This window comes from Streptomyces sp. NPDC027962, from assembly GCF_055566095.1.
Genome location: NZ_JBVHTA010000048.1, coordinates 1 through 55558 on the forward strand (window position 1 = coordinate 1; position 55558 = coordinate 55558).

Annotated in this window: 53 protein-coding genes, 3 pseudogenes and 1 riboswitch; of the genes and pseudogenes, 30 read left to right on the forward strand and 26 right to left on the reverse strand. The window is 71.9% G+C overall.

From position 1 onward, the window contains the following. Positions 1–156 precede the first annotated feature (156 nt). Positions 157–675 (reverse strand): annotated as a pseudogene (locus ACZ4SA_RS31490) (zinc-binding dehydrogenase); the annotation flags it as partial. A gap of 132 nt (positions 676–807) precedes the next feature. Here ACZ4SA_RS31490 and ACZ4SA_RS31495 point away from each other — a divergent pair. The 6 genes from ACZ4SA_RS31495 (at position 808) to ACZ4SA_RS31520 (ending at position 8813) form a co-directional block, all read left to right on the forward strand. After that, the gene (locus tag ACZ4SA_RS31495; RefSeq protein ID WP_468281365.1) at positions 808–3906 is read left to right on the forward strand and encodes an NACHT domain-containing protein; all 3099 of its coding nucleotides are present in this window, start codon (positions 808–810) and stop codon (positions 3904–3906) included. Between the two features lie 180 nt (positions 3907–4086). Beyond that, positions 4087–5082, forward strand: a complete 996-nt coding sequence (locus tag ACZ4SA_RS31500) for a DEDDh family exonuclease (protein ID WP_468281260.1) — start codon at positions 4087–4089, stop codon at positions 5080–5082. Between the two features lie 63 nt (positions 5083–5145). Then, positions 5146–5379 carry a hypothetical protein gene (locus tag ACZ4SA_RS31505; protein WP_100106509.1) on the forward strand — a complete coding sequence of 78 codons (234 nt, stop codon included), beginning with the start codon at positions 5146–5148 and terminating at the stop codon, positions 5377–5379. 73 nt (positions 5380–5452) lie between these two features. Continuing rightward, on the forward strand, positions 5453–6238 hold the full coding sequence (locus ACZ4SA_RS31510; protein WP_468281262.1) for an SURF1 family cytochrome oxidase biogenesis protein: 786 nt from the start codon (positions 5453–5455) through the stop codon (positions 6236–6238). A 30-nt stretch (positions 6239–6268) separates the two neighbouring features. Beyond that, positions 6269–8053: a glycoside hydrolase family 15 protein gene (locus ACZ4SA_RS31515; protein WP_468281264.1), complete on the forward strand. Its 1785-nt coding sequence runs from the start codon at positions 6269–6271 to the stop codon at positions 8051–8053. 4 nt (positions 8054–8057) lie between these two features. After that, a complete protein-coding gene (locus ACZ4SA_RS31520) occupies positions 8058–8813 on the forward strand; it encodes an SDR family oxidoreductase (RefSeq protein ID WP_468281266.1) in 756 nt (251 codons plus the stop codon). A gap of 285 nt (positions 8814–9098) precedes the next feature. Here ACZ4SA_RS31520 and amaP read toward each other — a convergent pair whose 3' ends face one another. From amaP to ACZ4SA_RS31545, 5 genes are all read right to left on the reverse strand, one after another. Then, a complete protein-coding gene (gene amaP / locus ACZ4SA_RS31525) occupies positions 9099–9686 on the reverse strand; it encodes an alkaline shock response membrane anchor protein AmaP (RefSeq protein WP_468281268.1) in 588 nt (195 codons plus the stop codon). A 6-nt stretch (positions 9687–9692) separates the two neighbouring features. Next, a complete protein-coding gene (locus ACZ4SA_RS31530; RefSeq protein ID WP_468281269.1) occupies positions 9693–10370 on the reverse strand; it encodes a DUF6286 domain-containing protein in 678 nt (225 codons plus the stop codon). Further along, entirely contained in the window at positions 10367–10759 is a 393-nt protein-coding gene (locus ACZ4SA_RS31535) for a hypothetical protein (protein WP_468281271.1), read from the reverse strand. The genes ACZ4SA_RS31530 and ACZ4SA_RS31535 overlap by 4 nt, the downstream gene beginning before the upstream one ends. A gap of 6 nt (positions 10760–10765) precedes the next feature. Then, positions 10766–10957 carry a hypothetical protein gene (locus tag ACZ4SA_RS31540; protein ID WP_468281273.1) on the reverse strand — a complete coding sequence of 64 codons (192 nt, stop codon included), beginning with the start codon at positions 10955–10957 and terminating at the stop codon, positions 10766–10768. An 80-nt stretch (positions 10958–11037) separates the two neighbouring features. Then, positions 11038–11538: an Asp23/Gls24 family envelope stress response protein gene (locus tag ACZ4SA_RS31545; RefSeq protein ID WP_468281275.1), complete on the reverse strand. Its 501-nt coding sequence runs from the start codon at positions 11536–11538 to the stop codon at positions 11038–11040. Between the two features lie 93 nt (positions 11539–11631). On the opposite strand from ACZ4SA_RS31545, the gene ACZ4SA_RS31550 reads away from it, so the two are divergent. Next, positions 11632–12306: a hypothetical protein gene (locus ACZ4SA_RS31550; protein ID WP_468281277.1), complete on the forward strand. Its 675-nt coding sequence runs from the start codon at positions 11632–11634 to the stop codon at positions 12304–12306. A 121-nt stretch (positions 12307–12427) separates the two neighbouring features. On the opposite strand, the gene ACZ4SA_RS31555 is transcribed toward ACZ4SA_RS31550, so the two are convergent. From ACZ4SA_RS31555 to ACZ4SA_RS31565, 3 genes are all read right to left on the reverse strand, one after another. Further along, a complete protein-coding gene (locus ACZ4SA_RS31555) occupies positions 12428–13219 on the reverse strand; it encodes an enoyl-CoA hydratase/isomerase family protein (protein WP_468281279.1) in 792 nt (263 codons plus the stop codon). A gap of 163 nt (positions 13220–13382) precedes the next feature. Continuing rightward, complete coding sequence (locus tag ACZ4SA_RS31560; protein WP_005319113.1) at positions 13383–13604, reverse strand: helix-turn-helix domain-containing protein; 222 nt, start codon at positions 13602–13604, stop codon at positions 13383–13385. A 376-nt stretch (positions 13605–13980) separates the two neighbouring features. Continuing rightward, on the reverse strand, positions 13981–15579 hold the full coding sequence (locus tag ACZ4SA_RS31565; protein ID WP_468281281.1) for an ABC-F family ATP-binding cassette domain-containing protein: 1599 nt from the start codon (positions 15577–15579) through the stop codon (positions 13981–13983). A 297-nt stretch (positions 15580–15876) separates the two neighbouring features. On the opposite strand from ACZ4SA_RS31565, the gene ACZ4SA_RS31570 reads away from it, so the two are divergent. Then, positions 15877–16284 carry a VOC family protein gene (locus ACZ4SA_RS31570; RefSeq protein WP_468281283.1) on the forward strand — a complete coding sequence of 136 codons (408 nt, stop codon included), beginning with the start codon at positions 15877–15879 and terminating at the stop codon, positions 16282–16284. A gap of 57 nt (positions 16285–16341) precedes the next feature. Here ACZ4SA_RS31570 and ACZ4SA_RS31575 read toward each other — a convergent pair whose 3' ends face one another. The 3 genes from ACZ4SA_RS31575 to ACZ4SA_RS31585 form a co-directional block, all read right to left on the reverse strand. Then, entirely contained in the window at positions 16342–17754 is a 1413-nt protein-coding gene (locus ACZ4SA_RS31575; RefSeq protein WP_468281285.1) for a hypothetical protein, read from the reverse strand. Positions 17755–17833: 79 nt separating this feature from the next. Beyond that, positions 17834–18964 carry an alpha/beta hydrolase gene (locus ACZ4SA_RS31580; RefSeq protein ID WP_468281287.1) on the reverse strand — a complete coding sequence of 377 codons (1131 nt, stop codon included), beginning with the start codon at positions 18962–18964 and terminating at the stop codon, positions 17834–17836. A gap of 119 nt (positions 18965–19083) precedes the next feature. Next, positions 19084–19749 (reverse strand): class II aldolase/adducin family protein, encoded by a 666-nt coding sequence (locus ACZ4SA_RS31585; protein WP_468281289.1) that lies wholly within the window; start codon positions 19747–19749, stop codon positions 19084–19086. Positions 19750–19980: 231 nt separating this feature from the next. Between ACZ4SA_RS31585 and ACZ4SA_RS31590 the strand changes: the two genes are divergently transcribed. The 7 genes from ACZ4SA_RS31590 to ACZ4SA_RS31620 all read left to right on the forward strand — a co-directional run bounded on the left by ACZ4SA_RS31590 (position 19981) and on the right by ACZ4SA_RS31620 (position 28533). Continuing rightward, the gene (locus tag ACZ4SA_RS31590) at positions 19981–21210 is read left to right on the forward strand and encodes an inorganic phosphate transporter (RefSeq protein ID WP_468281291.1); all 1230 of its coding nucleotides are present in this window, start codon (positions 19981–19983) and stop codon (positions 21208–21210) included. 8 nt (positions 21211–21218) lie between these two features. After that, positions 21219–21440 carry a hypothetical protein gene (locus ACZ4SA_RS31595; protein WP_468281293.1) on the forward strand — a complete coding sequence of 74 codons (222 nt, stop codon included), beginning with the start codon at positions 21219–21221 and terminating at the stop codon, positions 21438–21440. Between the two features lie 124 nt (positions 21441–21564). Then, positions 21565–21710: riboswitch (cobalamin riboswitch) on the forward strand. An 89-nt stretch (positions 21711–21799) separates the two neighbouring features. Next, entirely contained in the window at positions 21800–22753 is a 954-nt protein-coding gene (locus tag ACZ4SA_RS31600; RefSeq protein ID WP_468281295.1) for a cobalamin biosynthesis protein, read from the forward strand. Beyond that, the gene (locus tag ACZ4SA_RS31605; protein WP_468281297.1) at positions 22750–24297 is read left to right on the forward strand and encodes a cobyric acid synthase; all 1548 of its coding nucleotides are present in this window, start codon (positions 22750–22752) and stop codon (positions 24295–24297) included. Before ACZ4SA_RS31600 ends, ACZ4SA_RS31605 begins: the two co-directional genes overlap by 4 nt. Positions 24298–24500: 203 nt before the next feature. Further along, complete coding sequence (locus tag ACZ4SA_RS31610; protein ID WP_468281299.1) at positions 24501–26537, forward strand: putative cobaltochelatase; 2037 nt, start codon at positions 24501–24503, stop codon at positions 26535–26537. Further along, complete coding sequence (gene cobO, locus ACZ4SA_RS31615; RefSeq protein ID WP_468281301.1) at positions 26537–27145, forward strand: cob(I)yrinic acid a,c-diamide adenosyltransferase; 609 nt, start codon at positions 26537–26539, stop codon at positions 27143–27145. Before ACZ4SA_RS31610 ends, cobO begins: the two co-directional genes overlap by 1 nt. Then, positions 27139–28533 carry a cobyrinate a,c-diamide synthase gene (locus tag ACZ4SA_RS31620; RefSeq protein WP_468281303.1) on the forward strand — a complete coding sequence of 465 codons (1395 nt, stop codon included), beginning with the start codon at positions 27139–27141 and terminating at the stop codon, positions 28531–28533. Before cobO ends, ACZ4SA_RS31620 begins: the two co-directional genes overlap by 7 nt. An 11-nt stretch (positions 28534–28544) precedes the next feature. Here ACZ4SA_RS31620 and ACZ4SA_RS31625 read toward each other — a convergent pair whose 3' ends face one another. Further along, positions 28545–29264 (reverse strand): ZIP family metal transporter, encoded by a 720-nt coding sequence (locus ACZ4SA_RS31625; protein WP_468281305.1) that lies wholly within the window; start codon positions 29262–29264, stop codon positions 28545–28547. 114 nt (positions 29265–29378) lie between these two features. Here ACZ4SA_RS31625 and ACZ4SA_RS31630 point away from each other — a divergent pair. Both ACZ4SA_RS31630 and cobC read left to right on the forward strand, forming a co-directional pair. After that, positions 29379–29753 (forward strand): annotated as a pseudogene (locus ACZ4SA_RS31630) (cobalamin biosynthesis protein); the annotation flags it as partial. A gap of 171 nt (positions 29754–29924) precedes the next feature. Then, on the forward strand, positions 29925–31025 hold the full coding sequence (cobC, locus tag ACZ4SA_RS31635) for an Rv2231c family pyridoxal phosphate-dependent protein CobC (protein ID WP_468281307.1): 1101 nt from the start codon (positions 29925–29927) through the stop codon (positions 31023–31025). A gap of 82 nt (positions 31026–31107) precedes the next feature. Here cobC and ACZ4SA_RS31640 read toward each other — a convergent pair whose 3' ends face one another. Then, positions 31108–32073, reverse strand: coding sequence for an SCO1860 family LAETG-anchored protein (locus ACZ4SA_RS31640; protein WP_468281309.1), 966 nt, complete (start codon positions 32071–32073; stop codon positions 31108–31110). A gap of 322 nt (positions 32074–32395) precedes the next feature. Beyond that, positions 32396–33481 (reverse strand): amidohydrolase family protein, encoded by a 1086-nt coding sequence (locus ACZ4SA_RS31645; RefSeq protein WP_468281311.1) that lies wholly within the window; start codon positions 33479–33481, stop codon positions 32396–32398. 611 nt (positions 33482–34092) lie between these two features. Here ACZ4SA_RS31645 and ectA point away from each other — a divergent pair. From ectA to thpD, 4 genes are all read left to right on the forward strand, one after another. After that, positions 34093–34623, forward strand: coding sequence for a diaminobutyrate acetyltransferase (gene ectA, locus ACZ4SA_RS31650; RefSeq protein WP_468281313.1), 531 nt, complete (start codon positions 34093–34095; stop codon positions 34621–34623). Positions 34624–34717: 94 nt separating this feature from the next. Next, positions 34718–35986 carry a diaminobutyrate--2-oxoglutarate transaminase gene (gene ectB, locus ACZ4SA_RS31655; protein WP_468281315.1) on the forward strand — a complete coding sequence of 423 codons (1269 nt, stop codon included), beginning with the start codon at positions 34718–34720 and terminating at the stop codon, positions 35984–35986. A 33-nt stretch (positions 35987–36019) separates the two neighbouring features. After that, positions 36020–36418 carry an ectoine synthase gene (locus ACZ4SA_RS31660; RefSeq protein WP_356637856.1) on the forward strand — a complete coding sequence of 133 codons (399 nt, stop codon included), beginning with the start codon at positions 36020–36022 and terminating at the stop codon, positions 36416–36418. Between the two features lie 3 nt (positions 36419–36421). After that, entirely contained in the window at positions 36422–37318 is an 897-nt protein-coding gene (gene thpD / locus ACZ4SA_RS31665; RefSeq protein WP_468281317.1) for an ectoine hydroxylase, read from the forward strand. A gap of 96 nt (positions 37319–37414) precedes the next feature. Here the strand turns inward: thpD and ACZ4SA_RS31670 are convergent, their stop codons facing one another. Next, entirely contained in the window at positions 37415–38488 is a 1074-nt protein-coding gene (locus ACZ4SA_RS31670; protein ID WP_468281319.1) for an alkene reductase, read from the reverse strand. A 122-nt stretch (positions 38489–38610) separates the two neighbouring features. Here ACZ4SA_RS31670 and ACZ4SA_RS31675 point away from each other — a divergent pair, with 122 nt between their 5' ends. Then, positions 38611–39120, forward strand: coding sequence for a MarR family winged helix-turn-helix transcriptional regulator (locus ACZ4SA_RS31675; protein WP_468281321.1), 510 nt, complete (start codon positions 38611–38613; stop codon positions 39118–39120). 133 nt (positions 39121–39253) lie between these two features. Here the strand turns inward: ACZ4SA_RS31675 and ACZ4SA_RS31680 are convergent, their stop codons facing one another. From ACZ4SA_RS31680 to ACZ4SA_RS31710, 7 genes are all read right to left on the reverse strand, one after another. Then, on the reverse strand, positions 39254–40315 hold the full coding sequence (locus ACZ4SA_RS31680; RefSeq protein WP_468281323.1) for an aminotransferase class V-fold PLP-dependent enzyme: 1062 nt from the start codon (positions 40313–40315) through the stop codon (positions 39254–39256). 75 nt (positions 40316–40390) lie between these two features. After that, the gene (locus ACZ4SA_RS31685; RefSeq protein WP_468281367.1) at positions 40391–41113 is read right to left on the reverse strand and encodes a DsbA family oxidoreductase; all 723 of its coding nucleotides are present in this window, start codon (positions 41111–41113) and stop codon (positions 40391–40393) included. Between the two features lie 83 nt (positions 41114–41196). Next, complete coding sequence (locus ACZ4SA_RS31690; protein ID WP_468281325.1) at positions 41197–41937, reverse strand: TetR/AcrR family transcriptional regulator; 741 nt, start codon at positions 41935–41937, stop codon at positions 41197–41199. A gap of 49 nt (positions 41938–41986) precedes the next feature. Continuing rightward, positions 41987–42739 (reverse strand): SDR family oxidoreductase, encoded by a 753-nt coding sequence (locus tag ACZ4SA_RS31695; RefSeq protein WP_468281327.1) that lies wholly within the window; start codon positions 42737–42739, stop codon positions 41987–41989. A 75-nt stretch (positions 42740–42814) separates the two neighbouring features. Beyond that, entirely contained in the window at positions 42815–43306 is a 492-nt protein-coding gene (locus ACZ4SA_RS31700; protein WP_468281329.1) for a GNAT family N-acetyltransferase, read from the reverse strand. A gap of 193 nt (positions 43307–43499) precedes the next feature. Then, positions 43500–44108 carry a DUF1349 domain-containing protein gene (locus ACZ4SA_RS31705; RefSeq protein WP_468281331.1) on the reverse strand — a complete coding sequence of 203 codons (609 nt, stop codon included), beginning with the start codon at positions 44106–44108 and terminating at the stop codon, positions 43500–43502. A 5-nt stretch (positions 44109–44113) separates the two neighbouring features. Beyond that, positions 44114–45643 (reverse strand): aldehyde dehydrogenase (NADP(+)), encoded by a 1530-nt coding sequence (locus ACZ4SA_RS31710; protein WP_468281333.1) that lies wholly within the window; start codon positions 45641–45643, stop codon positions 44114–44116. Between the two features lie 127 nt (positions 45644–45770). On the opposite strand from ACZ4SA_RS31710, the gene ACZ4SA_RS31715 reads away from it, so the two are divergent. The 5 genes from ACZ4SA_RS31715 (at position 45771) to ACZ4SA_RS31735 (ending at position 50018) form a co-directional block, all read left to right on the forward strand. Continuing rightward, entirely contained in the window at positions 45771–46541 is a 771-nt protein-coding gene (locus ACZ4SA_RS31715) for an IclR family transcriptional regulator (RefSeq protein WP_468281335.1), read from the forward strand. A gap of 2 nt (positions 46542–46543) precedes the next feature. Further along, complete coding sequence (locus ACZ4SA_RS31720; RefSeq protein ID WP_468281337.1) at positions 46544–47020, forward strand: GNAT family N-acetyltransferase; 477 nt, start codon at positions 46544–46546, stop codon at positions 47018–47020. Positions 47021–47143: 123 nt separating this feature from the next. Further along, the gene (locus ACZ4SA_RS31725) at positions 47144–48118 is read left to right on the forward strand and encodes a hypothetical protein (protein ID WP_468281339.1); all 975 of its coding nucleotides are present in this window, start codon (positions 47144–47146) and stop codon (positions 48116–48118) included. After that, positions 48115–49365, forward strand: a complete 1251-nt coding sequence (locus ACZ4SA_RS31730) for a sensor histidine kinase (RefSeq protein WP_468281341.1) — start codon at positions 48115–48117, stop codon at positions 49363–49365. The genes ACZ4SA_RS31725 and ACZ4SA_RS31730 overlap by 4 nt, the downstream gene beginning before the upstream one ends. Further along, on the forward strand, positions 49362–50018 hold the full coding sequence (locus ACZ4SA_RS31735) for a response regulator transcription factor (RefSeq protein ID WP_468281343.1): 657 nt from the start codon (positions 49362–49364) through the stop codon (positions 50016–50018). The genes ACZ4SA_RS31730 and ACZ4SA_RS31735 overlap by 4 nt, the downstream gene beginning before the upstream one ends. 246 nt (positions 50019–50264) lie before the next feature. On the opposite strand, the gene bla is transcribed toward ACZ4SA_RS31735, so the two are convergent. Continuing rightward, positions 50265–51227, reverse strand: a complete 963-nt coding sequence (gene bla / locus ACZ4SA_RS31740) for a class A beta-lactamase (protein WP_468281345.1) — start codon at positions 51225–51227, stop codon at positions 50265–50267. 144 nt (positions 51228–51371) lie between these two features. Here bla and ACZ4SA_RS31745 point away from each other — a divergent pair. From ACZ4SA_RS31745 to ACZ4SA_RS31755, 3 genes and pseudogenes are all read left to right on the forward strand, one after another. Beyond that, positions 51372–51666 (forward strand): annotated as a pseudogene (locus ACZ4SA_RS31745) (NAD-dependent epimerase/dehydratase family protein); the annotation flags it as partial. A 48-nt stretch (positions 51667–51714) separates the two neighbouring features. Beyond that, a complete protein-coding gene (locus ACZ4SA_RS31750) occupies positions 51715–51933 on the forward strand; it encodes a hypothetical protein (RefSeq protein WP_468281347.1) in 219 nt (72 codons plus the stop codon). Positions 51934–51977: 44 nt separating this feature from the next. Next, the gene (locus ACZ4SA_RS31755) at positions 51978–53186 is read left to right on the forward strand and encodes a TerD family protein (protein ID WP_468281349.1); all 1209 of its coding nucleotides are present in this window, start codon (positions 51978–51980) and stop codon (positions 53184–53186) included. A gap of 69 nt (positions 53187–53255) precedes the next feature. Here ACZ4SA_RS31755 and ACZ4SA_RS31760 read toward each other — a convergent pair whose 3' ends face one another. Both ACZ4SA_RS31760 and ACZ4SA_RS31765 read right to left on the reverse strand, forming a co-directional pair. Beyond that, positions 53256–53486 (reverse strand): hypothetical protein, encoded by a 231-nt coding sequence (locus ACZ4SA_RS31760; RefSeq protein WP_037775011.1) that lies wholly within the window; start codon positions 53484–53486, stop codon positions 53256–53258. Positions 53487–53659: 173 nt separating this feature from the next. Further along, entirely contained in the window at positions 53660–55108 is a 1449-nt protein-coding gene (locus ACZ4SA_RS31765; RefSeq protein ID WP_468281351.1) for an alkaline phosphatase PhoX, read from the reverse strand. Positions 55109–55558: the final 450 nt, after the last annotated feature.

Consider the following 55558-nt stretch of genomic DNA (forward strand, 5'->3'; position numbering starts at 1 on the left):
ACACCCACCCCATACGACAACGTCGGCTCCCAAGACCACAACCAGGTCTTGGGAGCCGACGTCACGCACGGGCCCGAATTAACCAACAGCGTCCGGACTTCCGCACCGGGCCTTCGTGACGGTGACGCGGATCCCTTCCGTCCGGTCAGGGCTTGATCAGACCTTGAGCGCGGTGCGTCCGTCCATCGCCTCGTACCCGCCGGGGACGCCGTCGAGGTCCACCGCCGGATCGAAGACGGGCGACGGGTCGAGCGTGCCGTCCAGGACGTCGGGCAGCAGCTCGGGGATGTACGCGCGGACAGGTGCGACGCCGCCGCGCAGGGCGATGTTCCGGTTGAACATGTCGCCGAGGCCGAGGCCGGTACCGCTGCCGTGCGGGACGCCGACGTACCCGATCGAGCCGCCGTCGCGGGTGGTGCCGACGGCCGTGCCCATCGGCTGCTCGGCGCCGACGGCCTCGATCACGGCGTGCGCGCCCTGACCACCGGTCAGTTCGCGCACCGCGGCCACGGCCGCCTCGCCGCGTCCGGCGACGACGTCGGTGGCCCCGAAGGTGCGGGCGATGCCGGTGCGCGCTTCGTGCCGCCCGAGCGCGGTGATCCGCTCGACGCCGAGCCGCCGCGCGGCGAGCACGCCGCACAGCCCTCCGACCGCTCCGTCACCGACGGCGGCGAGAACGGTTTTGCGGCTGATCACGGTACGCCTGTTCACCGGGCGGGCATGCACCGATGACCGGCAGCGGGCCGATCGCCGACCGTACGATCCGGTGTCCGGCACTTTTCACGGGGAGGAACCGCGTTGCAGGGTTTGGAAGTTGTCGTCTTACGGCTGGCAGGGACACTGGCCGTGACCGTCGTGAAGTCGCTGATCGCCGCCCGGCCGGGGGCGGGTCTGGTCCCGGGGCGCAGGGCGGCGCCGCTCCCCCGCCCGAACCCGGCGCCGGTGGCGAAGAAGCTCGTCGCCCAGCTCTCGGATCCCTACAGCGATCTGCCGGAGCACGAGCGGGAGGCGGCGATAGAGGGCGTACGGGACACGATCCAGGCGGCCGGGAAGATATCGCCGGACCGGCTGTTCGCCCTCGACCTCCTACCGGAGCGGCTCCACCGCTCGCTGCGCGCCCCCGACGCGGGGCTGGCCGAGCGGGCCGTCGAACTGTACGACGAGCTGCTGCAGCTGTGCTGCGGGCACCTGGTCGAGGCGCTCACCGCCGACCAGTCTTTCATGGCCCGGTCCGCCGTGGAGCAGATCCGACGGGCCGGGCACACCGAGGTGCTGGTCGAGGACATGCGCGGCCGGCTCGGCCCGCATCCGGAGGCGGCGGCGCTCGGCTTCGAGGGGCGGTACGCCGACTTCGTGGCCCAGACGCACGGACGGCTCGAGCTGTTCGGGCTCACACTGGGCCGGTCGGGCAGCGAGTGGCCGCTGGACACGGCGTACATCTCGCTCGCCGTCAGTGGCGGCGGGGCCGGTGAGGAGGGCTTCGGCCTGCCCCGTACGGGGCAGGTCGCCGCCCGGGTCGAGCAGGCGGTCGCCGGAGCGGACCGGCTGCTGCTGCGGGGGCCCGCCGGGTCGGGAAAGTCGACCCTGGTGCAGTGGCTGGCGCTCAACGCCGCACGGCGCACTTTCGGCCATGAGCTCGACGACTGGAACCGGTGCGTGCCTTTCGTGCTGCGGTTGCGGGCTTTCACATCCAACGGCGCGCTGCCCACACCGGACGAGTTCCTGCGGGCGACCGGCGTCCCGCTGCACGGTTCCGCCCCGGCCGGCTGGACCGACCGGATGCTGGCCGAGGGCCGGGCGCTGGTCCTCGTCGACGGCGTGGACGAGGTGCCCACGCGGCAGCGGCACCGTATCGAGACCTGGCTGAAAAACCTGATCGCCGCCTACCCCAAAGCACGCTATGTGGTGACGACCCGGCCCTCTGCTGTGCCGGAGGACTGGCTGGCCCGGCAGGACTTCACCGCGCACGCCCTGCTGCCGATGCAGCGCGACGACGTGCGCTCCTTCATCGGCCACTGGCACGACTCGGCCCGCCGCGAGTGCCTGACCGACCCGGAGCGTGAACTGCTCGACACCTACGAGACGTCGCTGCGCCAGGCCGTCAGCACCCGCAGGGACCTCGGCCGGCTCGCCACCAACCCGCTGATGTGCGCGCTGCTCTGCGCACTGAACCGCGACCGCAGGATGCAACTCCCCCGCGCCCGTAAGGAGCTGTACGACGCCGCGCTGGACATGCTGCTGGTCCGCAGGGACACCGAGCGCGAGATCGTGGGCGTGGAGGGCGTCGACCTCACCCGCGAGGAACAGACCGCGCTGCTCCAGCGCCTCGCGTACTGGCTCATCCGCAACGGGCAGGCCGAGGCGGAGCGCTCGGAGGCCGTGGAGATGGTCGCCGAGTGGCTGGCGGCCATGCCGCAGGTGCAGGGGACGGCGGAGCAGGTCTTCTCGCACCTGCTGATCAGGAGCGGGCTGCTGCGCGAACCGGCGCCGGGGGCCGTGGACTTCGTGCACCGCACCTTCCAGGACTATCTGGGCGCCAAGGCCGCGGTGGAGGCGCGCGACTTCGGCGTGCTGGTGAGCAACGCGCACGACGACCAGTGGGACGACGTCGTGCAGATGGCCGTCGGACACGCCCGGGTCGAGGAACGGGCCCGTCTGCTGCGGCAGTTGCTGCGCCGGGCGGACCGGGCACAGCGCCACCGGCACCGTCTGGTGCTGCTGGCGGCGGCATGCCTGGAGCACGCGCCGGAGCTCGACCCGCAGGTGAGGGCGACGGTCCAGGAACGCACGCAGGAGATGCTGCCGCCGCGCAGCCAGGACGACGCGGCCGAGCTGGCGAAGGTGGGCGAGCTGGTGCTGGAGCTGCTGCCGGGTCCGGACGGGCTCGAGGAGTACACGGCCGCGGCGGTGGTGCGCACGGCGGCGCTCATCAAGGGCGACGCGGCGTTCGAGGTCGTCGCACGCTTCCGGGCGGACGCGCGCTACCAGGTCGCGTTCCAGGTGTCGCAGGCCTGGGGCTCGTTCGACACTGAGTCGTACGCCGAGGACGTCCTGTCCGCGGGAGCGTGGGACGACTCGTACCTCCATGTGCAGACGCCGGGGCAGTTCCAGGCGCTGCGGCACACGCCGAGGGCCCGCCGGGTGCATGTGAGCGGCAGTCACGCGGACCTGGCGCCGCTGCTCGTGCTGCACGGCCCGGAGTGGCTCTTCGTCTACCGCAACCGGTCCCTCGCCGACCTGTCCGTCCTGGCTTCCCTGTCCGGGCTCAAGGACGTCGGGATCAGCCAGTGCCCGGAGATCCGGGATCTCTCGCCACTGGCCCGGCCCGGACTGGAGCGGCTGTCACTCTTCGAACTCCATCCCGATCTCCGGCCGGACCCGCTCCGGGACATGACGGATCTGCGCGCCCTCCACCTGGCTCACCCCCTGCTGGTGGAGAGCCTTGCGGAAATTCCGGTCGGCGACCGGCTCACCTCGCTCGGGCTCGCCCGGCAGACCCGCTATCTCAGCCTGGAGGGCATCGGCCGCTGGCCACAGCTCGAATCGCTCACCCTGGCGGGCACGACCCAGCTGCGCCAGCTCTCCCGCATGGCGTCCCCTCCCGCGCTGACCTCGCTGACGCTGAACGAACACGATCCGCTGGACCTTCGGCTGTTGCGCGGTCTCAAGGGCCTGTCGAGGCTCCACTTGTGGCGGTGCGAGATACCGGAGGGCCTGGGGGCGTTGCGCGAACTGCCCGCCCTGACCACTCTCCACCTCTCCCAGTGCCAGCAGTTCTCGGCGCCCCTCGACCTCGCGCCGCTGGCGGGGCTCGACCAGCTGACGGTCACCGTCTACGACGATGGGTCGACCACCGGACAGGACCTCTTTCCCGACGCCAGGCTCGTCGTGACACGCAAACCCTGACTACCCGCCGCCTTCACACGCCCCGGCTCAGAAGCGGGCGGGCGGCACCGAATACCGCCTGCGGCCGGGGCCGGTTGACGGCTGCGGCCCGCAACAGGCCACGGCGGGCGACCCGGTCGCGGCGCTCGGCTGCCGGGGCAGGGCCGGGACTGTCGGTGCCGGGCCGTATTCTCTGTGACCATGCTCGACGACCGTACGACCGCAGCGACGGCGTGGCCGGCCGCGTACCCACAGGGGTACGCGGTCGTCGACGTGGAGACCACCGGACTCGCCCGCGACGACCGGATAGTGTCTGCTGCCGTCTACCGCCTCGACGTCCACGGCAACGTCGAGGACCACTGGTACACGCTCGTCAACCCGGAGCGTGATCCCGGGCCGGTGTGGATCCACGGTCTGACACGCGATGTGCTGGAAGGCGCCCCGCTGTTCGGCGACATCGCCGGCGAGCTCTCCGCGCGACTCGACGGCCGGGTCCTCGTCGCGCACAACGCCACATTCGACTGGTCCATGATCGCCAGGGAGTACGCACGGGCGCGGGGCGCCGCGCCGACCCGGCAGCGGCTGTGCACCATCGCGCTCGCCAAAGAGCTTCGCCTTCCGCTGCCCAACCACAAGCTGGAGTCGCTCGCCGCGCACTACAAAGTCGTGCAGCAGCGGGCGCACCATGCGCTGGACGACGCGCGCGTGCTGGCGGAGGCGTTCCGGCCGAGCCTGCACACCGCGGCCCGCGACAATGTCCGGCTGCCGCTGCTCGAGTGCCGGCCGCTGACGGAGTGGTCGGACGCGCCCGCCGCCCCGCGCGTCGGCTACCAGCCGTCGTACGGGCACAGCAGCTGGCGGCCCTCCCGCAAGCGGCCCCCGTGCCCCTACCCCAACCCGGGGCGGTACGAGCCGGGCGGGCAGTTGGTGCAGGGGATGCGGGTCGCCTTCTCCGGTGACACCTCCGTGGAGCGCGAGCTGCTCGAGGACCGGGCGATCGAGGCGGGGCTGCATGTCGCGACGAGCGTGTCGCGGCTCACGAGCCTGCTGGTGACGAACGACCCGGACTCGTCGACGTCCAAGACCGTCAAGGCCGCGTCGTTCGGCACACCCGTCGTCGACGAGGGCGCCTTCACCCAGCTGCTGCGCGATGTCGCTCCGGCGCCCGGGGCACGGTCCGCACCCGCATCGGAGTGAACCCGGCGCGACTCGCCCGCCGCCCGCTCGCCCGTGGCACCGAAGCGTTTCACCCTGTGGCGCATGGCACGTTGCGAGGTTTGCGGAAACGACTACGGCATGTCCTTCGAGGTGCACGCGCAGGGCGCGGTGCACGTCTTCGACTGCTTCTCCTGCGCCATCCACCGCATGGCGCCCATCTGTGAGCACTGCCGGGTGCAGATCATCGGCCAGGGCGTCGAGGTCGAGGGCCACTGGTACTGCGGCGCCCACTGCGCCCGGGCCGAGGGGAGGGCCGGGATCGTCGACCGGGTATGACTGCCGGGCCGGCGGGGGTCTCCGGCGGACCCCCCGTCCGGGACCCCCGCGCCGAGCAGGTACGGTCGAAGCCGTGTACCGCTTCCTGTTGTCCCGGCAGTGGGTGATCCTCACCCTCATCGGCCTCGTTCTCGTCCCGACGATGATCGAGCTGGGCTTCTGGCAGCTGCACCGGCACGAGCGGCGGGTCGAACAGAATGCTCTGATCGCGCGGAATCTCGAGGCGAAGCCGGTCCCGATGGGCGAGCTCACGTCCCCCGGGCACACGGTCCCGCGCTCCGACTACTGGCGGCAGATCACCGCGACCGGCACCTTCGACACCGCCCACGAGGTCGTCGTCCGCCGCCGCACCAACGCCGACGACCGGGTCGGCTTCCATGTACTGACACCGCTGGTGCTGGCCGACGGCCGCACCGCCTTGGTGAACCGCGGCTGGGTCCCTGCGGCCGCCGACCAGACCGCCTACCCCGAGGTGCCGCCCGCGCCGGACGGCACCGTGACCGTCACCGGCAGGCTCAAGGCCGACGAGACGACCGGCGCCAGCGGAATCAAGGATCTGAAGGGCCTGCCGCCCCGCCAGGTGATGCTGATCAACAGCGAGCAGCAGGCGCGGCTGCTGGACCGGCAGGTGCTCGGCGGTTACCTGGAGCAGACGGCGCCGAAGCCCGCGAGCGGCGGCCCGGAGCTGATCCCGACGCCCGACCACGACTCGATCGGCGCGCACATGGCATACGCGGTCCAGTGGTGGCTGTTCGCCGCGGCGGTGCCCGTCGGCTGGGTGATTCTCGTCCGCCGGGAGAAGCACGACCGTGCGGCGGCGAAGGAGAGCACCCCCGAGCCCGAGCCGGCGGCTGCTTAGCCTCCACCGCCGGCGGGAACACGCCAGAGCGTGACCCAACGCATCGAGGACTACGCCCTCATAGGGGACTTGCAGACCGCCGGCCTGGTCGGCGTCAACGGCTCCATCGACTGGCTGTGCCTGCCCCGGTTCGATTCCGCCGCCTGTTTCGCCGCCCTCCTCGGCGACGAGGAGAACGGCCACTGGCGGATCGCCCCCAAGGGCGCGGACGTGTGCACCCGCCGGCGCTACGTGGGCGAGTCACTGGTGCTGGAGTCGGTGTGGGAGACGCGTACGGGAACGGTCAGGGTCCTCGACTTCATGCCGCAGCGCGACGAGGCCCCGGACGTGGTGCGCATCGTCGAGGGAATCAGCGGCACGGTCGAGATGCTCGGCACGCTGCGGCTGCGCTTCGACTACGGCTCCGTGGTGCCCTGGATGCGGCGCGCGGACGGCCACCGGATCGCGATCGCCGGTCCCGATTCCGTATGGCTGCGCAGCGAGCCGCCGGTCAGGACATGGGGTCAGCAGTTCAGCACCTGCTCGTCGTTCACGGTCGGCGAGGGCGACCAGGTGGCGTTCGTGCTCACCTGGCACCCCTCCCACAAGCCGCGTCCGAGGCTCATCGACCCGTACGAGTCGCTGAAGCACTGCCTCCAGGACTGGGAGACGTGGTCCTCGACGTGCCGGTACCAAGGCCCCTACCGTGACGCGGTCCTGCGCTCCCTGATCACCCTCAAGGCACTCACCTACGCCCCCACCGGCGGTATCGTCGCCGCGCCCACGACATCCCTGCCCGAGGACATCGGCGGCGTGCGGAACTGGGACTACCGCTTCTGCTGGCTGCGGGACTCCACACTCACCCTGGGCGCCCTGGTGTCGGTCGGCTACCTGGACGAGGCCGCCGCCTGGCGGGACTGGCTGCTGCGCGCGGTCGCAGGCGACCCGGCCGACCTGCAGATCATGTACGGGCTCGCGGGTGAACGCCGCCTGGCGGAGCTGGAACTCGGCTGGCTGGCCGGCTACGCCGGATCGGTGCCGGTCCGCGTCGGCAACGACGCGGCCTGTCAGCTGCAGCTCGACGTGTACGGCGAGGTGATCGACTCGCTCTTCCTCGCCCGCGAGGCCGGCCTCGCCCCCGAGGGGCACGCCTGGAACATCCAGCTGAGCCTGCTGGGCTTCCTCGAGTCCAAATGGCGCGAGCCGGACGAGGGGCTGTGGGAGGTACGGGGACCGCGCCGGCACTTCGTGCACTCCAAGGTCATGGCGTGGGTCGCGGCGGACCGCGCCGTACGCACCCTGGAGGCCGATCCGTCGCTGCACGGCGACGTGGCCCGCTGGCGGGCCATGCGCGACGAGGTCCACCGCGAGGTGTGTGAGAAGGGCTTCGACCCGGTGCGCAACACCTTCACCCAGTCGTACGGCTCCGCCGAACTGGACGCCGCGGTGCTGGTCATCCCGCGCGTCGGGTTCCTGCCCCCCGACGACCCGCGGGTGACCGGCACGGTCGACGCCGTGTGGCGGGAACTCGGCAGCGGCCCCCTCGTACGCCGCTACACCGCCGATGCCTCCCAGATCGACGGGCTGCCGGGGCGTGAGGGCGCGTTCCTCGTCTGCTCCTTCTGGCTCGCCGACGCGCTGCGGCTGACGGGCCGCGAGAAGGAGGCCCGTGACCTCTTCGAGCGGCTGCTGACACTGTGCAACGACGTCGGTCTGCTCTCCGAGGAGTACGACCCCTCCTGCGGACGGCACCTCGGCAACTTCCCCCAGGCGTTCAGCCACATCGGCCTGGTCACCACGGCCCTCGCGCTGACGGGACAGGAGACGGCAGGATAAGGCCATGGATCTTGGACTGAAGGACCGCGTCTACATCGTCACGGGCGCCTCCCGGGGCCTCGGCAACGCCTCCGCGCGGGCGCTCGTCGCCGACGGCGCGAAGGTCGTCATCACCGGCCGGGACGAGAAGACGGTCAAGGACGCGGCCTCCGAACTGGGCGCCGCTGCGGTGGGCGTGGCCGCCGACAACGCCGACCCGTCGGGCGCCGATCGCCTGGTCGCCGCGGCACGGGCGCACTTCGGGCGCCTCGACGGCATTCTCATCAGCGTGGGCGGCCCGGCGCCGGGCTTCGCCGCGGACAACACGGACGAGCAGTGGACCGCCGCCTTCGAATCGGTCTTTCTCGGCGCGGTGCGCCTGGCCCGCACGGCCGCCGCGGAGCTCGGCGACGGCGGGGTCATCGGATTCGTCCTGTCCGCGTCCGTGCACGAGCCCATCCCCGGCCTGACGATCTCCAACGGCCTGCGGCCCGGTCTCGCCGGCTTCGCCAAGTCCCTCGCGGACGAATTGGGCCCGCGCGGCATCCGCGTGATCGGGCTGCTGCCGTCCCGCATCGACACGGCCCGCGTCCGCGAGCTGGACGCGCTGTCCGGCGACGCGGAGGCGGCACGCACGGCGAACGAGTCCCGCATCCCGCTGCGGCGCTACGGCACCCCGGACGAGTTCGGCCGCACGGCGGCGTTCCTGCTCTCGCCCGCGGCGTCCTACCTGACGGGCGTGATGCTCCCGGTGGACGGCGGGGCACGCCACGGTTTCTGAACCGTTTCCCGCACCCCGCCCTTCCTGTACCGGGCCCTTGGGCTCAGTGCCACGTTCCCCGCCGGGTGCGGGGTCTCCCTTTCCACGTCTGGCGGTGTGGTGGCCCCCGGCCCCCGGCGCCGAGGTCGTCGGCGGGGGCGGCTTGTCAGGCCTCCGGGGGTACGACCCACGACCGGCGACCCGTGGGGGAAGACCCCGGACACCGCGCGAAGCGCGGAGCCGGCCGGCCGGGCGGGGATGGGGGCCCACGGCCGCCGGGCCGCGAGGAGGAGGGCGGGGCCGGGGTTACGTCACGCGCCGGGCCCGCCGGCGGCCCGTGTCCAGCCTTACCTCCGCGGGGAGCGCCTCCAGGCCCGCCGAATCCCTCGCGTGCGCGATCGCCTCGTCCGTGAGTCGCGTCAGCGTCTCGCCCGGCGCCGCGTCCGGTTCCAGCTGCAGGGCCATCCGGACCCGCGGCGTGGTCCGGCGGCCGGACAGAACGACGGACGCGCGCGAGACCCCGTCCAGCGACGACGCCTCCTCCGTCAGCACGCCCTCCAGCGCCCGCCCCCTCAGCAGCGCCCCTTCGCCCTCGCCGCTCTCCACGAGCACCTCCGAGAGCCGTGCACGGCGCAGTTGGGCGAGGAGCCACCACAGGCCGAGTACGAGCAGCAGTGCGAGGGCCGCGATGACAACCGGCCACCACCACCCCTCGTCCCGCCACCGCGCCCGGTCCGCGTCGCTGAGCAGGACGTCGTTCCGCCCGTCGTAGGGCCACCACGACGGTACGGAGAGACCGGCGCCCGCCGCGAGGACCGTGCCCCCGGCGCACACCAGGACCAGCCCGGCGAGGCCGAGGACCACCCGGTTGACGGCTCGAAGCATCCCCTGCACCGGTCCTCACCCCTTCTTCGGCGGCCGGCCGACGTGCACGGACAGGGTCGGCGGCCTGGCGAGGCCGAGTTCCTTCAGGCCGGCGCCGAGTGCCTCGTCCAGGTCCGCGCGCACGTCGTCCAGTTCACGGAAGTGCGCCCGCGACCGCACCGACGCCTTCGAGCGCCTCATCCGTACCCGCACGGTCTGCACTCCCGAGACCTCCATCGCCCGGTCGCGCAGGACCAGCGCCGCAGCCTCGCGGTGGAGGCCTGCCCGGAGGTGCGCCCGGTCGCTCCGCATCGGCAGCAGCGCCCGGAGGCCCGGGGTCACCGCGATGACGATCAGCCAGATGCCGAGGAGCACCGCAAGCCCGGCGCCGACCAGCACCGCGACCTCGTCCAGCCGCCATTCGGCGAGGCGGTCGGCGGTGACGCGCCGCCAGTGCATGGCGGGCCGCTCTGCCCGTACGGCGGCGATGTCGTACAGCAGCAGCCCCGCCCCCCCGACGACGACCAGGGCGAGCAGACCGGCAGGCACCCGGCGCACGGACCAGAAGCGGCCGGCCTTGCCACCGTCGTCGTCCGCCGGCGCCGGGTCGTACGCGGACGCCGACGCGGACTGGTCCAGTTCGAGAACGGGTCGGGCGGGACGCTCGAGGCCTGCCGACTGCTCGCGTGCTGTGGGCTGTTCCGGCTCGGTCATCGAATCCTCCCCTGCGCCGCGCGGCGCGAGTGGACGGAGTACAGCCGCTCGACCTGCACCGCCACCTCGGGGACCTCCATCCCCGCCAACGCCCTTACCCGTTCGACGACTCGGCGACGCACAGCACCGCACTGGGCGCCGATGTCCGACGGGTAGTCCAGCTCCAGGCTGACCCGCACCCGGGCCGTGTCGTGGTGGACGACGACCATGGCGTGCGGCGGTGCACCGCCTTCCGGTACGCCGTGGAGCGCTTCACGTGCCGCCCGCGCGGCGATCTTCGCCACGACGCGGTCGGCAATGCTCGTCGCCCCCCGATCGGCCGGCGCCACCCGGTCCGCGGGCGCGCCGCCGGCCGGCGTACCGCCCGTCCCTGCAGCGTCCGCGACCACGACGCGTCACCGCCGCCCTTCGCCACGCTGGCGACCCCGGAGGAAGTCGCCGACCTCGAGGTCGCCCTCGAGGAACCGGCCGACTACGAAGCCGACCGCTCCCAATGCCGCCACCAGCAAAAACGCCCCGAACCCACCGAAGTACCCGGCGAAGCCGAGCGCCATGCCGGCGATCAGTCCGACCACGGCCATGCTCATGTCGAGCTCCTTCTCATGCCTTCAAGCGGCCTCTACGGGCTTTCCCACTGCTCCACCGGCGTCTCAGGCTCCACCGGCCTCTATTGGAGTCGCGACTCCGACTCCTCCTCTTCCTCTTCCGGCAGTTTCACGTCGCTGACGGCGATGTTCACCTCGACGACCTCGAGGCCGGTCATCCGCTCCACGGCGGAGATGACGTTCTCGCGGACCGCGCGGGCGACATCCGCGATGGAGACTCCGTAGTCGACGACGATCTCCAGGTCGAGTGCCGTCTGCACCTCGCCGACCTCGGCCTTCACGCCGCGGGTGGCACTGGACCTGCTGCTGCCGGCCCCTCCCACCCGGTCGCGTACGGCGCCGAAGGTGCGGGCCAGCCCGCCACCCATCGTGTGTACGCCCAATACGTCCCGGGCGGCCAGCCCGGCGATCTTCTCCACGACACCGTCAGCGATGGTGGTGCGGCCACGGGATCCGGGTTCCGCGAGACGCTTGCCGCCGGTGGCCTTACGCGTCGCTTCGCCGGAGCCGGACGGCTCATTGCCGGATGTCGGGCTCAGGTTGCGGCCAGGTGTCTCGCTCATCGCCGTGATCCTTTCCGAGCTGTTGTGACCTCCAATTGCCCACACTAGGTGCGTTTGCCCGCATCCGCCCCGGGGATGCGGCAGGCTGGAGCAATGACCACTTCCGATGCGGTGCGGCGGCAGGTGCGGAGGGCGACGGGCCTCGGCAGACTGCTTCCGCTCGGCGGTCCGGCGGACGGCGCCTGGCTGTCCGAACGGGCGGCCGCGACGATGCTGCGCGGTGCGGGCTCCGCAGCCGTGCCGGGAGCCGCGCCGGAGGCGATCCGGCTCTCCCTGGTGGACCCGGAGGCCGCCGAGGACCCGACGGTGCCCGCGCCGCCGAGCGCCCTGCGACCGGGGCCGCTGCGCGTCGAGGCCGATGTGTCGGTCTGGGGTCTCAAGGAGCCCTTGCCGACGCTGACGGCCGCACTGCGGGCGGCCTTGTTCGAGGCGGCCTCGGACGTCCTGGGCCTCACGGTCACGACGGTGGATCTGCGTGTGGGCGAGTTTCTGGACTCCGCTCCCGAGGAGCAGCCGGTGCCGGATGCCCCCGAGGCGGTGCAGCCGTCGGACCCGGCCGGGACCGCCGCGGCCGCTACACCGGGCGTTGCCCACCTGACGGCGACGCTGGGCACCGCCGTGCACTACGGCCCGGACCATGTCCGCGTCGAACTGGCGACGGCGCCGGGGCATACGGCGTTGGAGGTGGCGAGAGCGGTGCGGAGAGCGGTGGCGCGGACGCTGTCCGACGATCGCGCGGTGACGGTCGTGGTCACGGCGGTCTCGTGACGGTGCCGCGTCCCGGACCCCGGCGGGACGGGGGGTTCGAGCCCCGCCGGGACGGCTCCCACCGGCACCTTCCCGTACGGGGAGTTCGAGGCGCGGCGGCCCGGAGGCAGCGTTCTGTCCGTCAGTCCGCGAGGCCGGCCAGGTCGCGCAGGCGTCGCCCCTGCGCAGCCCGCTCCGCCGCACGCTGCTCGTCGTACGAGCGGCCTGCCGCGTCCCGCAGCAGCGCCTTCGTCTCGATCAGCGCCTCCCGGGGCGCGGCGACCAGGGCCTCGGCCAGGTCGCGTACGGCGCCGTCGAGCTCCTCCGCGGGGACGACGAGGTTGGCCAGGCCCGTGCGCTCGGCCTCCTCCGCGTGGACGAAGCGGCCGGTCGCGCAGATCTCGAGGGCGCGGGCGTAGCCGACGAGCGACACCAGGGGGTGCGTGCCGGTGAGGTCGGGGACGAGCCCGAGGCTGGTCTCACGCATGGCGAACTGCACGTCCTGCGCGACGACCCGCAGGTCGCAGGCGAGGGCGAGCTGAAAGCCGGCGCCGATCGCATGGCCCTGGACGGCCGCGACGGAGACGATGTCATTGCGGCGCCACCAGGTGAACGCCTCCTGGAACTCGGCGATGGACGCGTCGATTTCCGCGTCGGAGCCGCGTGCCAGGTCCATGAAGGACGGCTCGCCGTCGAAACCTTCCGGCGTGAACGCCTGCCGGTCGAGCCCCGCGGAGAAGGACTTGCCCTCACCGCGCAGCACAACGACCCGCACGCTGCCCGGCAGTGACCGTCCGGCCTGCGTCAACGCCCGCCACAGCGCGAAGTTCTGGGCGTTGCGCTTGGCCGGATTCGTCAGGGTCACCGTGGCAACCGCATCTTCGACGGTGAGCCGTACGCCGTCCTTGTCGAGTACAGGATCGAGCGAAGTCATGAGACGCCTCCGGTTCGGTGCAGTCGGGCTTACTCTTCGGTCTTGAGGAAGGTAAGCTACTGCACAGTAACCGCCCGGTCGGTCGTGGGACCGACCAGGGGGCCACCGTGACACCGACGACGGAACCGATGAACCGGACGAGGAGCCTCTTCCGGCGGGACGGTCAGGCCGAAGCTGCCTTCTTGCCCCGCGTCGCTCCGCCACGTCCTCGCAGAACGACTCCGGACTCGCTGAGCATCCGGTGGACGAATCCGTAGGAACGGCCGGTCTCTTCGGCCAGCGCCCGGATGCTTGCACCGGAGTCGTACTTCTTCTTCAGGTCTGCCGCGAGCTTGTCGCGCGCGGCGCCGGTAACCCGGCTGCCCTTCTTCAGAGTCTCGGCCACCCGTGCCTCCTCATGGGAAGTGCGCTCTGGACTTCTCATGATCACCCCTACCGGGCATCCTGGCCACCCATTCGACAAGGTCAGTACGGAACGCTTTGCCGTGCGGTATACGACCGCCACGACCGGAATGTCGCATTCCGCTTGGCTCCGGGCGAGAGCCTGGATGAGATCACAGGAGAAATGCCAGGTCAGGGGGCCGCGGGGGAAGCTTCACGACCAGGGACCTGACGACGGCGGCCCACCAGTCGCCACGCCGCGATACGAGACGCACTCACACAGATGATGGATCACGCATAGGCCGAATGATCCATAGCAAGTGGATCAACAGGGTCCGGTACAGCCGCCGGCCCCCGTTGCACGTGCCGTCAGGAGGCCGTCAGGCCAGTGCCACGAGGTCCGCGTAGTCCGCGCCCCACAGGTCCTCGATACCGTCCGGCAGCAGGATGATCCGCTCCGGCTCGAGCGCCTCGACCGCACCCTCGTCGTGCGTGACGAGGATGACGGCGCCCTTGTAGGTGCGCAGCGCACCGAGGATCTCCTCGCGGCTGGCCGGGTCCAGGTTGTTGGTGGGCTCGTCGAGGAGAAGGACATTGGCGGACGAGACGACCAGGGTGGCCAGGGCGAGCCGGGTCTTCTCGCCGCCGGAGAGCACGCCGGCCGGCTTGTCCACGTCGTCGCCGGAGAAGAGGAACGAGCCGAGTGTCTTGCGGACCTCGACGAGGTCGAGGTCGGGCGCGGAGGAGCGCATGTTCTCGAGGACCGTGCGGTCGGGATCGAGCGTCTCGTGCTCCTGGGCGTAGTAGCCGAGCTTGAGGCCGTGGCCCGGGCTGACCTGGCCGGTGTCCGGCTTCTCGACGCCCGCGAGGAGCCGCAGCAGGGTGGTCTTGCCGGCGCCGTTGAGGCCGAGGATGACGACGCGCGAGCCCTTGTCGATGGCGAGGTCCACATCGGTGAAGATCTCGAGCGAGCCGTAGGACTTGGACAGGCTCTCCGCACTGAGCGGCGTCCTGCCGCAGGGCGCGGGCTCGGGGAAGCGGAGCTTGGCCACCTTGTCGGCGACCCGGACGTCCTCGAGACCTGCCAGCAGTCGCTCGGCACGGCGCGCCATGTTCTGCGCGGCGACGGTCTTGGTGGCCTTGGCGCGCATCTTGTCCGCCTGCGAGTTGAGGGCGGCTGCCTTCTTCTCGGCGTTCTGCCGCTCACGCCTGCGGCGCTTCTCGTCGGCCTCGCGCTGCTGCTGGTAGAGCTTCCAGCCCATGTTGTAGACGTCGATCTGCGAGCGGTTGGCGTCGAGGTAGAAGACCTTGTTGACAACGGTCTCCACGAGGTCGACGTCGTGGGAGATCACGATGAAGCCGCCGCGGTAGGTCTTCAGGTAGTCACGCAGCCAGACGATCGAGTCGGCGTCGAGGTGGTTGGTGGGCTCGTCGAGCAGGAGGGTGTCGGCGTCCGAAAAGAGGATGCGGGCGAGCTCGACGCGGCGGCGCTGACCGCCGGAGAGCGTATGGAGCGGCTGGCCGAGCACCCGGTCGGGCAGGCCGAGCGCGGCGGCGATGGTGGCGGCCTCCGCCTCCGCGGCGTACCCGCCCTTGGTCAGGAACTCGGTCTCCTGGCGCTCGTACTGGCGCAGCGCCTTCTCGCGGGTGGCACCCTGGCCGGTGGCGATGCGCTCCTCGTTCAGCCGCATCTTGCGGATCAGGGTGTCGAGGCCGCGGGCCGAGAGAATGCGGTCGCGGGCGAGGACGTCGAGGTCGCCGGTGCGCGGGTCCTGCGGGAGGTAGCCGACCTCACCGGAGCGGCTGATGGTGCCGCCTGCGGGGACGCCCTCACCCGCGAGGCACTTGGTGAGCGTGGTCTTGCCCGCTCCGTTGCGGCCGACGAGGCCGATGCGGTCGCCCTTGGCGATACGGAAGGAAGCGGACTCGATGAGGACGCGCGCTCCGGCGCGCAGCTCGATACCGGATGCGGTGATCACGGAAAAACTCCAGGGCGGTAGGACGGCGGAAGGGACGGGCGGTAGACGCTTCTACGCCGTCTAATGCACAAGGAGAATTGCCATACGGCCCAGTCTAACGGGACGGGGCAAGTGGTTTTCCGCCCCGGAGCGCCGCGGAACACCGCGGAACGAGGCAGTGCGCCCCGGACGCGAGGGCCCACAAACACGTTCCGCTGAGGGCCGTTCGCCGGTGGCACCGGCGGCCGTTGTCAGTGGCGGGTGCCAGACTGAGATGCAGATCACATCCTGTCGTCGAGCAAGTGAGGAGTGATCGGGATGGCTCAGTCGCCGAGCATCTGTCCGACGCTGGTGTACGCGGACGCGAAGGCCGCTGTCAGACAGCTCACCGAGGCCTTCGGCTTCCTCGAACACGCGGTGTACGAGAACGAGGACGGCGGGATCGCCCATGCCGAACTGACGCACGGCAACGGCATGGTGATGCTGGGCAGCAAGGGCACCGGCAGCGAGTTCGACAAGCTGATGAAGGACGCCGGACCGACGGGAGTGTTCGTCCACGTCGACGACGTCGACGCGCACCACGCCAGAGCGGTGGAGCACGGCGTGGAGATCGTCACGCCGCCCACCGACCAGGACTACGGCTCCCGCGACTACATGGCCCGCGATCTCGAGGGCAACATCTGGAGCTTCGGCACGTACGCGCCGGGAGCGGCGGAGTCCTCGTAGCTCTTCGTTCCCCGCCGCATCCGTTCCGCCGGCGCTTCAGTGTGGCCGTCGCAGGAGTCAGACCCCGCCGGTGTGCACCTGGAACGCGGCCCTGCGGACCGCCTTGGCGAGGGCCGGGTCCGGGTGCGCGGCCGCGAGCGCGACCAGCACCTGGACCGTTCGGGGGTGGCCGCCGGCCCTGACCGCCTCGAGCAGCGCCGGGACCGTGCCCTGCACCGCGGAGTCGAGGTGGCGCAGCAGCAGCTGGGGCTCGCCATGGTCGGCGACGGCGGCCGCGGTGTCCACCCACAGCCAGGTCGCTTCCTCACGGGTGAGGACGTCGGCCGCGTCATCCGGGTCGGCGCCCTCGTACTCGGCGAGCCACAGCAAGGCGTACGGGCGCAGGGACGGTTCCCCCGCCGCCGCGCGGACCTCCGCCTCCGCAGGCGCGCCGACCACGCGCAGCGCCTCGAAGGCGAGGCCGCGCAGCAGGGCGTCCTCGCCGCGGGCGACGGCGAGCAGTTCGCCGACGGCGCTGGAGACGGTGCGTGCCGCGAGCCAGGCGCGGTACTCGGCGCGGGCGGGGCCGGGGGTGAGGCGGGCGCAGCCGCGGAGCATGTCCTCCGCGGACTGCTCGATGTTGCCGGCGGGGCTCTGGGCGGCGACGCAGATCTGCTCCAGCTTGACCCACACCGCCCAGCTGCCCAGCGGGGTGAGCGTGGCCTGGCCGCGTTCCAGGGTCAGGGCACCGACGGCGGACAGTCCCCCGAGAGCCCAGTCGAGGAGCACGGAGACGGACGCCTCTGCCTCACCGGCCTCGGGCTGCGGTGCGGCAGGCGGGACTGTTTGCGCGTCGGACCGAGGACCGTAAGGAACTTCGCAGCGTTCCTCGCGCAGTTCGGTGACGCGCTGCTGCAGCAGGTCGAGCAGGGCGGCCACGAGCACGGGACCGGCCGAGAGCTGAAGGAGGGACAGCACCTGGGGCACAGCCTCGACGACCTCGGCGACCGCCGCGGGCGCGACATCGCCGGGGGCAGGGTGGATCAGCGACCAGGCGTCGAACAGGGCTACCCAGCCGCGCAGCACGGCCATGTCGTCACGGTCCCACGCCCGTAGACGCCAGCCAGGGCGGGCCGTGTCGCCGTGCAGCTCGACCAGACCGGCGAGGCGGGCGCGGTCCCAGCCGGCCCGCACCTGATCCTCGGTCAGGTCCAGTGCGACGGCGGCCCCTTTGCGGGCGCGCTCCGCGAGCGGCGTGGTACTGGGATCCCGGTCGGCGGCTGCCCACCGGGCGATCCGCACGGCATCGGCGAGGACCGTCCTCGCCTGGCGGGCGAGTTCGGCCGGGGCCGGCGTGCCCTCCGGCGGCCGGGGTGCCGGACGCGTGCGCCGGGTCGTCACGGCCCGTCGTGCCGTCGCCAGGGATCGCGGGCGGACAAGACGGAGTCTGGGGTTGCGCGCCAATTGCTCATCAGGCTTTCGGGACGTCACAGGGTGCAGTCTTCCCGTTGACGGCCCGAAAGCCCAAACGGAACCCTGGAACCCGGCGCCCGCACCCCCACGGCCCGGGCTACATCAGAGGGGTCAGGAAGCGGCGGAGGACTTCCTCGTACGCCTTCGGGTCCGCGTTCCACATGGCGGCGTGCGGGGCGTGCGGGACAGTGTGGAGGGTGACGAGCTCGGGTCGGCGGGCGGCCAGTCGGCGTGAGCGGTCCCAGGAGGCGAGGGTGTCGTGGGGGCCGTGGAAGATCAGGGCCGGCACGTCGAGCGAGAGCGGGTCCCCGACGGCTTCGGCGAGCCGGTCGCTGTGCGGCCCGGTGCGGCCCTGGGCAGCCCGGACGACCAAGGGCAGCAGAGGGGCGGGGGTCCGGCGGGCGGCGGCCAGGGCGCGCACGGTCGCCTCCCACTCGAGCACCGGCGAGTCCAGGACGACGCCGCTGATCCGGTCGCGCAGACCGGAGTCGGCGGCGGCGTGCAGGGCCATGGAGGCGCCGACCGACCAGCCGTGGACGATGACGCGCTCCGCGCCGTTGCGCACCGCGTGACGCACGGCCGCGTCGAGGTCGCGCCACTCGGAGTCGCCGAGGTGACCGAGACCGTCCGGGGGCCGGGGAGCGCCCGGGTCGCCCCGGTAGGCGAGGGACAGGATCGGGAACTGCTGGGCGTGCAGGAACTCCATCACGTTCATGGTGTGTTCCCGGGTGGTGCCGAGGCCGTGCACGGCGATGACCCAGGTCGTGCGGGCGCCGGGCACGAACCAGGCGGGCAGCGCGCCGAGTTCGCCGGGTACGAGGATCTCGGAGTGCGCGATACCGAGAGCGGCGCCGGGGTCGCCGATGTACACCTGCGGGGTGAGTCGGACACGGGTGCCGGGATGCAGGCCGCCCTCCGTGATGTGCACGAGGCGGCGCACGACCGTGTCCGGACCGTGCGGTACCCCGTCGAGCACCGGACCCACGACCGCGTGGACGCCCGGCCCCTCGAGCCCGTACGTCCCGGGGCGCAGCGATGCCAGGCTGCGGGTCAGGACGACCCTGCCGGGTGCGGTGTCGTGCACGGTGAGCCGGGGGTCGCCCGGCAGAGGCCGGCGCGCCTGCGCCCTCAGCGCGGCGTGGCTCGCGTAGCGGCCGGCCGCGACCGCGGCCGCGCCGACGCCGATCAGGGTGGAGACGGCCGCTGCCGTCGCTGTAGCCGGGCGCACCTGTCCAGTGTGGGCGGGGGCGCGGGCGGGGGCCAGTGGGCGGGGCCGCGCGCGTGGCTCCACGCAGGCCGGGGCGCTGCCCCGAAGGCGCGTGGGTGGGCAGACGCTCCACCGCCGCATCAGCGGGCCTGTTGGCCGTATCCCCGGAGCTGGGCCGATGCCTCTGCGAGCTGGGCGGGCGACAGCAGGCTCGGCGTGCGGCCCGGGATGGAGGACGCCGTCAGCCAGAGACGGCACATCCACTCCAGTTGCGCCGTGCGGTCGTAGGCCCGGGCCAGGGTGTCGCCGTAGGCGACCGTTCCGTGGTTCTGCAGGAGGCAGGCCGTGCGGTCGTGCAGGGCGTGGAGCATGTTCCGGGCCAGTTCTTCCGTGCCGTACAGGGCGTAGGCGGCGACGCGGACCGGGCCGCCGAGGGCGGCGGTCATGTAGTGGACCGGCGGAAGCTCGGGGACCAGGGTCGAGACCGCCGTGGCGTGCACCGCGTGGGTGTGGACGACGGCGCGCGCCCCGGTCTCGCGGTGGACCGCGAGATGCAGCGGCAGCTCACTGGTGGGGGCGAGGGTGCCGATGACCTGGGTGCCGTCGAGGTCGACGCCGACGGTGTCCTGCGGGGTGAGCCGGTCGTAGGGCACTCCGCTGGGCGTGACGAGGACCAGCTCGCCGACCCGTACGGAGACGTTTCCGGACGTGCCCACCACGAGTCCCTCGGCGGCCGTCCTGCGGGCCGTGTCCACGAGGTCCTGCCATGCCCGTTCGATCGCGTCGTGCCGCGCCTCATCAGTCATGCCGTGATCCTGTCACCGAAGGCCCGCCGGCCCGATGACGGCCCGGCGACAGCCGCAGGGACACGGAGGGTGTTCGAGTGGCTGCGGGGAGCGGCGCCGGGTCGGAAATCAGACAAGCGGAACCTCCTGGCTCCACTTGGGGACACCCGGCCGCCGGACCCAGTTCACCTTCCGTTCATCCAGGTTGCCTACGGTCCACCAGTCAATGACGTCAAACGATTGCCTGGGTAAATGGAACACATCACACTGCTGCTCGCGATTGTGATCGTGACAGCGCTCGTGTTCGATTTCACGAACGGTTTCCACGACACCGCCAACGCGATGGCGACGACCATTTCGACGGGCGCACTGAAGCCCAAGACAGCGGTGGCCATGTCCGCCGTTCTGAATCTCGTCGGTGCTTTCCTCTCCGTGGAGGTCGCCAAGACGATCTCCAGCGGGCTGGTCGACGAATCAGGCATCTCACCTGAAGTCATCTTCGCGGCGCTCGTCGGCGCCATCCTCTGGAACCTGGCCACCTGGCTGGTGGGGCTGCCGTCCAGTTCCTCGCACGCCCTCATGGGCGGTCTGATCGGCGCCACCGTCGCCTCGGCCGGCTTCGGCGCGGTCAACAACGGCGTTGTCGTCACCAAGGTCCTGATCCCGGCCATCGCCGCACCGCTCGTCGCGGGCCTCGCCGCCATGCTGGCCGCCCGGCTCACGTACCGGATCGGCCGCAACACCGACGAGAAAGCCACCGCGAAGGGCTACCGTGCGGGGCAGATCGCCTCCGCCGGTCTGGTCTCCCTGGCGCACGGCACCAACGACGCCCAGAAGACGATGGGCATCATCACGCTGGCTCTCGTGGCCGGCAATGTGGTCGCCCCCGGTTCCAACCCTCCGCTGTGGGTCATCGTCTCCGCGGGTCTCGCGATCGCGCTCGGCACCTACCTCGGCGGCTGGCGCATCATCCGCACCATGGGCAAGGGCCTCACCGACCTCCAGCCGCAGCAGGGCTTCGCCGCCCAGACCAGCGCGGCCAGCGTCATCCTCGCCTCGTCGAACCTCGGCTTCTCCCTGTCGACGACCCACTCCTGCTCCGGTGCGGTCATGGGTGCCGGTCTCGGCCGCAAGGGCGGAGTGGTCCGCTGGTCCACCGCCACCCGGATGTTCGTGGCGTGGGGCCTGACCCTGCCGGCCGCGGGCCTCGTCGCGGCGGGCTCGGAGTACGTCACCAAGCAGGGTGACTGGGGTGTCGCGGCCGTCGCCGTCTTCCTGGTCGCCGCGTGCACCGCGATCTGGTTCGTCTCGCGCCGCCAGGTCGTCGACCACACCAACGTCAACGACGTCGACGGCACCGAGGAGCGTGCGGGCGTCGTCACGACCGCCATCGCGGCCGTCACCCCGCCGCCCGCCGGCGAAATCAAGACCACTATCCCGGCCCCGGCCGAGCCCGAGTCGGCACGTCCGGCCACGGTGTAAGGAACAGCATGAAGATCGACTGGGCAGCTCTCGGCTCCGTATTCGGCGTGAGCCTCGTCGCCACCGTCGCCCTGGTGGGCCTGTTCACCCTGGGCATCGTGGGCCTGACCAAGCAGGAGGCGGCCTCGCAGGCCGGAGGCTCCGGCGCACTGGCCCGCACGGGCGCTTACGCCTGCTTCGCGCTCTGCGCGGCAGCCGTTTCCTACGGGATCTATCTGATCGTCGTCTGACGACGGCCGGACCCTCGCGAGGCCGGGTCGAGGACACCTGCGGGTGCCTTCGACCCGGCCTTCGTGTGTCCACCGGTGTGGGGCTCGGCACACTGTCCCGCCGCAGGTCAATGGCGAGTTGACGGGCGTTCGCGCGCGTGGTGGACTGCCGGGGCCGATAACGGCGGCAGAAGAGGAAGTCCGGTGCGAATCCGGCGCGGTCCCGCCACTGTCACCCGGGAGCACGAACCCCGGGGAGCCAGGAACTCTCACCGCCGGTCACGTCGAACCAGGGCGCGGACCCTGAGTGAGGACTCGTCTCATGCCCGGCTGCGGTACAGCCCTGTCCGTCGGACGCCACTTCGGGGATCGCTGATCCCGTGCGTGCCGACCGAGTATTCGTGTACGGCGCCGCCGCCGGCCTCGCTGGTGACCTGCTCCTCGGCGATCCCCGCCGTGGGCATCCGGTCGCCGCGTTCGGACGGATGGCCGCCGCCCTCGAGCGTGTCCTGTGGCGTGACCACCGCGGCCGGGGCGCGCTGCACACCGCGGTGTGCGCGGGCGGCGCCGTCGCCGCGGCGACTCTGGCCGGCCGTGCCGTACGCCGCTCCCCCGCCGCGTCGATCGCGCTGACCGCCGTCGCCACGTGGGCGGTTGTCGGGGGCACGACGCTGGGGCGTGAGGCCTCGGCCATCGGCGACGCGCTGGCCGCCGGGGACGTCGAAGCGGCCCGTGAACGGCTGCCTCATCTGTGCGGGCGCGACCCGCAGACCCTGGACGAGCAGCAGATCGCCCGCGCCGTCGTCGAGTCCGTCGCGGAGAACACCTCCGACGCGGTCGTGGGAGCCCTCGTGTGGGGCGCGCTGGCCGGCGTGCCCGGCCTTGTCGGCTTCCGTGCGGTCAACACCCTGGACGCGATGGTGGGCCACAAGTCGCCCCGCTACCGGCGCTACGGCTGGGCATCGGCGCGCCTGGACGACGTGGCGGGCTGGCCCGGCGCACGGCTGACCGCGATCCTGGCGGCCGTGAGCGGGCCGGATCCGCGGGGGGCGGTACGGGCCTGGCGGGCCGACGCGGGCAAGCACCCCAGTCCCAACGCGGGCCCGGTCGAAGCGTCGTTCGCCGGCGTGCTGGGGGTGCGGCTGGGCGGCACCCTCTCGTACGGCGGCCGGGTCGAGCACCGGCCGGTTCTCAACGGCGACGGCCGGGCGGTGGAGTTCGACGACATCGGGCGGGCGGTGCGGCTGTCGCGGCGTGTCGGCCTGCTGACCCTGGTGGTCTGTGCCACGGGGCGGATGCTGGGTGCAGGGCGCGGCGGAAGGAGGCCGGCATGACCGGTGGGGGGTTGCTGGTCGCCGGGACGACCTCGGACGCCGGCAAGAGCGTCGTCACGGCCGGGATCTGCCGCTGGCTGGTGCGGCAAGGGGTCAAGGTCGCGCCCTTCAAGGGGCAGAACATGTCCCTCAATTCGTTCGTGACACGTGAGGGCGCGGAGATCGGGCGCGCACAGGCCATGCAGGCGCAGGCCGCGCGCGTGGAGCCGACCGCCCTGATGAACCCGGTGCTGCTGAAGCCCGGCAGCGACCGTTCCAGCCAGGTGGTGCTGATGGGCAAGCCCGTGGGCGAGTTGAGCGCCCGCGGGTTCTTCGGGAAGACCGGCGGGGCATCCGCCGGGAAGGAACTGCGCGGCGGTCGGCGGCAGGAGTTGTTCGAGCCGGTCATGGCGTGCCTGGAGGAGCTGCGGGGCACGTATGACGCCGTGATCTGCGAGGGGGCGGGCAGTCCGGCCGAGATCAATCTGCGGCGCACGGACATCGTGAACATGGGCGTCGCGCGCGCGGCGGGGCTGCCGGTGCTGGTGGTCGGGGACATCGACCGGGGCGGGGTGTTCGCCCAGTTCTTCGGTACGACGGCGCTGCTGAGCCCCGAGGACCAGTCGCTCGTCGCGGGTTACCTCGTGAACAAGTTCCGCGGCGACGTGACCCTGCTCGAGCCGGGGCTCGACATGCTGCTCGGGCTCACCGGGCGGCGGACGTACGGCGTCCTGCCGTACGCGCACGGGCTCGGCATCGACGAGGAGGACGGGCTGCGGGTGTCGCTGCGCGGCGCCGTACGGGAGTCGGTGGTCGCGGCGCCCGTCGGTGAGGACGTGCTGCGGGTCGCGGTGTGCGCGGTGCCGCTGATGTCGAACTTCACCGACGTGGACGCGCTGGCCGCCGAACCGGGCGTCGTGGTGCGGTTCGTGGACCGCGCCGAGGAACTCGTGGACGCCGACCTGGTGGTCGTCCCGGGTACGCGCGGCACGGTCAAGGCGCTGGCGTGGCTGCGGGAACGCGGGCTGGCTGATGCCGTGGCCCGGCGGGCGGCGGAGGGACGGCCGGTGCTGGGCATCTGCGGCGGCTTCCAGGCGCTGGGCGAACGCATCGAGGACGACGTCGAGTCGCGGGCCGGCGCGGTCGCGGGGCTCGGACTGCTGCCCGTACGCGTGCGGTTCGCCCCGGACAAGACACTCACGAGACCCGTCGGCGAGGCACTCGGAGAGCGCGTCGAAGGGTACGAGATCCATCATGGCGTGGCCGAAGTCCTGGGCGGAGAGCCCTTCCTGGACGGCTGCCGGGTGGGCGCGGTGTGGGGCACGCACTGGCACGGGTCGCTGGAGAGCGACGGATTCCGGCGCGCGTTCCTGCGGGAGGTCGCGGCGCAGGCGGGCCGGCGCTTCGTGCCCGCGCCGGACACGAGCTTCGGGGCGCTGCGCGAAGAGCAGCTGGATCGGCTGGGGGACCTGATCGAGGAGCACACGGACACGGACGCGCTGCTGCGGCTCATCGAGGACGGGGCTCCGGAGGGGCTGCCGTTCGTGCCGCCGGGGGCGCCGTGAGGGGCCACGGCGGTCGTGCCCGGCCACGCCCCCCGGGCCCGGGCGATCCCCGCAAGGGCAGGGAGCACGTCGCCTCGTCCAGTCCCGGCGCGTCGAGGGGCGGACCATCCCCCGCATCGCGGGGAGTACATGACCACCATGCCGAACATCAGGCACCTGCCTTGCACCGATGCGCAGCCGCCACTCGAAGGAGTGATCGCCACATGAGCACCCGATTTCCGTTCACCGCAGTCGTCGGAATGGACGACCTGCGGCTGGCCCTGCTGCTCAACGCGGTGACCCCGGCCGTCGGCGGCGTGCTCGTGCGCGGTGAGAAGGGCACCGCGAAGAGCACCGCGGTACGTGCCCTCGCCGACCTGCTGCCCGACGTGCCCGTGGTCGCCGGGTGCCGGTTCTCCTGTGCGCCCGCCGCGCCGGACCCGTCGTGTCCGGACGGACCGCACGAGGCCGGGGCAGCCGTGGAGGCGCGGGCGGCGCGCATGGTGGAACTGCCCGTCGGGGCGTCCGAGGACCGGCTCGTGGGCGCGCTCGACATCGAGCGGGCGCTCTCGGAGGGCGTGAAGGCGTTCGAGCCCGGGCTGCTCGCCGACGCGCATCGCGGCATCCTCTATGTGGACGAGGTCAACCTTCTTCATGATCATCTCGTGGACCTCATGCTGGACGCCGCCGCCATGGGCGCCTCCTACGTCGAGCGCGAAGGCGTCTCCGTACGGCACGCCTCCCGCTTCCTGCTGGTGGGGACCATGAACCCCGAAGAGGGCGAGCTGCGGCCCCAGTTGCTGGACCGGTTCGGGCTCACCGTGGAGGTCGCGGCCTCCCGTGACCCCGATCTGCGGGTCGAGGTCGTCCGGCGCAGGCTGGCGTACGACGACGACCCGGCGGGCTTCGCGGCGCGCTGGGCCGGTGAGGAGGATGCGCTGCGCGCGCGGATCGTGGCGGCGCGGGAGCTGCTGCCGCATGTGGTCCTCGACGATGTGGCGCTGCGTCAGATCGCGGCGACGTGCGCGGCGTTCGAGGTCGACGGTATGCGTGCCGACATCGTGATGGCCCGCACGGCGACCGCGCTGGCGGCGTGGGCGGGCAGGGACGAGGTCGCGGAGGAGGACGTGCGGCAGGCCGCGCTGCTGGCGCTGCCGCACCGCAGGCGGCGAGCTCCGTTCGACGCTCCGGGCCTGGACGAGGACAAGCTCGACGAGACGCTGGACGAGTTCGGCGGGGACGACGAGCCCGACCCGGATCCGGGGCCGGAGGGCGGTCCCGGCGGCGGCGGTGGCGGTGGCGGTGGCGGTGTGCCGCCGCAAAGCGGCGGGCCGGACGCCCCGGAGACGCCCGAGACCGCCGGCTCCGAGTCGGCGCCTGCGCCGGCCCCCGCCGCAGGGGGCAGCACCGAGCAGCAGCCCGTGCGTGCGGCCGAGCCCTTCCGTACGAAGATGCTGAGCGTCCCCGGTCTCGGCGAGGGCGCGGCGGGGCGCAGGTCCCGGGCGCGTTCCGAGCACGGCCGTACGACCGGCGCGCGGCAGCCCCGAGGGGCGCTGACGAAGCTGCACCTTGCGGCCACCGTGCAGGCCGCCGCGCCGCATCAACGCGCCCGGGGGCGCAGCGGGCCCGGTCTGGTGGTCCGCCGGGACGATCTTCGTCAGGCGACCCGTGAGGGACGCGAGGGCAATCTCGTGCTGTTCGTGGTGGACGCGTCGGGCTCGATGGCGGCCAGGAAGCGGATGGGCGCCGTCAAGGGCGCGGTGCTGTCGCTGCTGCTGGACGCCTACCAGCGGCGCGACAAGGTCGGGATGATCACCTTCCGCGGCAAGGAAGCGGAGCTGGCGCTGCCGCCGACGTCGTCGGTGGACGCGGCGGCGGCCAGGCTGGAGTCGCTGCCGACGGGCGGCCGTACGCCCCTGGCGCAGGGCCTGCTCAAGGCCCACGACGTGCTGCGCATCGAGCGGCTGCGCGACCCGTCGCGCCGCCCGCTGCTGGTGGTGGTGACCGACGGCCGGGCCACCACGGCGGGAGCCGGTGACGCCTTCGCGCTCGGGCTGCGTGCCGCACGGCTGCACGCGGCGGAGGGTACCGCGGCCGTCGTACTGGACTGTGAGGCCGGGCCCGTACGGCTCGGTCTGGCCGGCCGGCTCGCCGGAGAACTCGGCGGCAGCGCCGTCACCCTGGACGAGCTGCGGGCCGATGCGATCGCCGGGCTCGTCCAGGACGTTCGGAACGTAACCGCTACCAGAAGGGCCGCGTAATGCCACAGGGACAGCCGACCGTCGTACCGGACGACGGACTCACCACCCGCCAGCGCCGCAACCGTCCGCTGGTCTTCGTGCACACGGGCATCGGCAAGGGAAAGTCGACGGCCGCGTTCGGGCTTGCGCTGCGGGCCTGGAACCAGGGCTGGCCGGTCGGGGTCTTCCAGTTCGTCAAGTCGGCGAAGTGGAAGGTCGGCGAGGAGAACGCGCTCAAGGTGCTGGGCGCGAGCGGCGAGGGCGGCACGGTCGCCTGGCACAAGATGGGCGAGGGCTGGTCGTGGATCCAGCGCGAACCCGCCGAGGGCGAGCAGTCCAACGAGGACAAGGCCCGTGAGGGCTGGGAGCAGGTCAAGCGGGATCTGGCCGCCGAGACGCACAAGCTGTACGTGCTCGACGAGTTCGCATACCCGCTGCACTGGGGCTGGATCGACACGGACGAGGTCATCGAGGTGCTGCGCGAGCGGCCCGGCACCCAGCACGTGGTGATCACCGGCCGCAACGCGCCGCAGAAGCTGATCGACTTCGCCGACCTGGTCACCGACATGTCGAAGGTCAAGCACCCCATGGACGCGGGGCAGAAGGGCCAGCGGGGCATCGAGTGGTAGCACGTCTCGTCATCGCCGCACCGGCATCCGGCGCGGGCAAGACCACGGTCGCCACGGGCCTGATGGCGGCATACGCGGCGGCCGGTCTTGCCGTGTCCCCGCACAAGGTCGGCCCGGACTACATCGATCCGGGCTACCACGCGCTGGCCACCGGCCGGCCGGGCCGCAACCTCGACGCGTACATGTGCGGCACGGAACTGATCGCGCCGCTCTTCGCGCACGGCTCCCGCGGCTGCCGACTCGCCGTCGTCGAGGGCGTGATGGGGCTGTACGACGGCGCTGCGGACCAGGGCGAGCTGGCGTCGACCGCCCAGGTGGCGAAGCTCCTGCGCGCGCCGGTGGTGCTGGTGGTGGACGCCTCCTCGCAGTCCCGGTCGGTGGCGGCGCTGGTGCACGGCTTCGCGTCGTGGGACCCGGAGGTGCGGATCGGCGGGGTGATCCTCAACAAGGTCGCCACGGACCGGCACGAGCATCTGCTGCGGGAGGCGTTGGGGGAGTCGGGCGTACCGGTGCTGGGTGCGCTGCGGCGGGCGGCGGACGTCGCGACGCCGTCGCGGCACCTGGGGCTGGTACCGGTCGCCGAGCGGCAGGCGGAGGCGGTGGACGCCGTGGCGTCGATGGCCGAGCAGGTACGGGCCGGGTGCGACCTGGAGGCGTTGCTGGCTCTGGCGCGCAGCGCGCCACCGATGACTGCGGCGCCGTGGGAGCCGGGGGCCGTGGTGAGGCTGCCCGCCGGCGGGCCCGGCCTCCCGGGGGCCTGTGAAGCGCCCCGGCGGGACGATGACCCGCGACCGGTGGTCGCGGTGGCCGGTGGAGCCGCTTTCACGTTCTCGTACGCGGAGCACGTGGAGCTGCTGCGGGCCGCCGGGGCCCAAGTGGTGACGTTCGATCCGCTGCGGGACGAGAAGCTGCCGGAGGGGACGCGCGGCATCGTCATCGGTGGCGGGTTTCCCGAGGTGTACGGGCCCGAGCTGTCCGCGAACGAGTCGTTGCGGGGGGCTGTCGCGGAACTGGCCCGCTCCGGCGCCCCTGTCGCGGCCGAATGCGCCGGGCTGCTGTATCTGGCCCGCTCGCTCGACGGGAGGCCCATGTGCGGCGTCCTGGACGCCGACGCGCGTATGTCGGGCCGGCTGACGCTCGGGTACCGGGAGGCCGTCGCGGTCGTCGACAGCCCCCTCGCCGCTGCCGGAACACGGCTGCGCGGGCACGAGTTCCACCGCACGGTGCTCGAGCCGGGTGCGGGCCCCGCCCCCGCCTGGGGCATGGTGCGGCCGGAGCGCCGGGTCGAGGGGTTCGTGCAGCAGGGCGTCCACGCCAGCTATCTGCACACGCACTGGGCGTCGCGGCCCGAGGTGGCGGCGCGGTTCGTGGCGGCGTGCCGCGGATGAGAGGGCACGGTTCACTCGGCGACACCGACGACCAGCCAGATGAAGCCCACTCCCCCGACGGTGCACAACAGGGTGGAGCGGGCGGGGTGTTCGTGGTGGGCCTCGGGCAGGATCTCGGCGGCGGCGAGGTACAGCAGCGCACCGCCGAAGAAGCCGAGGTAGCTGCCGAGAAGTTCCTCAGGAAGAGTGAACAGCACCGTGGACGCCGCACCGACGACGGGGGCGAGGGCGTCGGCGACGAGCATCAGATTGGCCCTGCGGCGGGTGTTCCCGTACAGGCTGGTGATCGTGTACGTGTTGAAGCCGTCGGCGAAGTCGTGGCTGATGACGGCGAGCGCCACGGCGGCGCCCATGCCGCCGCCGACCTGGAACGCGGCACCGAGCGCGACGCCGTCCATCAGGCTGTGGGTGACCATGGCGGCGGCCGCCGTGAGGCCCACCTGCGGCACCCGGTGGTCCGCGCCGTGCGCGGCCTGCCGTACGGCCAGCAGCCGTTCCACCATGTGCGCCGTGACGAAGCCGCCGACGAACAGCAAAAGCGCCTGCGGTACGCCGAGCACCGGCCCGCCCGCGGCCTCCAGCGCCTCCGGCAGCAGCTCCAGGCCGACGACGCCGAGCATCAGTCCGCCTGCCAGGCCCAGCACGAGGTGTCGGCGGTCGGTGACCCGTCCCGCCGTCCAGCCTCCGAAGAGCGTCATCAGGAACGCGCCGAGCGCGACGATCACCGCCATGCGCCCTTGCTAGCCGATCCCGCGGCCTTGGCGCACATCCCGCCGTCCCGGATTCACCCGGTTGACGAGCCGTCCGTCACACCCTGAGGAGCGTGCCCCGTGAGCGACACCAGAAGCCTGGTCGTCGGCATCGGCGCGTCGCGGGGCGTGCCCGCCGACGAGGTGCACGCGCTCATCCTTGGAACGTTGCGAGAGGCGGGGCTGTCCGCGGCCGACGTGGTCGCGCTGGCGACCGTCGACGCCAAGGCGTCGGAGCCCGGCGTGGTGGCCGCCGCCGGGCGGCTGGGCGTTCCGCTGCTCACGTACGGGGCGGAGCGTTTGGCGCGGGTGCCCGTGGAGAGCCCGTCAGGGGCGGCGCTGCGCGCGGTCGGGACACCTTCGGTGGCGGAGGCGGCGGCGCTCGCGGAGGGAGGCGAACTGCTCGTGCCCAAGCGGCGGTCGGATCCGGTGGGCAGGCCGGCCGGTGTGACGTGCGCCATCGTCCGCAGGATGTCGGTTACGTCTCCGACCACTGCCGGTCTGCGCCGGCAGAGGACATGATGACCGTCGTGCATTTGTTCACCGCCTCTGTTCGATCCCCACTGTGTTCGAACCTCACTGTTCGCCCCCACATCGAGGAGATGTCCGTGACCAGCTCTCCCCCACCGCGGCACGGCAGCCATGTACACGCACGCTGAGCACCCCGAGCGCCCCGAGGAGCCGGAGCGGCGCTTCGGCGGGCACGATCTGCGGCACCACGGCGACGCGGAGGTGCGGGACGGTGCGGCGGGCCTGGTCGACCTCGCCGTCAACGTCCGCACCGGAACGCCCCCGAGCTGGCTGAGGGAGCGCATCACGGGCTCCCTGGCCTCGCTCGCGGCCTATCCGGACGGGCGGGCGGCGCGGGCCGCGGTCGCCCGCAGGCACGGGCTGCCCGAGGAGCGGGTGCTGCTGACGGCGGGCGCCGCGGAGGCGTTCGTACTGCTGGCGCGCGCCCTCCCGGTGCGGCGGCCCCTGGTGGTGCACCCGCAGTTCACCGAACCGGAAGCGGCACTGCGGGACGCGGGCAACGACGTGGAGCGGCTGCTGCTGCGCGAACGGGACGGCTTCCGGCTCGACCCGAAGGCGGTCCCGGACGAAGCGGACATGGTCGTGGTCGGCAACCCGACCAATCCGACGTCGGTGCTGCACGCGGCGGCGGAGCTGGCCCTGCTCGCCCGCCCGGGGCGGCTGTTGGTGGTGGACGAGGCGTTCATGGACGCGGTACCCGGCGAGAGCGAGTCGCTGGCGGGGCGTACGGACGTGCCTGGGCTCGTGGTGCTGCGCAGCCTCACCAAGACGTGGGGACTCGCGGGCCTGCGCATCGGTTACGTGCTCGCCGAGCCGGAGACGATCGCGGCGCTGGAGCGGGCGCAGCCGCTCTGGCCGGTGTCCACGCCGGCGCTGGCGGCGGCGGAGGCGTGCATGGGGCGGGCCGCGCTGGCGGAGGCGGAGGCGGCCGCGGGCCGGATCGCGGCGGACCGGGCGCATCTGCTGGCGGGACTGGCCGAGTTCGAAGAGGTGCGGGCCGTGGAGTCGGCAGCGGGACCGTTCGTCCTGGTACGGGTGCGGTGCGGGGCGCAGGTGCGGGACCGGCTGCGGCTTCTCGGCTTCGCGGCGCGGCGCGGGGACACGTTCCCGGGGCTCGACGACGACTGGCTGCGGCTGGCGGTACGGGACCGGGTGACGACCAACCGCTTCCTGCAGGCGCTCGACCAGGCGCTGTCGATGGTCGGGCACTAGAAGCTTGCCTGTCCGGCCCAGATGGGCCGCGGGGCGCGTCGGCCGGGCCCCTCCCCCCTCCCGGAGGGGCCCGGCCGCCGGCTCAGCCCCTGGAGCGGCGGCGGGCGGCCATCGTCGTCACGGCGCCGGCCGCGAGCAGCACGGCCGCGCCGCCCGCGATGTACGGTGTCGTCGAACTGCCGCCGGTCTCCGCGAGGTTCTCCTTGGCGGGCTCCTCACCGGACTGGGCGGAGATGCCCTCGGCGGGCTTCTCGTCCGCCGGCTTGTCCGCCGGCTTGTCCTGCGGCTCGTCCTGCGCGGGAGGCGCCGGCTTCTCGGGCGCCTTCGGCGCGTCCGGTGTCTCGCAGGTCGCCTCGACGAGGGTGACCTCGCCGTTGACCTCCGCCACGTTCCGCTTCAGCGGGTTCACGGCCACCTTGAGCTGCAGGGCGGTGGCCGCGGCCGTACGGGACGTGGCGTGCGTCTTCGACAACTCGAGGCTCACCTCGCCGACGCCCTTCACCTCGACGCGCGTCGGTCCGCCCGCGCTGAGGGTGACCTTCTTCCCCAGGACCCTGACCGTGCCCAGGACATTCGATTCGGCCACCGGCTGTTCGCCCGCCTCGCAGACGGCCTTGGACGTGACCTGCTCCACCTCGATCAGCGACAGCAGGCGCAGACCCGGCACATGAACCTTGGCGTTGACCAGATTACTGTGGGCCTCGGCCGTGCCGTCCTCGACCGCGGCCTTCGAGGTCGCCACCTCGGCGCGCAGCACCTGGACGGGCCTGCCCTTGTCGACCCCCTCCAACTCGACGCTGAGCGCGGTCTTCTCGGCGCTCGCGGGGGCCTGGACCTCGTTGAGGGAGGTCTTGAGCGGCACATGGACGGTCCTGTTGAGCAGCGAGACGTCCAGACCGGTTCGGAGCACGACCGCGGTGGCCCGTCCTTCGCCGCCGCCGGTGGCGTGGGCCGGGGCGGCGAGCGCCACGGGTGCGGCGAGAAGCGCGGTCGCGGCCGTCGCGGCGGCGGCCTTGCGTACGGGCATGCGGAAGGTGGTGCTGTTCAAGGTGGCGGAACCCCCACAGAGACATGACGTCGACCGCCTCCCACGGGGACACGCGGAGGCGGCGACCGAGACACCGGAATCTTTACGCACGGTGAGTGAACTGACAGGCACGTGACCTCAGTTCACCCTAAAGGGAAGTTTCCGTGCTTGTTTTCGATTCCTGAGGCACGCGCGTTCGCCTGAACCCCGCCCGTCGCTGCTTCCGGGTGGTGCGCCGGTCCACCGGGCGGCGCGCACGTGAAGTGCTTCAACGAGGGGCGAGGCCGCTGGTCACGCTCGGTCAACCCGGCGACGCCCGGCCCTGCGCCCGCTCCCGACCCGCTCAGTCGATGACGCGCCCGTTGAGGATCACCCGGCGCGGAGCCGCGAGCGCGCGCACGTCGGCCCGGGGGTCCTCGTCGTACACGACCAGATCGGCGGGAGCGCCCTCTTCGAGCGACGGGCGGCCGAGCCATTGCCTCGCCCCCCACGCGGTCGCCGACAGGGCCTGGAGCGGCGGGATGCCGGCCTTCACCAGTTCCGCGACCTCCGCTGCGACCAGACCGTGCGCCAGGGAGCCTCCGGCATCCGTGCCGACGAAGACGGGGATGCCCGCGTCGTAGGCCGCGCGCACCGTGTCGTAGCGCCGCTCGTGCAGGCGTCGCATATGGGCCGACCACTGGGGGAACCGGGACTCGCCGCCGTCTGCGAGGGCGGGGAAGGTCGCGATGTTCACGAGGGTCGGGACGATGGCGACGCCGCGCTCGGCGAAGAGCGGGATGGTGTCCTCGGTGAGCCCGGTCGCGTGCTCGATGCAGTCGATGCCCGCCTCGACGAGGTCACGCAGCGAGTCCTCCGCGAAGCAGTGCGCCGTCACCCGGGCGCCGAGGCGGTGCGCCTCGGCGATCGCCGCCTCCACCGCGCCGCGCGGCCAGCATGCGGTCAGGTCGCCCGCCTCGCGGTCGATCCAGTCGCCGACCAGCTTGACCCAGCCGTCGCCGCGGCGGGCTTCCCGCGCCACGTACGCCACCAGGTCGTCCGGCTCGATCTCATGGGCGTAGTTACGGATGTAGCGGCGGGTGCGGGCGATGTGCCGGCCCGCGCGGATGATCTTCGGCAGGTCCTCGCGGTCGTCGATCCAGCGGGTGTCGGAGGGAGATCCGGCGTCGCGGATCAGCAGCGTGCCGGCCTCGCGGTCGGTGAGGGCCTGCTTCTCGCTGGTCGCGGCGTCGACCGGGCCGTGGTGGTCGAGGCCGACGTGACAGTGGGCGTCGACGAGGCCGGGCAGCGCCCAGCCGTGCACGGTGACCGCCTCGGCGCGGGGGCGCTCGAAGGTGATCCGGCCGTCGACCGCCCACAGTTCGCCCCGCACCTCCTCGGGCCCGACGAGCACCCGCCCCTTCACATGCAGCACCGTGTGATCGCTCATGTCAGGAACTGTACGAGGCGCTCGGTACTCTCGACCGAGAGCCCGAACACTGCCCGAATACTGCCCGAACCTCCGAGAACCGGGCACCGCCGTGACACACCCGCTGCTGGATCTGGCCCCGCTGACCGCCGAGCGCTTCGCCTCCATCGAGCGCCGGGGCGCCGCACTGGCCGAGCACGGCGGGACGGGGGATGGAGGGGCCCGCCGGGCAGCCGGCGGGAGCTGGGCCGTAACGGCTCCGCCGACGCGAGCCGGCGGTCCGGTCAGTAGCTGCAGAACCGCTTTCGAAAACCGAATTCACAGCACCGCCCACAAATGCGGGGAGCAAATTCCTATAAACAGCTCCCCGCATTCTGCTGCCCCCGATCCGGACCTCTAAACGCACGGATTCATATCGGTTTTGGACGCACTTCAGACACGTGTCAACGGCGTAACGCGCATGTGACGGACAACACAGCCGGAGCGGTTCGTCCGGACTTATCCGTGCAATAGGGGGCGATAGCGAGGGTGGACCGGATCGACCTCGCACCCGCGCGATAACACAAAGGCTCCCGTCACGCAACCCTTTAGCGCGATGCATTCTTCGAATTTGCTCGGTAAATTAAATCGACATGACCGCCGCACAAGAAGACCTTGTACGAGCCCAAGACGAATTCCTGCAGATCGACACCCCACGAGTGGAGGACGGAGCCGCGATCTGGCGCATAGCCCGCGACTCCGAGGTACTCGACCTCAACTCCTCGTACAGCTACCTGCTGTGGTGTCGCGACTTCGCCGCCACCTCCGTCGTGGCGCGCGGCCGTGACGGGGAGCCGATCGCCTTCGTCACCGGGTACGTACGCCCCGACCGCCCCGAGGCGCTCGTCGTCTGGCAGGTGGCCGTCGACCGGTCGCACCGCGGCCGGGGACTGGCCGGCGTCCTGCTGGACGCACTGACCGCCAAGGTCACCGGCGGGCACGGGGTCCGCGAGATCGAGACCACCATCACCCCGGACAACACCGCCTCCGACGCTCTGTTCACCTCCTTCGCCAAGCGCCACGGAGCATCCCTGAGCCGCGAAGTCCTCTTCGACGGCGGGCTGTTTCCCGAGGAGACGCACCAGCCGGAAGTGCTGTACCGCATCGGCCCCGTCGCCGCATGACCGGTGCGCACGACGAACCGTGCGTACGACGTGTGAAGCGCAACGCGTGATGCCCGACCTTCTCTCGCCCCTCCCCCATCCCATGGAGTTTGCTGTGACCATCACCCCGCCCGCCCTGAGCGTCTTCGAGACCCTCGAGTCCGAGGTGCGCAGCTACTGCCGCGGCTGGCCCGCCGTGTTCGACCGCGCGCAGGGCAGCTACCTCCACGACGAGGACGGCCACACCTACCTGGACTTCTTCGCCGGTGCCGGGTCGCTCAACTACGGGCACAACAACCCGGTTCTCAAACGCGCTCTGATCGACTACATCGAGCGCGACGGCATCACCCACGGCCTGGACATGGCCACCACCGCCAAGCGCGCGTTCCTGGAGTCGTTCCAGAACGTGATCCTGCGGCCGCGCGACCTGCCGTACAAGGTGATGTTCCCCGGCCCGACGGGCACCAACGCCGTCGAGGCCGCGCTCAAGCTGGCCCGCAAGGTGAAGGGACGCGAGTCGATCGTCTCGTTCACCAACGCCTTCCACGGCATGTCGCTCGGCTCGCTCGCCGTCACCGGCAACTCCTTCAAGCGGGCCGGCGCCGGCATTCCGCTGGTGCACGGCACCCCGATGCCGTTCGACAACTACTTCGACGGCCAGGTCCCGGACTTCCTGTGGTTCGAGCGGCTGCTCGAGGACCAGGGCTCCGGCCTCAACAAGCCGGCCGCCGTCATCGTCGAGACGATCCAGGGCGAGGGCGGCATCAACGTCGCCCGCGCCGAGTGGCTGCGCGCGCTGCAGGAGCTGTGCCACCGCCAGGACATGCTGCTGATCGTCGACGACATCCAGATGGGCTGCGGCCGTACCGGCGGCTTCTTCTCCTTCGAGGAGGCGGGCATCGTCCCGGACATCGTCACCGTCTCGAAGTCCATCAGCGGCTACGGACTGCCCCTGGCTCTGACCCTGTTCAAGCCAGAGCTCGACATCTGGGAGCCCGGCGAGCACAACGGCACGTTCCGCGGCAACAACCCGGCGTTCGTGACGGCCGCCGCCGCGCTCAACACCTACTGGTCCGACGGCCAGATGGAGAAGCAGACCATCGCCCGCGGCGAGCAGGTCGAGCGGGCGCTGCTGTCGATCGTCGACGAGATGGGCGGCGAAGGCGTCAGCTTCCGCGGCCGGGGTCTGGTCTGGGGCATGGAATTCGAGGACAAGGCCCGCGCCTCCGCGGTCTGCGCCCGCGCCTTCGAACTCGGCCTGCTGCTGGAGACCTCCGGGCCGGAGAGCGAGGTCGTGAAGCTGCTGCCGCCGCTGACGATCTCCCCCGACGAGCTGGACGAGGGCCTGCGCATCGTGGCGCGCTCCGTCCGCGAGACCGCCTGACCCACCCCAACGACCGAGAGGTACCGAACCACAGTGATCGTCCGATCGTTCAAGGACATCGAGAACACCGACCGCCATGTGAAGTCCGCTTCCGGCACCTGGGAGAGCAAGCGCATCGTGCTCGCCAAGGAGAAGGTCGGCTTCTCGCTCCACGAGACCGTGCTCTACGCGGGTACGGAGACGTCGATGTGGTACGCGAACCACATCGAGGCGGTGCTCTGCGTGGAGGGCGAGGCCGAGCTCACCAACGACGAGACGGGCGAGACCCACTGGATCGAGCCCGGCACGATGTACCTGCTGGACGGGCACGAGAAGCACACCATGCGTCCCAAGACCGACTTCCGTTGCGTCTGCGTCTTCAATCCCCCCGTCACCGGACGGGAGGACCACGACGAGAACGGCGTCTACCCGCTGCTGACCGAGGAGGCCTGAGCGATGACCACCGCACCCGCACGCACCGACCTGTACCCGACCCGTGGCGCCACCGAGGTGATGACTCCTCGCAAGGACCCGGTCGTCTGGTCCGCCCCCGGCACGCCGGGGCCGATCGCCACGGCCGACCTCATGGGCTTCGAGCGGGACGGCTTCCTCACGGTCGACCAGCTGATCGACGAGGACGAGGTCACGCTGTACCGCTCGGAGCTCGAGCGGCTGATCGCCGACCCTGCGGTCCGGGCCGACGAGCGCTCGATCATCGAGCCGAAGTCCCAGGATGTGCGATCGGTCTTCGAGGTCCACAGGATCAGTGAGGTCTTCGCCTCGCTGGTGCGCGACGAGCGGGTGGTGGGCAGAGCCCGGCAGATCCTCGGCTCCGACGTGTACGTCCACCAGTCCCGTATCAATGTGAAGCCGGGCTTCGGCGCATCGGGCTTCTACTGGCACTCGGACTTCGAGACGTGGCACGCGGAGGACGGGCTGCCGAACATGCGCACCGTCTCCGTCTCGATCGCGCTGACCGAGAACTTCGACACCAACGGCGGTCTGATGATCATGCCGGGGTCGCACAAGACGTTCCTGGGCTGCGCGGGCGAGACGCCGAAGGACAACTACAAGCAGTCGCTGCAGATGCAGGACGCCGGCACTCCGTCCGACGGGGCGCTGACCCGCTACGCCGGCGAGCACGGCATCCGGCTGTTCACCGGCAAGGCCGGATCGGCGACCTGGTTCGACTGCAACTGCATGCACGGCTCGGGGGACAACATCACTCCGTACCCGCGCAGCAATGTCTTCATCGTCTTCAACAGCGTGGAGAACGAGGCGGTCGAGCCGTTCGCGGCGCCGGTGCCGCGGCCCGACTTCATCGGGGCGCGGGACTTCACGCCGGTGCGCTGAAGCGACCGTGAGCGGCGGCGTGATCGCCGCATACGGATGGGCCGGTCCCCTTCTTGGGGGCCGGCCCATCCGTATGTCCGCAGACCGGCGGGGGTATCAGCCGGTGAGCGCCGGGTAGTCGATGAAGCCCTTGTCGTCGCCGCCGAAGAACGACGCCGGGTCCGGGGTGTTGAACGGGCCGCCGGCCGCAAGGCGCGCCGGGAGGTCCGGGTTGGCGAGGAACAGCGCACCGTACGCGATCACGTCGGCGACGCCGTCCTCGATCAGGGTCAGCGCCTCCGGCCCGGTCGGTCCGTCGGTCGCCGCGTTGAGCACGATCGTCCCGGAGAACTGCTTGCGGAGCGTCTGGGTGAGCTCCCGCAGCCGGGGGCCGGCCTCGAGGATGTGCAGGTAGCCGAGACCGAGCGGCTCGAGCCGCTGGACGAGAGCCGTGTAGACCTCCTCCGGCTCCGGCTCCTCGATGCCGTTGTACGGGTTGGAGGGCGAGAGCCGCAGGGCGGTGCGCTCGGCGCCGATCGCGGCGGCGACGGCCTCGGTCGCCTCGGCGGCGAAACGGATGCGGTTCTCGACGGAGCCGCCCCACTCGTCGGTGCGGAGGTTGGTGTTGGGCGCGAGGAACTGGTGGATGAGGTAGCCGTTGGCTCCGTGCAGCTCGACACCGTCGAAGCCCGCCTCCACGGCGTTGCGGGCGGCGGCGACGAAGTCCTCGATGGTTGCCCGGATCTCATCGGCGGTCAGTTCCCTGGGCGTGACGAAGTCCTTGGGGCCCTCGTGCGTGAAAACCTGCCCCGGCGCGGCGACGGCGGACACACCCACCGGTACGAGACCGTCGGGCAGCAGCACGGGGTGGCCGATCCGGCCGGCGTGCATGAGCTGCGCGAAGATCGTGCCGCCCGCCGCGTGCACGGCGTCGGTGACCTTGCGCCAGGCGGCGACCTGCTCGTCGCTGTGCAGCCCCGGGGTGTCCGGGTAGCCCTGGCCGACCACGGAGGGCTGGACGCCCTCGGTGATGATCAAGCCGGCCGAGGCGCGCTGCTGGTAGTACTCCACGACGGACGGCGTCGGCGTCAGACCCGGGCCGTAGGCGCGGCTGCGGGTCATCGGCGCCATGGCGATGCGGTTGGCCAGGTGCTTGCCGGCGAGCTGGATCGGGTCGAATGCGGTGGTCATGGGAGGCTCCCGAAGAAGATATGTGGTCGGCCAAGTAATCGGCTCGACGCCACTGTAACGCATTCATTGGCCGACCAAGGTAATATGGTCGGAAGCAGTTGAAGCTCGGCAGAGGAGAGCAGATGTCCGCCGCACCGGAGGCGCAGGGCGACCCCGCCTGTACCGAACTGCTGCCGCACGCCGCGAGCAGCGGTCCCGTCAGCCACGCCGTCTCCCGGGTGGCGCGGCTCCACCGCATCGCTGCGGGCAAACTGCTCAAGAAGCTGGGCCTCTACCCCGGCCAGGAGTTCGTGATGATGCGCCTGTGGGACGCCGGTCCGGTGCGCCAGTCGGAGCTGATCAAGGCCGTCGACCTCGACCCCTCGACCGTGACCAAGATGCTGCAGCGCCTCGAGCAGTCCGGCCACGTCCGCCGCCGCCCCGACCCGGCCGACCGCCGAGCCGTCCTCGTCGAGGCGACGGAACGAAGCTGCGCGCTCCTGTCCGATGTGTCGGCGGCCTGGGGAGAGCTCGAGGAGCGCACCTTGGCCGGCCTGGACGACGAGGAACGCCAGGAACTCACACGGCTGCTGGCGAAGGTCGAGACGAACCTGTGCACGGAGACATGGGACTGCCCGGAGCGACGCGCCTGACGCGCGGCCCCGGGCAGTGATGCGACGGACCAGCGGCAGGCATGACCCGCGTAGAGCGGCGTGCCGGACACGCCCCCGGGCAGTGGTGCGGGGGACCGGCCGGCCCGGCCCGACGCAATGCCCGCGGCGGACCCTAGCCGGCCAGACACTCCATCACACGGTCCACGTCGGCAGCCGTGTTGTAGAGGTGGAAGGTGACGCGCAGATTGTCCGCACGTCCCGAAACGAGGACGCCGGCATCGGCCAGCCCGGCGGCCCGGTGGCCGAGGCCGGGCACGGCGACGATCGCCGAGTCGCCGGCCACCGGCTCCGTGCCGCGCTCCACGAGCGCTCTCCTGAACTGCCGGGCCAGCGCCGTGTCGTGAGCGTGAACGGCCTCGATGCCGATCTCCTCCAGCAGCGCCAGCGACTGCTCCGCCGCGTGGTACGACAGGTAGGCCGGTGACTCGTCGTAACGGCGGGCGGAACGGGCGAGTTCGGTGATCGGACCGTACAACGTGTCGGACTGCCAGAGCCGTTCGGCGGCGAACGTTCCCGCGTGCGCCGGCAGCAGCACCTCCTGGGCGTCCTCGGTCACCGTGAGGAAGGAGACGCCGCGCGGGCCGAGCAGGAACTTGTACCCGGCGGTGACGGTGTAGTCCCACTCCCCCGCGGCCAGCGGCAGCCACCCCGCCGACTGGCTGGCGTCGAGGAGCGTACGGGCCCCGTGTGCCGCCGCGGCGGCCCGTACCGCCGCCATGTCGGCGACCCGGCCGTCGGAGGACTGCACGGCGGAGAAGGCGACGAGCGCCGTGCCCGGACGGACGGCCTCCGCGAGTTCGTCGAGCGGGGCGTATCGCAGCTTGAGGTCGCCCCGGACCGAGAAGGGCGTGATCACGGAGGCGTACTCGCCCTCGGGGAAGAGAACCTCCGCGCCGGGCGCGAGCGATGCCGCGACCAGCTCCACATGCACGGAGACCGAACCGCCGACGGCCACCCGCCCTTCGTCGACTCCCGTCAGACGGGCGAAGGACCGGCGGGCGGCGTTCACCGCCTGCCAGTCACCGGAGCCGCCCGGACGCCCCTCGCCCAGCTCTTCCGCGAGTGCGACGACGGCACGGACGGACCGGCGTGGCAGCAGCCCGTTGGCGGCGGTGTTGAGGTAGGTCGCGCGGGGCGTGAACTCCGCGCCGATCAGCGTCTGCGAGATCTCCATGGCTCAACCCTGCGGTCGGGCGGCCGCGGGGTCAATCACGCCTTGCGCACACGATCGTTGAGCGGCGCTGATGAATCAGCCTTCGACAGCGGCCGCCGGGACCTCGCAGGCGCCGTCGGCGTCGCATGCGTCCGCGGCATGCGCACCGACGGCCGTGACCTTCCGGCCCCGCCACGCCTGCTCCAGCGCCTGGGTGAACAGCGCGGCGGGCCGGCCGCCGGAGACACCGTACGTCCGGTCGAACACGAAGAACGGCACCCCCGTCGCGCCCAGTTCGGCGGCCTCGCGCTCGTCGGCACGTACGTCGTCGGCGTAGGCGGTCCCGTCCTCGAGGACACGGCGCACCTCAGGCTCCTCGAGCCCGGCCTCGACGGCCAGCGAGACCAGCACCTCCGGCTCGAAGACGGAGCGCTCCTCGGCGAAGTTGGCCCGGTAGGCGCGGGTGAGCAGCTCGTCCTGCAGGCCGCGGGCCCTGGCCAGGTGCAGCAGCCGGTGGATGTCGAAGGTGTTGCCGTGGTCCCGCCCCTCGGTGCGGTACTCGAGCCCCTCGGAGCGCGCGTTGGAGGCGACGTGCTCCTCCATGGCCTGTGCCTCCTCACGGGTGCGGCCGTATTTCTTCGCGAGCATGTCGACGACCGGAGCGGTGTCGCTCTTGGCCCGGTTCGGGTCCAGCTCGAAGGACCGGTGCACGACCTCGACCTCGTCCCGGTGCGCGAAGCCGGCGAGCCCCTTCTCGAAGCGGGCCTTTCCGACATAGCACCATGGGCAAGCGATATCGGACCAGATCTCGACGCGCATGTTCTTCATCTCTCCGGGTTCGTGCGGGCGTGCGGCGTTGCGGAGGTGTCCTCCGCACGGGCTCAACGAAGAACAGGCCCCGCTCATTCCGAAGCGGACCCCTCCTGCCGGCCCGCATTCGACACCCGGTCCAGCCATTCACCCAGGAGGGCACCCTCCGCTGCTGTGAGCGCCGGACTGGGCGACTCGATCAGCAGGGTGCTCAAGCGCGCCGCCGCGGCCGGGACGTCCACGTGCCCGGACGCGGGCGCGGGCCCTTGGCCGGTTCCGGGGGCGGACACGTCGGGTGTGAGGATCGCGGCGTGCACGGCGTCCCGCACCCGCCGCGACATGGCCCGGTCCGTGAACGTCGCGGGGCGGGCGACGAGCATCAGCGCCACGCCGACGTTGGCCGACATCACCATCCGGGCGGCCACCTCGGGGGCGACGCGCAGCTTCCCCTGCGCCGCGGCGCGCTGCAGATCGCGCGTGAGGATCGTGTGCGCCTCGAGCGCGGAGGCGGGCGGCCTGCGCATCGCGGGCGAGTTCATCAGCCGGTACAGATTCGGGTTGCGCAGGGCGAAGTCCACATGGTTGTCCCAGCCGAGGCGCAGATCCTCGACGGGGTCCGAGTCCGGGTCGGGCACACGTTTCGTCTGCAGGTACTGGTCGAAGCCATGGTCGACGACGGCCGACAGCAGGCCTTCCTTGTCCCCGAAGTGCCGATAGAGCGCCGGTGCGCCGACCTGAGCGGCCTCGCACACGGCCCGGGTGGACACGTCTCCGTCCGCGGAACGGGCGACAAGATCGGCGGCGACTTCGAGGATGCGCGTTCGGGTACTCATCGCCCGGGACGCTACCAAAGGCGTGTTAGCGCTGTTACGCACGTCGGCGTCAGACGATGCCGCCGTTGACCCGCAGGATCTGGCCGTTGATCCAGCGGGCGGGACCGGCGAGGAAGGACACGACCTCGGCGATGTCCTTCGGGGTGCCGAGGCGCTCGAGGGGCGGCTGGGCGGCCATCCGCGCGATGGTCTCGCCGTCCTTCCCGTCGAGGAACAGGTCGGTGGCGGTCGGCCCGGGGGCGACGGCGTTGACGGTGATGTCCCGGCCGCGCAGTTCCCGGGCCAGGATCAGCGTCATGGCCTCGATTGCGCTTTTTCCGGCGGCGTAGGCGCTGTACCCGGGCAGGGACAGCCCCAGGACGGAGCTGGAGAAGTTGACGACGGCCCCTCCGCTCCGCAGCCGCCGGGCGGCCTGCTGATTGACGACGAAGGTGCCCCGGATGTTGGTCCGGTGCATGCGGTCCATGGAGTCCAGGTCCAGCTCCGCCAGCGGCGCGAGCGTCATGCTGCCGGCGGCGTGGACGACGACGTCGACGCCGCCGAACGCCTCCTCGGCGGCATCGAAGACGGCGGCGACAGCGCTCTCCTCGGCCACGTCCGCGCAGACGGCGATCGCCTGCCCTCCGGCATCCGCGACCTCTGCCACGGCCGCCTCCGCCTCGGTCCGGTTGCCCGCGTAGTTCACGACGAGGGCGACACCGTCGGCGGCCAGCCGCTGGACGCTCGCCCGTCCGATGCCGCGGGATCCTCCGGTGACGACGGCGACGCGACGGGGGGTGGAGGTGGTGGCTTGCTCTGCCATGACGAGTGCTCCCTGGGACTGTGTGGGCGTGCTTCCACTCTGGAGTAGCAACGCTAACACTTCACCGTAGCATTGCTAACGCCCGCCCGGCCGGGAGTCGGCGGTCTGTACCGCGAGGCGGAAGTTCAGGTGATTGCCGACGAGCGGCTCCTCCGGGTCCGGGTACCAGCCGTGGTGGACGTAGAAGGCCTTGGCCCGCTCGTTCTTCTCGAAGACCTCGAGGCGGGCGGTCGTCACACCCTTGCGCTGCCAGGCCTCGACGCAGGCGGCGTGCAGCTCGGTGCCGATGCCGGCGCGCCAGCGCTCCGGGGCGACGTGGAGCTGGGTGAGGGTCATGACGCCGTCCACCTCGCGGAAGGCGGCCATGGCGACGATGACGCCGTCCCGCTCCGCGCACAGCACGTCGCCCCGCCCGATCGCCCGCTCCCAGCCGGCCCGGGTGCGGGCCCTCTCGGCCGGGCCGTCGAAGGCCTCGTCGGGGATGTGGCCCCGGTAGTAGGTGGCACGGGCCACCGCGTGGAGGGCGGCGATGGCGTCGAGGTCGGCGGGAGCGGCGATTCTGATCATGTGGGGGACGACGCCACGAGGGAGGGGACGGTTGCAATGCGGGTGCACAGGGCGCGACAGGCGCTCGGCGTCGAACCCGTGCGCCGCACGCCGTGCCGAGACAGCGTCCCCCGTCCTCGGCTCACGCTCCCCGGACGGGCCGTGGGCCCTTCCCGTGTGACCTCGCGCGCGCCGACCGGCGACGGGGCCCCGCTCAGGACCCGTCGCGCAGCCCTTCCGGCCAGCTGTCGCGGTACTCGATGCGGTCGAAGGAGACCACACAGCCCTCGCCCACCGGGGACTGGGCCATGAAGCCGACCAGCGCGGCGCCCGCACGGTCCTCGTCGCCGAGGGTGAAGATACGGACGAAGGTCCACTGCTCGCCGTCCGTGGAGGCGTGGAAGGCGAATGCCTTGCCCGTGCGGCTGATCCGCAGCCAGACGCTGTCGCCGTCCACCACGAAGGAGTTGGCGTCGTCGGAGTGGCCGCGGGTGACGACCGTGCAGACCGTCGGCTTGTCCGGCGAGAGCTCCAGGCAGAGCTTGGCCCACTCCTGCTCGGTGACATGCAGATAGAGCACGCCGGCGTCGAAGGCCGCGGCGAAGCCCACCTTGACGCGGGCGATCAGCTGGAAGTCGCCCTCCGGCGCGCCGAGCAGGCGGGGCGCGTCGGAGGCCGGTTCGAGGGCGTGGCCCGTCGGGGGGACGAAACGGTCCTGGCGGGGGCCGGCCCAGGCGGTCAGCACTCCGTCTTCGCAGGACCAGTCGGCCTCGGGCCCGTATGCCCGCAGGGGGAAGGGGAGATCGGGCAGCTTCAGTTCCATGCCGATCAGTGTTGCAGGCGGCCGTCCACGAGCCGTGGAAGACCGAGCGGGTTGTCGTCGCGCAGCTCCGGGGGGAGCAGCGCTTCGGGGGTGGTCTGGTACGTGACCGGGCGCAGCCAGCGCTCGATGGCCGTGGCGCCGACGGAGGTGGACATGGAGGTGGTGGCGGGGTAGGGGCCGCCGTGGTGCTGGGCCGGTGCGACGGCGACGCCGGTGGGCCAGCCGTTGACGAGGACGCGGCCGGCGAGAGGGGTCAGTTCGGCAAGGATCCGGGTGCCGTCGCCGTTTCCTTCGCTCTCGTCGGTGGACAGGTGGACGGTGGCGGTCAGGTTGCCCGGCAGGCGGGACAGGACGGCGGTGACCTCGTCGTGGCTGTCGTAGCGGGCGACGACGGTGACCGGCCCGAAGCACTCCTCTAGCAGGAGGTCGTGCATCCCTTCCCCCGTGAGGCGGGCGGCGGACACGGTCAGGAAGCCAGGGCTGACGGTGTGCTCGGAGGCGGCGCCGGGCGTGACGGGAGCCTCGACGCCGGGCAGGGCGGTGCGTTCGGCGACACCGGCGACGAAGTTGTCGCGCATGCGGGCGTCGAGCAGGACGCCCGCGGCGGTGTCGCTCACGGAGTCGGTCAGCGCCTTGAGGAGCTGGTCGCCCGCGTCACCTGCGGGTGCCAGCACGAGGCCGGGCTTGACGCAGAACTGGCCCGCGCCGAGCGTCATCGAGCCCGCGAGCCCGGTGCCGATCTGCTCGGCGCGCTCCGCGGCGGCCGCCTCGGTGATCACGACGGGGTTGAGGGAGCCCAGCTCGCCGTGGAACGGGATGGGTACGGGGCGGGCCGCCGCGGCGTCGAACAGCGCCCGTCCGCCGCGCACGGAACCGGTGAATCCGGCGGCCGTGATCAGCGGGTGCCGCACCAGCTCGATGCCCGCGTCGAAGCCGTGGACCAGGCCGATCGCCGTCCCGGGGATGCCGTGTTCAGCGGCCGCCCGGCGCAGCACGGCCGCGACCAGCTCGGAGGTGGCCGGGTGGTCCGGGTGGGCCTTGACCACGACCGGGCAGCCCGCGGCCAGCGCGCTGGCGGTGTCGCCGCCCGGGACGGAGAACGCGAACGGGAAGTTGGAGGCCGCGTAGACGGCGACGGCGCCGAGCGGCACCTTGTAGCGGCGCAGGTCCGGGACCGGCGGGGTCGCGGCCTCGTCCGGATGGTCGATGATCACCCCGAGGAAGGCACCCTCGTCGACGACGTCCGCGAAAGCACGCAACTGGTAGCAGGTGCGGGCCAGTTCGCCGGTCAGCCGGACCGGGCCCAGGGCGGTCTCCGCGTCGGCGGCCTCGACGAGATGATCCTTCGCGCCCTCGAGGCGCTGAGCGGCGGCTCGCAGGAACGCGGCGCGGACGGCACGGTCCATGAGCGAGGCGCGGGCGTCGTGTGCGGCCCGTACGGCGGCGTCGACCTCCGCGGCTGTGGCTTCCACCGCAACCTGTTCGCGCTGCTTCCCGGTTCGGGGGTCGACACTCCAGACTGGTGCTGCTGTCACCGCGGCTTCCTTCCGCTCTCTGCCACCCACCCGGATTGTTCGGTATTCTGAACAGAGTTCCAGGTGGTGAATATGCTGGGGACTCTATTTCCGGGCGTTCCGCCCGGTCAAGAAGGGGCGTAGAGCGATGTCAGCTGCCGATCCCGGTGGGGCACAGGTCAAGTCCGCAGTACGGACGGTCGAGTTGCTCGAATACTTCGCCGGGCGCCCCGGCATGCACTCGCTCGCCGCCGTCCAGGAAGCCGTCGGCTACCCCAAGTCCAGCCTCTACATGCTGCTGCGCACCCTCGTCGACCTCGGCTGGGTGGAGACGGACGCCACCGGGACGCGGTACGGCATCGGGGTCCGCGCCCTGCTCGTCGGCACGTCGTACATCGACGGCGACGAGGTCGTGGCCGCCGCCCGGCCCACCCTGGACCGGCTCTCCGACGACACCACGGAGACCATTCACCTGGCGCGTCTCGACGGCACGAACGTGGTGTACCTGGCGACGCGGCAGTCACAGCACTATCTGCGTCCCTTCACACGCGTGGGGCGGCGGCTGCCCGCGCACTCCACCTCGCTCGGCAAGGCGCTGCTCGCCACGCACAGCGACGAGCAGGTACGCAAGATGCTGCCGGCGACGCTCGCACCGCTCACCGAACACACCATCACCGACCGCGAGAAGCTCATCGAGGAGCTGCACCTCATCCGCGAGCAGGGCTATGCCGTGGACCGCGAGGAGAACACCCTGGGGCTGCGCTGCTTCGGCATCGCCATCCCCTACCGCACCCCGGCGCGCGACGCGATCAGCTGCTCGGTACCGGTGGCCCGGCTCACGCCCGCGCACGAACAGATGATCAAGGACGCGCTGTTCGACGCGCGCGACCGGCTGACGCTCGCGACCCGGAGGCTCTGACCGTGGACACGGTACACATCGTGCTGCGCGAGGTTGAGGACGCCGATCTGCCCGTGTTCTTCGGGCACATGAGCGACCCCGAGTCCAACCGGATGGCGGCCTTCACCAGCAAGGACCCGACGGACCGAGCCGCGTTCGACGCCCACTGGGCGCGTATCCGCGTGTCGGACGCGGTGATACGCACGGTGCTCGCCGACGGAGAGGTCGCCGGCCACACGGCGGTGTACGGACCGCCGCAGCAGCGGGAGGTCACGTACTTCATCGACCGCGCCCACTGGGGCCGCGGCATCGCCACGCTCGCTCTGCGGTCCCTGCTGGACCTGGTCCCGACCCGCCCGCTGCACGCCCGCGCGGCCGCGGACAACGCGGGGTCGATCCGGGTGCTGGAGAAGTGCGGGTTCGTGGTGACGGGGCGGGACCGGGGCTTCGCGAACGCCCGGGGCGAGGAGACGGACGAGATCGTGCTGGCGCTGCGGTGACGCTCCCCGGCCCTGCGGGGTGGCCGCCCCCGTCCTCACGGCAGCCGGGCTCCCCCGTGCGGCGGAGGCGGATCGTCGTCCCGCAGGACGCGGGAGGGCAGGCAGGGGCGGCACGGTGGGTGCATGACAACGACCTCGGCCGGCACCGGCCTTCCTCGGCGGACCCACCCCGGCAGAGCGGCGCTGCGCGCCGTCGCGATATCCGCCTGTGTGCCGTACCTCGGACTCAAGCTCGCATGGATCGCGGGCAGCCGTGTCGGGATTCCCGACGGGAGCAGGCTCCTCGACCACCGCGTCCTCATGGCCGTGGCCAACAGCGTCACGGTGCTGATGGACGGCGCCGTCATCGTGCTGGCGCTGCTGCTCACCCGGCCGTGGGGCCGGCGGGTGCGGGCCTGGCTGCTGACCGTGCCGATGTGGGCCGCGACCGGGCTGCTCGCGCCGATCATGATCGGCTTTCCGCTGCAGCAGATCGCCGTCGCATTGGGCGGCACCAGGACTCAGGACGCCGCCGAGCCGTTCCTCCACGACTGGGTGTTCACCGTCGTCTATGGCGGCTTCACCCTCCAAGGACTTGCTCTCGGCACGCTGTTCATGCTGTACGCCAAGGACCGCTGGGGTCATCTGTGGCGGGGCAGGGTATGGGATCTGCCGACCGCTGCGACAGGCGCCTTCATGCGCAGGACCGCCGTCGCCGGTTCACTGCTCGCGCTGTTCCCGGCCACGATGCACGTGCTGTGGGCGACCGGTTCGACCGTCGCACTCCCCGCGGACCGTGCCGCGCAGCGCACCACGGACTTCTATCTGCTGGAGGCGAGCCGCGTCGGCTTCGTGGCCGTCGCCGTCGCCGGCGTCCTCCTGCTGGCCTTCCGGCTCCGGCCCACGCTGTCCGTGAGGTCGCCGCTCGCCATGGCGTGGGTCGGCTCCAGCGCCCTGGGCGCCTGGGGCGGATGGCTGCTGCTGTCCACGCTCATGCCCGACAGCAATGAGGAAAACTCGCCCGCGGTGCCGCTGACGCTCACCTACATTGGGGAGATGATCACCGGCCTGCTGCTCACGTGCGCCGTCGCCTCCCTGCTCCGCCGGCGCGGCGCGTGACGTACGCAGGCTCGGTGCGGCCGGCCGTGCATGCCCTGTTCGGCCGCCGGGCCAGGCTGCGGTGGGTCCATCTGGTGCTCGGCGGCGCGCTGTTGATGCCGTTCTGGCTCGTGGGCACGGTGGTCATCGGGCCGCTGGCCGAGGAGAGGAACCTCTTCACGGGCTCGACGGCGCTGCAGTTCGGTGCGTACGCCTTCGCGCTCCCGCTCGTCGCCGCCGCCGGACTGTTCCCCATGGCCAGACCCCTGTCGGTGGCCTTGGCCCGCGCGCTGTGCGGGGTGCCGGCCGAGCTGCTGGCGGAGGGGCAGGTGCGCAGCCGGACGGCGCGGACGCGCACCGCGGGCTGGCTCGTCCTGCATCTGGGGGTCGGCGCGCTGGTCAGCGGGGCGTCGCTCGCGCTGCCCCCGTTCGCGGGCGGGCTGATCGTCGCGCCGGCGTTCGCGGAGGTTCGGGATTTCCTGCAGGCACCGGACACCGCCTGGTCGGCGGTGCTGCTGCCGCTCGCCGGCGTCGGGATGCTGCTGGCGCTCGCGGCCGTGTCCGCTGCGGCGGGGGCCCTGCTGGCCCGCCTGGCGCCGGTGCTGCTCGGCCCCACCCCGGCCGACCGGCTGGCCGCGGCCGAGCGGCGGGCGACGGAGCTCGCCGAGCGCAACCGTCTCGCCCGCGAACTGCACGACTCCGTCGGTCACGCGCTGTCCGCCGTCACCTTGCAGGCGGGAGCTGCCCGCAAGGTGCTCGGCAGCGACGTTGCGTTCGTACAGGAGGCGCTGGCCGCGATCGAGGAGACCACCCGGCGCACGGTCGGGGAACTCGACGCCGTGCTCGGTCTGCTGCGGCAGGACGGCGACGGAGCGGGCCGGCTCGGCGGGCCGACGCTCACGGCGCTCGACGGGCTGGTGTCGCGCGGCGGTGTGCCCGTGTCGCTGCGCGTCGAGGGGGAGCTCGCCGACGTGCCGGCGCCCGTGTCCCGTGAGGCGTACCGGATCGTCCAGGAAGGGCTGAGCAACGCCCTTCGCCATGCCGGGGCTTCACCGGTGACGCTGTGGATCGCCGTGGACGGCGAGGAACTGGAGATCACGATGGAGAACCCTCTGCCCGAGCAGGCGCCGGTGGTGCGGCCGGGAGGCGGGCGGGGCCTGCGCGGCACGGCGGAGCGGGCCGCGCTGCTCGGCGGCCGCGCCGAGGCGGGCCCGTGCGGCGCGGTGTGGCGGCTGACCGCCCGGCTGCCGCTGAAGGAGCGCCGATGAGCACGATCCGGGTCGTCCTCGCCGACGACGAGCGGATGGTCCGCACCGCGTTGCGGGTGATCCTCGACGCCGAGCCCGACCTGGCGGTCGTCGGCGAGGCGGCGTCGGGCGCCGAGGCGGTTTCCGTGGTGCGGGAACTGCGGCCCGACGTGGTGCTGATGGATGTGCGGATGCCGGAGATCGACGGCATCCGGGCCACCGAGCAGATCCTCTCCACCTCCGAGGAGCCGCCTCGCATCGTCGTCGTGACGACGTTCGAGAACGATGCGTACGTGTACGACGCGCTGCGCGCCGGGGCGGCCGGCTTCCTGCTGAAACGGGCCGCGGCGGAGGAACTGGTGCAGGCGGTGCGGCTGGTCGCGCGCAGCGACTCGCTGTTGTTCCCGTCGGCCGTGCGTGCGCTCGCCGCCGAGTACGGCCGGCGGCAGCAGGCGGCCGCGCCGCCGTGGGCGGCACGCCTGACCGAGCGCGAGGCGGAGGTGCTGCGGCTGATGGCCACCGGGCTGACGAACGCGGAGATAGCCGGGCGGATGGGGGTAGGCCCGGCGACCACGAAGACCCACGTGGCGTCGGTCCTCGCCAAGATCGGCGCGCGGGACCGCACACAGGCGGTGATCGCGGCGTACGAGTCGGGCTTCATCTCGCCCCGCTGATCCCCCTGCACCGCCCTCCCGGGCATGTGTCCGCCGCAGATGAAGAGGTCACGGGAAAAGGGGGCGGACCGGCCGACGCCCGCACCGGCACCAGCGGCGAGTCGGTCGCCCGTCGCCGTCCTCGTCAAGGACTCGGGGGCGGAGCGTTCCGAGGTCAGTGGCAACGGGCCGGCGGCGCCGGTGGCCCGGAAGACGATGGAGGCGGCGCTGGGCCGAGGCGCCCGCCGGCTGCCGTGGCCCCAGGCGCTACGACAGGGTGGCCGCGACCACGGACGCCGCTTCCGCGATCAGTCTGTCGTCATGAGCGGCGTCCTCGGTGGCGCGGTTCGACATGATCGCCATGACGATGGGGGCGGCGTCGGGCGGCCACACCACGGCGATGTCGTTGCGGGCGCCGTAGCCGCTACCGGTTCCGGTCTTGTCGCCGACCACCCAGCCCTTGGGCACCCCGGCCCTGATGAGGTCGTCCCCGGTGAGGTTGGTGCGCAGCCACGTCGTGAGCTGTGCACGCTCGTCCTTCCCGAGGACGTCGCCGAGGACGAACGCCCGCAGGTCCCCGGCCAGCGCCCGCGGTGTGGTCGTGTCCCGCGTCTCGCCCGGGGCCCATCGGCTCAGCTGCGGCTCGCGGCGCTCCATGCGGGTGACGTCGTCGCCGAGCTCTTCGAGTACGGCGTCCAGCCCCTTCGGCCCGCCGAGCTGGTCGAAGAGGAGGTTCGCCGCGGCGTTGTCGCTGTGGCGGACGGCGGCTTCGCACAGCGCCCCCAGGGTCATCCCGGTCTCGACGTGTTTCTCGGTCACCGGGGAGTGGGCGATCAGGTCGTCCCTGGAGTAAATGATCACCCGGTCCATCCCGCCCATGGAGTACTTCCGCAGCACGGCACCGGCGGCCAGCGCCTTGAACGTGGAGGCGTAGGGGAACCGCTCGCCGTCGTTGTAGGCGACCTCACGCCCGGAGCCGGTGTCGACGGCGTAGACACCCAAGCGAGCGTCGAACTTGCGCTCCAGATCCTTGAGCTCGCGTGCGGCCGGCTTCGCATCCGCTCCCGGCCCCGTGGTCCCGGCGGATGCCGACAGGGACGACGAGGTCGCGGACGGAGCAGGCGCGGGCGACGAAGCCGCGGAATCGTCCTGGCCGCAGGCCGCGAGCGGGACGAGGACGAGCGCGGCGAGCGCGCCCGCAAGGGCGTGCCGGGCGCGGGTGACCTGCATGGTCCGAACCTCCAATGCTTTCCTGCACTGTTCCATGCGGATCGCGCCATACAGTGCCGGCTGCGGATCCGGTGGGAGCGTGTCGCGCGAGCCAGGGCGACGGCCCCCCGGGCGGCGGGACACTGCGCACTGCATGCAGGAGCCCCCAACTCGGTACGGATGCTCTCCGTCCGGCTGAGCCCGGGCGACGGCGCACGGCTGTTCCACACCGCCCTCACCGCCGAGACGTCGGTCACGCGGTCGTCCAGGGCTCGTCGGCCGACACCGGGCTGTGGTGGGATCCGACCTCCGCCCGTGAGCTCGGCCACGACCCGCAGGACGACTCCGAGCAGTACGCGGAGAAGCTCGGCGCCGAGCAGGGCGAGCTCGACCCGGGGAACCCGGCCCACGCCCACTGGGAGGCCACTTCACCACCGACCCGCCCCGATGGCCGCACTGACCGGAAAACCGCGTGCCGCCCCGCCCTGCTTCCGCCAGGATGACGGCCATGGCGAGACCTTTCGGATTCAGTTACGCGCAGCAGGGCGACGGCACGGTCGTCATCACCCACCGCGGCCGCGCGGCAGGAACCCTGCGCGGACCGCGCGCGCAGAAGTTCCTCGCGGAAGTCGAGTCGGGGGACGCGCAACTGGTGATGGCGCGGTGGACGGGTGCGTACAAATTCGGAAATGAGCGCATGGCTCGAAATCACCCTCGCAACCGGTGACGACGGTAAGGGAACGGCAAAGCGGACTCGCTCGTTACCCCGGCATGACAGCTATGACCCCCGGCTCGAACATCCCTCTGACCGCCGCACGCGTGGCGGTGGACGTCGCCGCCCCGGTGCGGCTCGACGTATCGGGCCTGCTGCTCACCGCCGACGGCAAGGTGCGCTCCGACGACGACTTCATCTTCTACAACCAGCCCCAGGGCCAGGGAGTCACCTACCGCTCCGGCGGCGGCACGGCGCCGGACGCGATCGTGGTGGACACGGCGGCCGTGCCGCCCGGCATCGAGAAGATCGTCGTCACGGCCAGCCCGGACGCGGCCGGCCAGACCTTCCAGGGCATCGAGCCGACCGCCACCATCCGCAACGGCGACGACGGCAGCCCGATCGCGACCTTCACCCCGCCGCAGCTCGGCTCCGAGACCGCGCTGGTCGTCGTCGAGATCTACCTGCGCAACGGAGCGTGGAAGGCCCGCGCGGTGGGCCAGGGCTATGCGAACGGCCTGGCCGGCATCGCCACGGACTTCGGCGTCTCGGTCGACGAGGAGCCCGCAGCCGCCCCGGCAGCCACCCCCGCGGCCCCGCCCGCCGCGGCCGCCCCGCCCGCTGATCCGCGCGTCGCGGCCACCCCGCCGCCGCCCGCCGCTCCGCCGGCGGCGCCCGCACCGGGCACCGGCAAGATCAACCTGGACAAGGGCCGGGTCAGTCTGCAGAAGAACCAGACGGTGTCCCTGGTCAAGGGCGGCCGTCCGCTGCTCACCCAGGTCAAGATGGGCCTCGGCTGGGAGCCCGCCTTCCGCGGCAAGGACATCGACCTCGACGCCTCCGTCATCGCCTATGGCCCCAACCGCAACCACCTGGACAGCTGCTACTTCGGCAAGCTCTCCATCCTGAACGGTTCCATCAAGCACTCCGGCGACAATCTGACCGGCGAGGGCGCGGGCGACGACGAGGTCATCGTCGTGGACCTGGGCAGGCTCCCGGCGGACGCGACGGGCCTCGTGTTCACGGTCAACTCCTTCTCCGGGCAGAAGTTCACCGAGGTCGCCAAGGCCTACTGCCGGCTGCTGGACGCCGCGACGGGCGAGGAGCTGGTCCGCTTCGACCTGACCGGCGCGGAGCCGCAGACCGGCGTGATGATGGCCAAGCTGATCAAGCAGTTCTCCGGTGAGTGGGAGATGACCGCCATGGGTGACTTCGTGAAGTCGCGTACCGTGCGCGGCATGGTCAAGCCGGCCGCACAGGCACTCTGAAACAGTCCGCCGGGGGCATCCGTCACAGCGACGGACGCCCCCGGCGGAGGGGATGCTCAAAAACGGTGCTCAGAGTTTGGCCAGCTTGGAGAACGGGCTGAGGATACGGCCCTGCCTGCCGGAGAAGTCGACGAGCACAGCGGCATTGTCTCCCTCCACGGCAAGGACTCTTCCGAGGCCGAACTGATCGTGGGACACCCTGTCGCCCGCTTCGAAACACTCGATCGGCGGCTCTTCCAGGGACGGACGGTTGAAGGGGCTGGACGGCAGGTGGCGCCGGGAACCGGCTGACTTTGTCATTGCCTGAAGTATGCGCCCCCGGCCCCCCGCCACGCCACGCCCGGACGATCCCACTTCCAGGGCCAGTCGGCCGCGGGGCCCCTCCGAGGCAGCGGCAGCATGCCGAATGCGCCGTCGCCGAGCCCTCCGAACGGGTGCCGGACGGGCCGTGTTCCCGCCCGGCATCGGGGGCGTCAGCGCCGGTGGGGCTGCCGCTTCCACGGCCCGGTGATCGCGAACATGATGCCCGGCGACTGGATGCTGGCGTACAGCGTCCGCCCGTCCGGTGAGAAGACGACACCGGCGAATTCGCTGAAGTCCGGGTCGTCCTCAGTGCCGAGGTTCAGCTCGTTGCGGGCGATGGGGTACGTACGGCCGCTGTCCGTGGCGCCGATCAGATGCTGCACCCCCTCGCCGTCCTCGGCGAGGATCAGGCCGCCGTAGGGGGACACCGTGATGTTGTCGGGGCCGTCGTACGGGCCGTCCTTCGACGGATCGGGGTTCATGCCGAACAGCACCTTCAGGGTCAGCGTCCGGCGGCGCGGGTCGTAGAACCAGACCTGGCCGTCGTGCTGCTCCGGGCTCTCCTCACGGGCGTACGAGGACACGACATAGGCGCCGCCGTCTCCCCACCACATGCCCTCCAGCTTGCGGCCCCGGGTGACCTCATTGCCCTTGAACTGCTTGCGCACGGAGACGTTCCGCGCGTCACGGTCGGGCACCTCGGCCCAGTCCACGCCGTACACCGTGCCGACCTTCACGGCGCGGGCGAGGTCGTCGACGAACCGGCCACCGGAGTCGTAGCACCGGGCCGCCTGCAGCACCCCGGCGTCGTCGGCGAGGGTACGCAGCTGCCCGCGGCCGTGCTTGAAGCCGTGCGGCGGCACCCAGCGGTAGAGCAGACCGTTGGGGGTGTCTGCGTCCTCCGTGAGATACAGATGCCCGCGCTTCGGATCGACGACGACGGCCTCATGGGCGAACCGGCCGAGCGCCTTGACCGGCTTCGGGTCCCGGTTGGCGCGGCGGTCGCAGGGATCGACCTCGAAGACGTAGCCGTGGTCCTTGGTCATGCCGTTCTTGCCGGCCCTGTCCTCGGTCTCCTCGCAGGTGAGCCAGGTGCCCCACGGGGTGGAGCCGCCGGCGCAGTTCTGCGCGGTACCGGCGACGCCGACCCACTGGGCGACCTCGCCGCTGCGGTGGCTCTCGACGACGGTGCAGCCACCGGGCGCGGCCGGGTCGTACACGAGGCCCTCGGTGAGCGGGACGGGGTGCGCGATCTTGGAGCGGTCGCCCTTGAGCTCGTGGTTGACGACGAGCAGCGTCACCCCGCGGGGCCCCTCGAACGTCGCGGTGCCGTCGTGCTTACCGGGAGTGAAGTCACCGGAATCCAGCTTGGTGACGCCGGTACGCGTGAGGATGCGGTACCGGAACCCGGCGGGCAGCGCGAGCAGGCCGTCCGGGTCCGGCACCAGCGGGCCGTAGCCGGGCTCACGACCGCCATGGCGTCCGCCCTCCGCCTGGGGTCCCTCCTCCGCCGCGAGGGCGCCCGGCGCGGAGGCGAGCGAACCGACGGCGCCGGTGAGGACCACGCCCGCGCCGGTCAGAGCGGACTGCTTGGTGAATTCCCTGCGGGTGAGCGACATCGATGTCTCCTGAGGCCGGCTGATGTGTACCACACCCTCGCGCCCGCGTATAAACGGCACTTGAACGCCGCACGACATCAAGAGAGGCCCTTCGCTTTCATGACCATGCCCTCCACCGGATGCCGTGTCATCGTCAGCGGTGCGTCCCGGGGCCTCGGCCGTGCCGTCGCCCAGGCCTTCGCCGCGAACGGCGACCGGGTCGCCGTCCACTACGGCACCCGCGAAGCCGATGCCCGGCACACCCTCGACTCCCTGACGGGGACAGGCCAGGCCAACGTCTTCGCTCCCCCCGGCGAACCACCACACCGGCGCGTCCACGTCCCCACCACCAGCACCAAACCGCACCGGCCGTGCGGTCCCACGACCGGCGGGAGAGGGGCGGGGTCGCACTCCCCGCCACCGGGGGAAGCCGTACCGGCCGTGGGAAACGGCCACCGGCCGGGTGGTCCC

Excerpts from the sequence above, each read along its gene's own strand:
- ACZ4SA_RS31595 (WP_468281293.1), top strand. The coding sequence starts at position 21,219 with ATGAAGATCGACTGGGCAGCTCTCGGCTCCGTATTCGGCGTGAGCCTC.
- ACZ4SA_RS31680 (WP_468281323.1), bottom strand. The coding sequence starts at position 40,315 with ATGGAGATCTCGCAGACGCTGATCGGCGCGGAGTTCACGCCCCGCGCG.
- ACZ4SA_RS31545 (WP_468281275.1), bottom strand. The coding sequence starts at position 11,538 with ATGAGCGAGACACCTGGCCGCAACCTGAGCCCGACATCCGGCAATGAG.
- ACZ4SA_RS31725 (WP_468281339.1), top strand. The coding sequence starts at position 47,144 with ATGACAACGACCTCGGCCGGCACCGGCCTTCCTCGGCGGACCCACCCC.
- ACZ4SA_RS31695 (WP_468281327.1), bottom strand. The coding sequence starts at position 42,739 with ATGGCAGAGCAAGCCACCACCTCCACCCCCCGTCGCGTCGCCGTCGTC.
- ACZ4SA_RS31505 (WP_100106509.1), top strand. The coding sequence starts at position 5,146 with ATGGCACGTTGCGAGGTTTGCGGAAACGACTACGGCATGTCCTTCGAG.
- ACZ4SA_RS31645 (WP_468281311.1), bottom strand. The coding sequence starts at position 33,481 with ATGAGCGATCACACGGTGCTGCATGTGAAGGGGCGGGTGCTCGTCGGG.
- ACZ4SA_RS31675 (WP_468281321.1), top strand. The coding sequence starts at position 38,611 with ATGTCCGCCGCACCGGAGGCGCAGGGCGACCCCGCCTGTACCGAACTG.
- ACZ4SA_RS31585 (WP_468281289.1), bottom strand. The coding sequence starts at position 19,749 with ATGACTGATGAGGCGCGGCACGACGCGATCGAACGGGCATGGCAGGAC.
- ACZ4SA_RS31765 (WP_468281351.1), bottom strand. The coding sequence starts at position 55,108 with ATGTCGCTCACCCGCAGGGAATTCACCAAGCAGTCCGCTCTGACCGGC.
- ACZ4SA_RS31610 (WP_468281299.1), top strand. The coding sequence starts at position 24,501 with ATGAGCACCCGATTTCCGTTCACCGCAGTCGTCGGAATGGACGACCTG.
- ACZ4SA_RS31690 (WP_468281325.1), bottom strand. The coding sequence starts at position 41,937 with ATGAGTACCCGAACGCGCATCCTCGAAGTCGCCGCCGATCTTGTCGCC.
- ACZ4SA_RS31760 (WP_037775011.1), bottom strand. The coding sequence starts at position 53,486 with ATGACAAAGTCAGCCGGTTCCCGGCGCCACCTGCCGTCCAGCCCCTTC.
- cobO (WP_468281301.1), top strand. The coding sequence starts at position 26,537 with ATGCCACAGGGACAGCCGACCGTCGTACCGGACGACGGACTCACCACC.
- ACZ4SA_RS31715 (WP_468281335.1), top strand. The coding sequence starts at position 45,771 with ATGTCAGCTGCCGATCCCGGTGGGGCACAGGTCAAGTCCGCAGTACGG.
- ACZ4SA_RS31625 (WP_468281305.1), bottom strand. The coding sequence starts at position 29,264 with ATGGCGGTGATCGTCGCGCTCGGCGCGTTCCTGATGACGCTCTTCGGA.
- ACZ4SA_RS31670 (WP_468281319.1), bottom strand. The coding sequence starts at position 38,488 with ATGACCACCGCATTCGACCCGATCCAGCTCGCCGGCAAGCACCTGGCC.
- ACZ4SA_RS31750 (WP_468281347.1), top strand. The coding sequence starts at position 51,715 with ATGGCGAGACCTTTCGGATTCAGTTACGCGCAGCAGGGCGACGGCACG.
- ectA (WP_468281313.1), top strand. The coding sequence starts at position 34,093 with ATGACCGCCGCACAAGAAGACCTTGTACGAGCCCAAGACGAATTCCTG.
- ACZ4SA_RS31530 (WP_468281269.1), bottom strand. The coding sequence starts at position 10,370 with ATGACCGAGCCGGAACAGCCCACAGCACGCGAGCAGTCGGCAGGCCTC.
- ACZ4SA_RS31500 (WP_468281260.1), top strand. The coding sequence starts at position 4,087 with ATGCTCGACGACCGTACGACCGCAGCGACGGCGTGGCCGGCCGCGTAC.
- ACZ4SA_RS31735 (WP_468281343.1), top strand. The coding sequence starts at position 49,362 with ATGAGCACGATCCGGGTCGTCCTCGCCGACGACGAGCGGATGGTCCGC.
- ACZ4SA_RS31685 (WP_468281367.1), bottom strand. The coding sequence starts at position 41,113 with ATGCGCGTCGAGATCTGGTCCGATATCGCTTGCCCATGGTGCTATGTC.
- cobC (WP_468281307.1), top strand. The coding sequence starts at position 29,925 with ATGTACACGCACGCTGAGCACCCCGAGCGCCCCGAGGAGCCGGAGCGG.
- ACZ4SA_RS31755 (WP_468281349.1), top strand. The coding sequence starts at position 51,978 with ATGACAGCTATGACCCCCGGCTCGAACATCCCTCTGACCGCCGCACGC.
- ACZ4SA_RS31550 (WP_468281277.1), top strand. The coding sequence starts at position 11,632 with ATGACCACTTCCGATGCGGTGCGGCGGCAGGTGCGGAGGGCGACGGGC.
- ACZ4SA_RS31590 (WP_468281291.1), top strand. The coding sequence starts at position 19,981 with ATGGAACACATCACACTGCTGCTCGCGATTGTGATCGTGACAGCGCTC.
- ACZ4SA_RS31540 (WP_468281273.1), bottom strand. The coding sequence starts at position 10,957 with ATGAGCATGGCCGTGGTCGGACTGATCGCCGGCATGGCGCTCGGCTTC.
- ACZ4SA_RS31570 (WP_468281283.1), top strand. The coding sequence starts at position 15,877 with ATGGCTCAGTCGCCGAGCATCTGTCCGACGCTGGTGTACGCGGACGCG.
- ACZ4SA_RS31605 (WP_468281297.1), top strand. The coding sequence starts at position 22,750 with ATGACCGGTGGGGGGTTGCTGGTCGCCGGGACGACCTCGGACGCCGGC.
- ACZ4SA_RS31700 (WP_468281329.1), bottom strand. The coding sequence starts at position 43,306 with ATGATCAGAATCGCCGCTCCCGCCGACCTCGACGCCATCGCCGCCCTC.
- thpD (WP_468281317.1), top strand. The coding sequence starts at position 36,422 with ATGACCACCGCACCCGCACGCACCGACCTGTACCCGACCCGTGGCGCC.
- ACZ4SA_RS31520 (WP_468281266.1), top strand. The coding sequence starts at position 8,058 with ATGGATCTTGGACTGAAGGACCGCGTCTACATCGTCACGGGCGCCTCC.
- ACZ4SA_RS31705 (WP_468281331.1), bottom strand. The coding sequence starts at position 44,108 with ATGGAACTGAAGCTGCCCGATCTCCCCTTCCCCCTGCGGGCATACGGG.
- bla (WP_468281345.1), bottom strand. The coding sequence starts at position 51,227 with ATGCAGGTCACCCGCGCCCGGCACGCCCTTGCGGGCGCGCTCGCCGCG.
- ACZ4SA_RS31555 (WP_468281279.1), bottom strand. The coding sequence starts at position 13,219 with ATGACTTCGCTCGATCCTGTACTCGACAAGGACGGCGTACGGCTCACC.